This is a genomic window from Streptomyces sp. a15 (assembly GCF_059026085.1).
Map to the genome: position 1 here is coordinate 1 of NZ_JBWLKM010000029.1, position 57,671 is coordinate 57,671.

Consider the following 57,671-nt stretch of genomic DNA (forward strand, 5'->3'; position numbering starts at 1 on the left):
GTTCAGAGGAGAGATTCATACCTGACTCAACGGTCACGGACGCCTCAGGTTCCACAAACAGAATCACGAGACACTAGAGGCGGACGGTCATCCGCACGGTCACGTCGTCACCTGCCGAGAGACCTTGGGGCTTCCGCACCGCGTTCTTGAGCGGCAGCAGGTAACGGCCGTCCTTGGGGAAGAGCGACGTCTCGAAGACGACCTCGCCGATCCTCGCCTCGACCGGGATCACGCCCCAGCCGTAGGTGGCCATCGCGGCCACCTCACGGATGTCGGCGGACTCCTCGTCCGGCACCGGCAGGAAGTAGTACGGCGCCGGCCCGCGCCATTCGATCACCCGGCCGGTGAAGGCGAGTTGCATGAGGTCAGGGCCCGTTCGTCGAGGACGGTCAGCTCGCGCTCAGCGTACCTGCGGTGCGCGCGGCGGGAACGGCCGGCGTCGGTGCCTCCGCCGCGGCCTGCTCCGGGTCGTCGAAGGTGACGACGACCTTCTCCGATGACCTTCTCCGATGCTCCCGGCGTGACGGCGAGCGCGAAGGCCCGCTCGACCTCGGCGAAGGGCACACGGTGGCTGATCAGCCTGGCGAAGCTTTCGTGGTGCTCGACGATCTCCGGCGTGACCTCGAAGATCTGGGTGGGGTACTGCGCTTTCGTCCCATCGCCGACGGACTGGCCCGCAGGAGGCGGCGAGGTTCTGTCCCGGTGAGTGGAAACGAGGGTCACGTCCGTCGCGGGCGCGGAGCGGTTGGGGACGCCCGCCCCGTGGACACCCTCTTGACGTCGACCGGAGCTCGGCCGACACTCCAGACAGGAATCCTAGTGAACAGGTAGGGAAACATGGGGCGCCTTGGACCGGTCACCGCCGATGCGAGCCGTATGTCCGGGCCGTCACCCCTTCTGACCTCCCGCCGTCACATCGATCTGCTGCGAGTGTGCAGCGCGATCAGCCCCCTGGGCTGAGCCCGGCCCACCTCCGCGCCCCGACGGCTGCCGTCGCCGTCGCCCGTCGGCGGAGGCCGCCCGCTCACTGCCCGACGTCGCTTCCGCCGCGCGTACGTCCACGCACTCACCCCGGGGAGAACCATGTCCGTCACACCGCTCGCCACGGTCCGCTCCGCCCAGCCCGCTCCCGCGTTCCGGGGCCGGATCGGCCGGGACGCGCGCAGCGGGCACTACGCCGTGCCCCGCCGCTACCGACTCCATCTCGCACCCGCCTGTCCGAACGGGCTGCGCATCGCCGTCGTGCACAGCCTGCTCGGCCTCGACGACGCCTGTCCGGTCACGTTCCTGGACGCGGTCCCCGACGGCCCCGATGGGGGACACTCCGTGCTGCGCCCGCTGTACGAGGCGAGCGCGCACCGGTATGCCGGGGCGGCCGTCGGACCGGTGCTCAGCGACGACTGGTCCGGGCGGATCGTCAGCACCCACGCGCCCGACATCACCCGCGACCTGGCCCGGCACTTCGGAGGCGGCCGTACGGCGCCGTACCCGTGCGGGGCGGAGTCGGAGATCGAGGCCGTGGAGCGGTTGTGCGGACAGGGCATCGCGCAGGCCGCACAGGCGGCCGGGACGGTGGGTCCGGAACCGGTGGCGCGTGCCGAGGGGCTGGACAGGCTGCTGGAGACGCTGGGTTCGCTGGAGCGCTGGCTCGTCGGCCGCGCGTACCTGATCCGCGACCAGATCACCGCCGCCGACGTCGAGTTGTGGGTCACCCTGGTCCAACTCGACACCGTGCACCGCCACCACCTGGACGCCGCCGTGGTGCACCGCATCGCCGACCACCCCGTCCTGTGGGCCTACGCCCGCCGCCTGGCCGCCCACCCGGCCTTCGGCACCCACCTCGACCTCGACGGCATCGCCCGCCGCCATCACGCCCACTGCCAGGGCCTGGAGGCCGCCGGATCGGCCGTGCAGATCCTGGACTGGGCGAGCCACGCGGTCGGAGTGCCTGACCGTGCCCTGAGAGCCGAAGCGCCTGACCGTTCCTCGAGAAGAGCCGCCGGACCCGGAACAGACCGCATGGCCGGGCCGTTGTGACTGACGACGACAGTGCATGACGACACGTGCACGACGACCCCGGCGCACCGGACGGAGGTGGAGGACATGCCCCGCATGCCCCACCCCCGTGTCCTGAACCCGCGCCGCCGTGTCCTCCTCCATTCCCGGCCGCACATCGATCTGCAGCGCGTTGCCGGCGCGCTCTGTTGTTCCTGACCCGTCGCCCGCCACCGGTGCCCTCCCCGACGAGGGCCGGTGATCCCGTACGGACCTTCAGGAAGGCACCCACCCGTGTCCCCGTCTCCCTCTTCCTCCCTGCACCTCGCCGTCGCTCTGGACGGCACCGGCTGGCACCCTGCCTCCTGGCGCGAGCCGGTGGCCCGTCCCCGCGAGCTGTTCAGCGCCGGCTACTGGGCCGACCTGGTCGCGGAAGCCGAACGCGGTCTGCTCGACTTCGTCACCATCGAGGACGGCCTCGGCCCGCAGTCCTCCCACTTCCTCGAACCGGACGAGCGCACCGGCCAGGTCCGCGGCCGCCTGGACGCCGTCCTGATCGCCGCGCGCATCGCCCCGTTGTCCCGGCACATAGGCCTGGTCCCGACCGCGGTGGTCACGCACACGGAGCCGTTCCACCTCTCCAAGGCGATCGCCACCCTGGACTATGTGAGCACCGGCCGGGCGGGCCTCCGGGTCCAGATCACCGCCCGGCCCAACGAGGCCGGGCACTTCGGCCGCCGCACCATCCCGCCCATCGAGGCCTACGACAGCCCGGACACCCGCGACCTGGTGACCGACCTCTTCGACGAGGCCGCCGACTACGTGGAGGTCGTGCGTCGGCTCTGGGACAGCTGGGAGGACGACGCGGAGATCCGGGACGTCGCCACCGGCCGCTTCGTCGACCGCGACAAACTCCACTACATCGACTTCGAGGGCAGGCACTTCAGCGTCAAGGGGCCCTCCATCACGCCCCGCCCGCCGCAGGGTCAGCCACTGGTCAGCGCCCTCGCGCACGACACCGTCCCGTACCGCCTGGTGGCCCGGGCGGCCGACGTCGGCTACGTCACCCCGCACGACACCGACCAGGCCCGCGCGATCGTCGCCGGGATCCGGGCCGAGCAGGAGGCGGCCGGCCGGGCGCAGGAACTCCTGCACGTCTTCGGTGACCTGGTGGTCTTCCTCGACGACGATCCGGCCGAGGCCGCCGCCCGCCGGGACCGCCTCGACGCCCTCGCGGGGGAGCCGTACACGAGTGACGCGCGCATCTTCACCGGGACGCCTGCCCAACTCGCCGACCTCCTGCAGGAGTTGGTGTCGACCGGTCTCACCGGTTTCCGGCTGCGTCCCGCCGTCCTCGGCCACGACCTCCCGGCGATCACCCGCGGACTGGTCCCCGAACTCCAGCGCCGCGACGCCTTCCGCCGGGCCTACGAGGCCGACACCCTGCGCGGACTGCTGGGCCTGGCCCGCCCCGCCAACCGCTACGCCGTCGCCTGAGCCGGAAGGACCGCAGACCCATGAGCAAGCCCCTGAAGCAGATCCATCTGGCCGCCCACTTCCCCGGCGTCAACAACACCACCGTCTGGAGCGACCCCGAGGCCGGCAGCCACATCGAGTTCAGCTCCTTCGCCCACTTCGCGCGGACTGCCGAACGCGCCAGGTTCGACTTCCTGTTCCTCGCCGAAGGACTCAGGCTGCGCGAACAGGGCGGGAAGATCTACGACCTGGACGTCGTCGGCCGCCCCGACACCTTCACCGTCCTCGCCGCGCTCGCCGCCGTCACCGAGCACCTCGGCCTGACCGGCACCATCAACTCCACCTTCAACGAGCCCTACGAGGTCGCCCGCCAGTTCGCCAGCCTCGACCACCTCTCCGGCGGCCGCTCCGCCTGGAACGTCGTCACCTCCTGGGACGCCTTCACCGGCGAGAACTTCCGGCGCGGCGGCTTCCTCCCGCAGGAAGAGCGCTACTCCCGGGCGAAGGAGTTCCTGGCCACCGCGAACGAGCTCTTCGACTCCTGGCAGGGCGACGAGATCCTCGCCGACCAGGCCACCGGCACCTTCCTGCGTGACGCCAAGGCCGGCTCCTTCGTCCACACCGGGCAGCACTTCGACATCCACGGGCAGTTCAACGTCCCGCGCTCCCCGCAGGGACGCCCGGTCATTTTCCAGGCCGGCGACTCCGAGGAGGGCCGCGAGTTCGCCGCCTCCAGTGCCGACGCGATCTTCAGCCGGTACGCCACCCTCGACGCGGGCCAGGCCTTCTACACGGACGTCAAGAGCCGCCTCGCCAAGTACGGCCGCAGCCACGACCAGCTCAAGATCCTGCCCGCCGCGAGCTTCGTGCTCGGCGACACCGACCAAGAGGCCGAGGAGATCGCCAAGGACGTCCGCCGCCAGCAGGTCAGCGGCGCCACCGCCCTCAAGCACCTGGAGTTCGTCTGGAACCGGGACCTGTCCTCGTACGACCCGGACGGCCCGCTCCCCGACATCGACCCGGACCTCGGCGAGCACCACATCGCCCGCGGCCGCGCCCAAGTGCGGATGTACCGCGACCCGCTGGCCACCGCCCGCGAGTGGCGCGAGCTCGCCGCCGCCCACAACTGGTCGATCCGCGACCTGGTCATCGAGACCGGCAACCGCCAGAACTTCGTCGGCTCCCCGGCCACCGTGGCGAAGACCATCAACGACTTCGTCCAGTCCGACGCCAGTGACGGCTTCATCCTCGTCCCGCACATCACCCCGACCGGCCTCGACGTCTTCGCCGACCAGGTCGTCCCCCTGCTCCAGGAACGGAGCGTGTTCCGCACCGAGTACGAGGGCCCGACCCTGCGCCACCACCTGGGCCTCGCGCACCCGGACGGTCACTCCTTCCAGTCGAGCTGATGCTCGGGAGTCCCCACCGACCGTCCGTACGCGATCGCCTCGGCGCGGCCGGCCTCATCACCGAGCCGGTAGCGGAACACCTTCCCGGCGAAGGCGACCACCCGCTCCTCCTCGGTGGTGAAGTCGGCGTACCAGCCGTTCGCCGGCTCCAGCACATCGGCGAGCGCGTCCGCGAGCAAGGCCACATGGTGGTGGTCGTCGGTCTCCCACTCGACGAACGTCCACAGCCGCGGCTGCGCGGCGGTCGCGCTCGCCCCGACGTCGACCCGGCTCACCTTGCGCAGCCGCAGTCCCCGCGGCTCGAACACGGCGCCGGGGCGGAGGCTCTCGCCGATGACGTATCCGGTGATCATGTGCCGTCTCCCTGAAAGTCGGTGTCCTGTGTGCGGATGACGCTACGACCCCATGACTGACATCCTGTGTCAGTCATACGGGGAGGAAGCGAGCGCCCGATGCGAGCGGACCGACTGCTGTCGCTGCTGCTCTGTCTGCAGTCCCGCGGGCAGATGACGGCCCGTCAACTCGCGGAGGAGCTGGAGGTGTCGGTCCGTACCGTCTACCGGGACCTGGAGGCGCTCGGCTCGGCCGGAGTGCCGGTGGTGGCGAGCGGCGGGCCCGGCGGCGGGTGCCGCCTCATGGACGGCTGGCGCAGTCCGCTGCTCGGGATCAGCGCCGAGGAGGCGACAGCCTTGCTGGCGGTCTCCACGGGCGGCCCCCTGGAGCGGATCGCGCTGGGCGACGCGCTGGCGCAGGCGAGGCTGAAGCTGCTGGCGTCGCTGCCGGCGGGCGGCCGGGAGCACGCGCACACCGCGGCGAGCCGCTTCCACATCGACACACAGGCATGGTTCAAGCCACCCGAACCGGTCCCGCACCTCGCCGTGCTCGTCGATGCCGTACGGCGGGACAGACGCCTGCGCCTGACCCACGCGCACCGTGACGGCCGGACCACGGCGAGCGTCGTCGACCCACTGGGCCTCGTCGCGAAGGCGGGCGTCTGGTACGTGGTCGTGCGGTCGAACCGCGGAATCCGTGCCCACCGGGCGTCACGGATCGCGGCGGCGGAGCTCCTCCCCGAGCCCTTCACCCGCCCCGCCGACTTCGACCTCGCGGACCACTGGGCCCGCTGGACCGCCGAGTACGAGGCGAGCCTGGACCAACTCCCGGTCACCGTACGCCTCACGACCGAGGCCCTGGCCGCCCTGCCCGAGGTCCTCGGCGACACCACGTCCGCCGCCCGCGCGGCCCCGGACCCGGAGCCCGGCTGGCACCGCCTGGTCCTCCACTTCGACTCCGCACGCGCCGCCTGCCGCCGCCTGCTGGGCTTCGGCCCCGACGCCGAGGTCGTCGAACCGTCGCAGGTCCGGGAGGAGTTGGCCGAGACCGCCCGCCGCACCGCCGCCCGCTACCGGGAGCCGGGCGGCTCCCTGCCATGATCGACGCCATGGCTCTTCGTATCGTCCCCGCCGAGGTCACGGACCTCCATCAGGTCCTGGAGGACCACGCCCGCTACTGGGGTGACCGTGACCTTCGTGCGCTCCATCTGACGGCGCTGGTACAGGAGTTCGGGTCCACCTGTCTGGTCGCCCGTTCCGACGACGGCATCCGCGGCTACCTCATCGGGTTCGTCACACCCGACCACACCGGGTACGTGCATCTTGTGGCCACCCGGGACGATGCACGGGGCACCGGCCTCGGCCGTCGTCTGTACGGGGCGTTCGTCGAGGCCGCGCGGCGACAGGGCGCGGTCCGCCTCAAGGCGATCACCTCGGTCACCAACGAGGGTTCCGTCGCCTTCCACGGCAGCCTGGGCTTCGACGCCCGCGTCGTGGAGGACTACGACGGCCCCGGCCGGCCTCGTGTCGTCTTCACCCGGGACCTGCCATCCGTACGGGATCCCGAGATGCCTGTGGAGCTCGGCGGCTGACGGAGGGTGGCGTGGGTCGGGGGCACGTCACCCTCCCCCGAAGGTGACGTGCCCCCGACCGCTCCCCCGGCGCCGGACAGTGGTCCAGCATCGCCCGTGTGCGGCCCGCATGTGCTGTCACCAGCACATGACCGCTGTTTCCCCCGAACCCCAGCTGGAGTACAGGCGCACACGGACGAAGTAACGGCGGCCCTTGACGAGACGGGCCTTGATCGTGGCGTTGCGCGGGGTGCCCCCGTCGTCCTCGCCGGTGAGGTAGCGGGGCTCCTGGTCCCGCTCCTCGAAGAGCACCACCAGGGCGTCGCTGTCGCCGAAGGTGCCCACGGTGTACTCCCGGGTCTCCGGCGGCTCGACGACGAAGTCGGCCTGTTCGCCCGGCCCGAGACCGAGCGTCGCCGAACGGAACGGCACCAGCGCGGGCGCCCGCGACGGCTCGGCCGGCGGATACCAGCGCAGGACGTACTCCTTGTCGGCGGCGGAGAGCGTGCCGGGCGGGTTGAGGCCCGCGCGGTACTGCTCCGGCTCCAGGATCAGCCCCGCCTCGAAGGGATACTCCATGATCGACTGCGGGTCCCAGACCGAGCCGTTCACCTCCCGCGGGTCCAGCTTGCGCAGGATGTTGAAGAACGTCCGGTCCCGGCTCCAGAAGTTCGGCGGGCCCGCCAGATCGGCGTAGACGGCCTCGTCGTCCCAGTGGATGCCGGCGAACGGGCTCTGGTGCTCGTGCAGCATGCCGAGCCCGTGCCCGATCTCGTGCAGGGCCGTCCCGCGCTCCCCGGGCGCGGTCAGGTCCCAGCCGAAGTTCATGGTGCGGTCGTGCAGACCGACCTGGAGGGCGTCCTTGCCGACGGTCGACCAGGAGCCGTCGCCGAGCTGGAACCCGATCCGCAGCTCGGCCTCCGAACGGTCGCCGACCTCGGTGAACGACACCCCGATGCCGAGGTCCTGCCACTCGCGGAAGCACTCGCGCACGACGTCCCGCTGCTCCTTGGCGCCGACCCACGACACCCGCCTGGTCGCGCCGGATCCCGGCACGGGAATGACGGACCCGTCGGTGTCGTCGTCGAAGAAGTAGTAGTGCAGCACGGTCTGGTTGGCCCACATCCGGCCGCCCGCGATGAGCGCACTGTGCCGCTCGGCGGCCAGTCCCGGAGTGAAAGCCGGGGCGGGCTGCTGCGCGAGTGAGCAGTAGCGTGCGGTCATGGCGAACAGACTGCCCCGGGCCGCCCCGGGGCGCCTGAGTCGGGGGCTACTCAAGTCCCCCTGTATCAGGCGTGAGTATGGCGGCTCTTGTAGTCGTGACGATTTTCGAACGGGACACGAAGACGCTGGAGCTGCCCTGGCCGTTCACCGGCCGGGAGGATGAACTCGACCTGGTCCGTAGGGCCCTGACCGCCGCCCGCCACGGCATCGTGGTGACCGGTCCGGCGGGCAGCGGCAAGACCCGCCTCGCCACCGAGGCGGTCCGCGGCACCGACTGCGCCAAGGTCGCCGGGACGCCCGAGACCCGGCAGATCCCCTTCGCTGCGTTCGCGCATCTGCTTCCCGAGTCCGTCTCCTTGCACCGCGCCGTCCAACTCCTGTCCGGCACCCGGCTGCTGCTGGTCGACGACGCCCATCTGCTCGACGACGCCTCGGCCGCCCTGGTCCACCAGCTGGCCGTGCACGGCCGCACCCGCCTCCTCGTCGTCGCCACCGAGGGCGCCCCGGTGCCCGGCGCGATCTCCCGGCTGTGGACCGGGGAGCTGCTGCCGCGCCTCGCCCTGGAGCCGCTGCCGCGTGAGGAGACGACCCAGCTGCTCGCCGCGGGCGCCGGTGAGGGCCTGGAGCCGCTCACCGTCAACCGCCTGTACCGCCTGTGCCAGGGCGACCTGCGGCTGCTGCGCGACCTGCTGGGTGCCGTGCGCGGGCTGCTCGCTCCCGTCCCGGGCTCCTTGGGCGAGTGGGCCTGGCGCGGCCCGGTGCCGATCACGGCGACCGTCCGCGAACGCACCGCGCACCTCCTGGACCGCACCGACCCCGACGAGCGCGAGACCCTCGAACGACTGGCCTTCGCCGAGCCCCTGCCGCTCCACCTCGACGACCTCGACCTGCGTCCCCTCGAACACCTGGAGGCCGACGGCCTGGTCCGCGTCGACGACCACGGCGCCGTCCGCCTCGCCCACCCCCTGTACGGCCCGGTCCTGCGCGCGGCGGCCGGACGGCTGCGGGCCCGGCGGCTGTCCCGCACGCCGGACAGCTGCGGGGCCGCCCTGGCCGCCGAGTCCGCCGCGCTGACCACAGGGATCGAGCGGGCGGACGTACGGGCGATCCCGGCACCGGTGGGGGAGTGGCTGCTGGACGAGGGTGCCGCGGTGCCCGCCGGATACGCGGCCGTACGCGCGCGGTTCTCGCGGCTGCGGGGAGAACTGCGCGAGGCGGCGGCGTGGGCGCGGGAGGGCTTGCGGGGGCCCGGCGACCGGGTTGCCTGCCGCAACGAACTCGCCCTCGCCGTCGCCCAGTCGGGCGACGCGACGACCGCGCACGAGATCCTGGGTGGCCGCCCCCACGGGGGTGGGGCGGCCACCTGGCTGGCGGCGGCGGGCGGCGACCTCGACGGGGCCGTGGAGGCGATCACCGACGACGGGTACGACGCCGTCCGGCTCGGTGTTCCCGAGCCGGACGGCGGCCGGCTGTCCGGCGTCTTCCGCGGGCACGCCGACGCGCTCGCCCGCGGCGACGGTCCCGCGCTGGACCGGGCGGCCCGGGAGCTGGAGGAGCGCGGCTTCCTGCTGTTCGCGGCCGAGGCGCACGCCCAGGCCGTACGCGCCCACCGCGACCCGCGCGCCGCCCGCACCTCACGTACCCGTGCCGTCGCCCTCGCCCGCCGCTGCCAGGGCGCCCGCACCCCGGCGCTGTCCGGCCTGGTCCTCGGCGAACTGACCGCCAGGCAGCGGCAGATCGTCACGCTCGCCGCCGCCGGCCTGAGCAACCGGCAGATCGCGGAGAAGCTCACCCTGTCGATCCGTACCGTCGGCAATCACCTCTACAGCGCGTACGTCCGCCTCGGCGCGAGCGACCGCGGCGCGCTGCCGTGGCTCGTCGAACTGCCGCAGGCGCAGCCGGCCTGAGCCGCACCCACCGGACCGGCGGTCTGACCCCCGTCATCGGGGGAGGGGTCAGACCGCCACACGCACCGGATCAGGCGGCCACACGCACCGGATCAGGCCGCCCCACGCACAGGATCAGGACGCCCCGAACGCCGAGAACGCCCACCCCGTCGCCTGGTGGGTCGCGTCGCCCGGCATCGCGGCGCGCGCGTCGCGCAGGGACTCCGCCAGCGACAGGCCCGCGCTGATCCCCTTGTGCAGGGCGAGCATCAGCGGCACCACCGCGGCGTCGTTGACGGGCGCGCTGCACGCCACCACCCCTGCCGTGCCCAGCGGCAGCAGCGCGGTGACCAGGCCGAGCAGCTCGTCGGCGCCGACGGACGCGAACCGGGCGGTGTCGCAGCAGGACAGGATGATCCGGTACGGGCTGCGGTCCAGGCGTTCGAAGTCGTGGACGATGAGCGGACCGTCGGCCATCCGCAGCGACGAGAACAGGGGGCTGTCCGCGCGGAACGTGCCGTGCGCGGCGATATGGGCCAGCGCCGAGCCGTCCAGTTCCTCCAACACCTTGGGAACACGGGCCTCATCGTGCTCCAGGACGGTCGATCCGCCGTACCGGTCGGCCAGTTCGGGCACCTCGGCGCCGCCGGTCGCCAGCCCGGGCCCCCTCACCAGCACGTGGCGGCCGCCCGGCGGCGGTGCCGTGTTCCGGGCGCGCAGCCAGCTGCTCGCCGACGGCGACACGCTGAACACCCGCTCCCGCAGCGACGGCAGCAACGCCCACGGCACCCGGTGCAGCCGTCCCGGCGGCACCACCACGACGGGGCCCGTGCCCAGATGCGCGGCCGCCGGACCGAACAGCAGTTCCTCCAGGCGGCCCCCCGCGGCCTCCACCACCGGAAGCCGGGCCTCCGCCCCCGGGTGGGCCAGCCGCCGCAACCCGGCCTGCACATGCTCGGCCTCGGTCTCAGCCTCGGCCAGCAGCCCGGCCTCGAACCGCCGCACCCGCCCCCGCCCGCACAGCAGCACCTGCACCCGCCCGTCGAGCACGGCCAGCTCCACGAGCCGTACGTCGTCCCCCAGGCGTTCCAGCAGCCGGGCGGGGTCGAACCGGTCGCCGTCGCCCGGTGCGTCGCCCCGGATGTGCAGGGTCCGGGAGCGGATCTCCCGCTCCAGCCGCCGCTGTTCACGCTCCAGTGCGGGAACCGGACGGCCCTCCATCCGGGCGGCCTCGGCGCGGGCGGCGATCTCCCGGAAGGCGGTCATGCCGCTGAGCAGGGCGGGGTCGGCCGGGGGTCGGGTCGGCGGCGCGGACAGGACGGTGGCCCGCCAGCGTTCGCTCCACACCAGCAGCCGCCGCGGGCCGCCCGAGTCGAGACTGGCCTGCTGGGCCAGCGCGGCGAGTTCCGCGCCCTGCGCGGTGGCCCGGGCCCGCAGCTCCGAGGCGCCGAGCGTCGTCCGGTGGTCGTCCAGCACGTCGAGACCGCGCCGGCAGGCCTCCAGGACACCCCGGCCCGAACCGGCGGCCCGGGCCCACAGCGCCTGCGCCGCCCAGCCCGTCATCCGCGCCAGCGGCGGACCGCTGTGCCTGCTGCGGGCGGCGACCGTCAAGTGCCGTTCGGCGTCGGCCGTCCAGCCGAGGCCGAGAGCGATCCGCCCGGCGAGCAGCGAGGCCTCCGGCGCGGCCGGTGCGCCGAAGGAGGCCAGCCGGTCGGCCACCGCGGAGGCGTCCGCGACCAGCCGCCCCGAGCCGCGCCCGGCGGCGACCCGTGCCTCGATCAGCACCAGCCGGGCGTGCGTCTCCCACCAGGTGCGCCGCTGCCCGGCGAACAGCCGTACGGCCATGTCCGCGCGCGCGATCGCCGTATGCGGATCACCGGCCGACCGGGCCGCCCGCGCGGCGGCCAGCAGCAGCTCGGCCTTGCGGGTGGACTGCCCGCCGATGCCGTCCAGGACCGCGATCGCCGCGTCCGCCTCGGCCAGCGCCTCCGGGGCGAGCCCGGCCGCCATCAGGACCTCGCAGCGCCGGATGTTGAGCATGAAGGTCGGCGTGCCGAGTTTGGCGTACCGCTCCTCGGCCTCGTCGAGCAGCCGCAGCGCCGCCGGGATGTCGCCCGACCGGAACGCGGCAAGTCCCCGGCTCTCCACCGCGTCCGCCTTGTCGTGTTCCTGGCCGGTGGTGTCCCACAGCGCCTCGGCGGCGGTGAAGTCGGCCTCCGCGCGGTCCACCGCGCCGAGCGCGAGATGCACCGTGGCGCGCAGGGTCAGCGCACGCGCCGTCCAGATGACGTCGTCCGCCTGCCGCAGTACGGGGATCGACCGGCGTACGTCCTCCAGCGCCTCCTTGTGATGCCCCAGCACCCACGAGGCGTAGGCCCGCCGGAACAGGACGCGCGCGCGGGTGTGCCCGCTGCTCACCGCGACACCACGCTCCAGCGCCTTCAGGCCCTCCCGGGTACGGCCCGCATGCACCAGGGCCACACCGAGGGCGGCCAGGACGTCCGCCTCCCGGTCGGGAGACTCCGCGCGCACCGCCAGATCGCGGGCCAGGCGCAGATGGTGCAGCGCGATCTTCAGATCGCCCCAGTCCCGCTGCCAGATCCCGATCACCTGGTGGGCGACAGAGGCACACCATGGAGACGGGTCTGAGTCGAGCACGGCCTGCGCCCGTGCGAGAGCCTCGTTCGGTGCGGCGAACACCATCGGCAGCAGTTCGAGAACCGAGTCGCTTCCCGCTGTCACTCCATGGATGGTAGTGGCCCCGGTTGCATGCCACACGAGTTTGGTGCTGTATCAAGCAGCGCGGTGGCGGCTCTGACTGACGACCCGCCGCCTCAACGGGAGGACATGCCATGGCACCACAGCGTTTCCGCGAGCAGTTCGACCAGATCCAACGCTCCATGCCCGACGTTCCGCTGGCCCTGGGCCCGGACGACTCGGCCGAGTTCGTCTACGAGAAGGGCGTGATCCTCGCCCGCGACGGCGAAGAGGCACGGCTCGTCGAGGACAGCGTGCGCGCCCACTTCACCGAGGCGCCCGACCTGACCCCCGAGCACGTGCGCCGGGCGAGCCCCGAGACCAACCGCTCGGGCATCACCCGTATCCGGGTCGGCGACCCCGGCCAGGGCGACCGGCGCGGCGACCCGGCCGTCGCGAACGCCCTGCGCGCCCTGCGCGCGCCCGAGGGACGCGCCGGACGCCGGCTGGTCAGCCGCAACCACGTGGTGTCGATCGCGGTCAACTCCTGCCCCGGCGACGAGCCCGTGCCCGCCCCGCGCGCCCAGGGCACCAACCCGGCCCCGGCCGAGGCCGGCCACGACCCGGACACCGCCGTCGGCGTCCTCGTCATCGACAACGGCCTCACGCACGACTACCCGGCGGCGGGTTCCCTGCTCGCCCACGTCCAGGGCGACCTGCACGGCACCGAGACCGACAGCCAGGGCAACCTCCTGCAGTACATCGGCCACGGCACCTTCATCGCGGGCCTCGTCGCGGCCGTCGCCCCCAACACCGACATCACCGTGCTGAGCAGCCTCACCGACGCCGGCGCCATCCTGGAGTCGGAGTTCGGCGAGCGGCTCTTCGACGCCGTCGAACAGCACGGCTGGCCCGACATCATCAGCCTCTCCGCCGGCACCTCCAACGGCCGCACCGACGGCCTGCTCGGCATCGACGCCTTCATGGCTGAACTCCGGCAGCAGCGCACCCTGCTGGTCGCGGCGGCCGGCAACAACGCCAGCGCCACGCCCTTCTGGCCCGCCGCCTACGCCTCGCTGCCCGACTACCACGACGCCGTCCTCTCGGTCGGCGCGCTGCGCGGCGACGGCGAGCACGGCGCCTGCTTCAGCAACCACGGCACCTGGGTGAACGCCTACGCCCCCGGCGAGCGCCTCACCAGCCCCCTCACCGGCTTCGACGCACCCGTCCCGTACCTGTACCAGCACTCCACGTACGACGACTGCCGCTACGGCTTCACCTACGCCTGTACCTGCCAGTCCCCGCAGCACACCGGTGTACTGAGCGAGGAGGGCGACACCGTCACGCCCGACCAGGTGACGTTCGAGGGACTCGCGCAGTGGAGCGGCACCTCCTTCGCCACCCCGGTCGTCGCGGGCCTGATCGCCGCCCACATGACCGCCCACAAGGAGACCGACCCCCGCGTCGCCCGGCAGCAACTGCTCGCCTCCAACACCGAGTTCGCGGAGGTGCGCGGGGCGCACGTGCCGGCGCTGCGGCCGGCCACCTGGCGGCCGGTCCCGGGCGGGCAGCCCCCGGCGGGCGCATGACGGCCGGAACCGTCCACTCCACGGCGTACGATGACTTGCCGTACACGAGGGGTGGGACCGTGGACCGTGCAGAGGTCGGCGCGCTCGTCCAGTCCGCCGTCGACGGCGACGCGGCGGCCTGGAAGGCGCTGGTGGAAGGGCTGAGCCCGCTGGTGTGGTCCGTGGTGCGCGCACATCGGCTGTCCGACGCCGACGCGCACGAGGTGTACCAGACCGTGTGGTTCCGCTTCGCCCAGCATCTGGGCCGGATCCGCGAGCCGGAGAAGGCGGGCTCCTGGCTGGCCAGCACCGCGCGGCACGAGTGCCTGAAGGTGCTCAAGAGCTTAAGGCGGCTGATGCCGACGGACGACCCGCAGGTCCTGGACCGGATCAGCGAGGACCGTACGCCGGAGCAGTCGTTCCTCGATTCGGAGGAAGCCGCCGCCGAGACCGAGCGGATCCGGCGGGTGTGGCAGGAGTTCGAGGAACTCGGCGACCGGTGCCGGCAGTTGCTGCGGGTGCTGATGGCCTCGCCGCCGCCGAGCTACCAGGAGGTGTCCGGCGCACTGGGGATCGCGGTGGGCAGTATCGGGCCGTTGCGCCAGCGCTGTCTGCGCCGCCTGCGGGCCCGACTCGACGCACGGGGAGCGTTGTGAACGACATGAACGACATGAGTGATCTGAACGACCTGAATGGTGGCTCCTTCGCCGGCGAAGGCATCGGCGACGAGGAGTTCGGCGACGGACCGGACACCGGGTTCGACGACAGTCTCCTGGACGATCTGCGCCTGGCGGCCGGCATCCTGGACCCGGTGCCGGCCGAGCTGCGGCAACTCGCCGTCGAGGCCTACGCGCTGCATGACCTCGACGCCAGGCTCGCCGAGCTGACCTTCGACTCGCTGGTCGACGCGATCCCGGTCAGAGGAGCGACGGATCCGCCGCGGATGCTGACCTTCCACACCGGTGACGTGACGGTCGACGTCGAGGTGACGGCGCAGGGCCTCATGGGGCAGGTGCTGCCCCCGCAGCCGGCCAGCATCGAGGTGCTCAGCGGACCCCGCACCGGCGCCTCGCTCACGGCCGACGACATGGGGCGGTTCACGTCCGACGTGGCCCCCGCCGGGCCCTTCGCACTGCGGCTGCGGGCCGGCGGGGAGGTGGTGGTCACGGAGTGGCTGCGGGCCTGAGCCCGCGGCATCAGCTCCGGCCGGGTGGGCAGCAGGTGCAGCATCTGGCCGCAGTCGTGGGTGACGGCCTCGCCGCCGGTATGCAGCGGACCGGCGAGACCGACCGCCTCGGTCTCGCCGACATCGTCCCGGGCCACGGCGGGGCCGAGCAGGGAGTGCACCTTGTCGCCGGTGCTGTGGGCGCGGGCCCGGACGGTATCCGTGATCCACCCGTTTCTCGTCGTCGTAACGGCCTGGTCGGCCACGCCCGGCCCTCGCCGTGCGGCAGGCGGATGCGGGTCAGCGGGTCCGCGCGCATGAGGTCCGCGAGGGCGGGGGCGAACTCGGTCCCCTCCGGGGCGAGCGCGGGCCAGTCCCGTACCGGCGGCGGCACCTGCCCGGTCGGCGTGGTGGTCTCCTCGGTCATGCCCTCACCCTCACCGCCGCCGGTCCGCCCGTCGGGCCGGAGTGCTCCGGCCGGAGGTCAGCCGGTCACGGCCGCGACGAGGCCGGCCAGCGCGGACGCAAGACGCGCCAGCCCGGGGCCGGCCGGACCGCCCGGCTCGCTCATGTAGGTGTCCCGGCGGATCTCCACCATCAGCGCGCTCACCCGGGGTTCGGTCCCGTAGAACTCCAGCGGCACGTACGCCCCGCCGAACGGGCTGTCGAGCCCGATCTCCCCGCACTCCGCGAACGCCTCCCGTGCGGCGGCGAGCAGTTCGGGCGGCGTGTGGAAGGAGTCGGTGCCCAGACAGACCGGCGGCCGCGGCCCCTCGCCGTGCAGCTCGTAGGGCAGCGCGCGGGTGGGATAGGAGTGCACATCGATGATCACGGCCCGTCCGGCGGCCGCGAGCCGCTCGGCCACGGCCGCCGTCATCGCCTGTGCGTACGGCCGGAAGTACCGCGCGATCAACGGCTCCGGCTCGGTGTCCGCGGGCCGCAGCGGTGCGCGATGCGTCGTCCGCGTGTACACGGCGCCCATCCCCACGGCGAGCATCTCCTCCCGCTCGTCCGGGAACCGTTCCGGGTCCACGACCAGCCGCGAGAGCCGGTTGACGAACCGCCAGGGAACCACCGGGGACAACTGGGAGGCCTCGGCGGCGATCTCCGCGGTGTGCGCGTCGGTGATGTGGTCGAGCTCCCGCTCCAGCCCCGCGTTGTCCAGCACGACCCCCGCCCGCACCGCAGGCGGTATCTCCCGCGCCGAGTGCGGCACATGAAGGATCACCGGGGAGTCCGCCGCGCCGGGCAGCAGTTCGAAGGACGGTGCGGCGGAGGTCATGAGGCGGCTCCCGGGGGCGTTGTCAGTGGCGTGGTGCACGATCAAGGTGCCACATCGGAACGTCGAGGAAGGGCGGGGCGCAGCATGCCCGTCAGCCACCAGCAGGTGACCGCACACCCGTTTCTCAAGGGGCTCTACCGGGACGACTACTACCCCGACCACGTGGTGGACCGGGGCAGGGAGATCCTGCTGCGGCTGTGCGAGCGCATCGAGGCCGAGCGGCCCGCCGACCTGGAGGCGCTGTCCGTCCTGACCCAGGCGGCCACCGAGGAGTTCAACGACCTGCAGGTCGCCTTCGAGGAGGCCGACAGCGACATCGAGACGGTGGCCCGCGAGGAGATAGCCGAGGACTTCTGGTTCGTGGCACAGGCCTACGGCTTCGCGGACGCGGACGTGGAGGAGCTGATCGCCACCCGGGACTGGTGAGACACGGCTCCGCCCCGGCCGGGCGGTTGCCGGCCGGGGCGGAGTCACGTACGGGCCTGTCTTGGGCCGTCGCGTCAGCTCAGGGACGCGAGCGCCTCGTTCCACGTGGTGGACGGGCGCATGACCGCGGCGGCCTTGGCCGGGTCGGGCTGGTAGTAGCCGCCGATGTCGGCCGGCTTGCCCTGGACGGCGTTCAGCTCGTCGATGATCTTCTGCTCGTTCGCGGCGAGGGTCTCGGCGACCGCCGCGAAGGCCTTCGCCAGGTCCGCGTCGTCGGTCTGCTTGGCCAGCTCCTGCGCCCAGTACAGGGACAGGAAGAAGTGGCTGCCGCGGTTGTCGATGCCGCCGACGCGACGGGTCGGCGACTTGTCCTCGTTGAGGAAGGTCGCCGTGGCGCGGTCGAGGGTGTCGGCGAGGACCTTGGCGCGGGAGTTGCCCGTGAAGTCGGCGTACTGCTCCAGGGACGGGACCAGCGCGAAGAACTCACCGAGGGAGTCCCAGCGCAGGTAGTTCTCCTTGACCAGCTGCTGGACGTGCTTCGGCGCGGAGCCGCCGGCGCCCGTCTCGAACAGCCCGCCGCCCGCCATCAGCGGGACGACCGACAGCATCTTGGCGCTGGTGCCCAGCTCCAGGATCGGGAACAGGTCGGTCAGGTAGTCGCGCAGCACGTTGCCGGTGACCGAGATGGTGTCCTCGCCGCGGCGGATCCGCTCCACCGACAGCTTGGTCGCCTCGACCGGGTTCAGGATGCGGATGTCCAGACCCTCGGTGTCGTGCTCCGTCAGGTATGCCTTGACCTTGGCGATCAGGTTGGCGTCGTGGGCGCGGGTCTCGTCCAGCCAGAACACCGCCGGGTTGCCGGTGGCGCGGGCGCGGGTGACGGCCAGCTTCACCCAGTCCTTGATCGGGGCGTCCTTGGTCTGGCAGGCGCGGAAGATGTCACCGGCGGAGACCGTCTGCTCGATCACGACGTTGCCGGCCTGGTCGACGAGGCGGACCGTGCCGGTGGTGGGGATCTCGAAGGTCTTGTCGTGGCTGCCGTACTCCTCGGCCTTCTGTGCCATGAGGCCGACGTTCGGGACCGAGCCCATCGTCGACGGGTCGTAGGCGCCGTTGGCGCGGCAGTCGTCGATCACGGCCTGGTACACGCCGGAGTAGCTGGAGTCCGGCAGGACCGCGAGGGTGTCGGCCTCCTGGCCGTCCGGGCCCCACATGTGGCCGGAGGTGCGGATCATGGCCGGCATCGAGGCGTCGACGATCACGTCGGACGGCACGTGCAGGTTGGAGATGCCCTTGTCGGAGTCGACCATGGCCAGTGCCGGGCCCTCGCCGAGCTCGGCGTCGAAGGAGGCCTTGATCTCGGGGCCCTCGGGCAGGCCCTCCAGGCCCTTGTAGATGCCGCCGAGACCGTCGTTCGGGGTCAGGCCGGCCGCGGCGAGGGCCTCGCCGTACTTCGCGAACGTCTTCGGGAAGAAGGCGCGCACCACGTGACCGAAGATGATCGGGTCGGAGACCTTCATCATCGTGGCCTTGAGGTGCACGGAGAACAGCACGCCCTCCGCCTTGGCCCTGGCGATCTGCGCGGTGAGGAACTCGCGCAGCGGCGCGACGTGCATGACGGACGCGTCGACGACCTCGCCCGCGAGGACCGGTACCGACTCGCGCAGCACCTTGGTGGAGCCGTCGTCGCCGACCAGCTCGATCTTCAGGGAGCCCGCCTCGGAGATCACGGCGGACTTCTCGGTGGAGCGGAAGTCGTCGACGCCCATGGTCGCCACGTTCGTCTTGGACTCGGGGGTCCAGGCGCCCATGCGGTGCGGGTGGTTCTTGGCGTAGTTCTTGACCGACGCGGGGGCGCGGCGGTCGGAGTTGCCCTCACGCAGGACCGGGTTGACCGCGGAGCCCTTGACCTTGTCGTAGCGGGCCTGGATGTCCCGCTCCTCGTCGGTCTTCGGGTCGTCCGGGTAGGCCGGCAGCGCGTAGCCCTGGCTCTGCAGCTCGGCGATCGCGGCCTTGAGCTGCGGGATCGACGCCGAGATGTTCGGCAGCTTGATGATGTTGGCCTCGGGCGTCTTGGCGAGCTCGCCGAGCTCCGCGAGGGCGTCCGGGATGCGCTGCCCCTCCTCCAGGTACTCCGGGAACAGGGCGATGATGCGCCCGGCGAGGGAGATGTCGCGGGTTTCGACGGCGACACCCGCCTGCGAGGCGTACGCCTGGACCACCGGCAGGAAGGAATACGTCGCCAGGGCCGGGGCCTCGTCAGTGTGCGTATAGATGATGGTCGAGTCAGTCACCGGGTGCTCCGCTCCACGTCTGCAACATTGCTCGACATCAAGATATCTCCTGATCGACCTCGGCTCGACAGGGGTCCGCACAGTCGTGCGGTCCCGTGAGAAATATCCGCTCCCAGGCAACCGATGCTTCCGATCATGCGGTCATGGAGGGTGATCACCCACGATCACCCACCGGATGCGGCGGCCGGACCTGACCACCCGGTTGCCCGAGCGAAAGCTGACCATGAGATATCGCACGAGAGTGACGGCTCCGGCCACCGCTCTGATCGGCACGGCCGCGGCCCTGACCACGGCACCCTTGGCCTACGCGGCCCCGAAGGAGACCGGCACCCCGGGCCCCGAGACCCTCGGCGACCCCGTCTTCCCGAGCCTTGGCAACGACGGCTACCGCGTCTCGGCCTACCACCTCGATCTGGCCTACGACGCGACGACGCAGCTCGTCGACGCGACGGCGACCCTGCGGATCCACACCACCCAGGCCCTGACCCGCCTCTCCCTCGACGCCCTGGGGCTGGACATACGCACGGTCCGCGTCGCCGGCCGCCCGGCCACGTACGAGCAGGCGGAGGAGAAGCTGCGGATCACGCCGGCGCGCCCGCTGCCGGCGAACGCGCCCGTCACCGTCTGCGTGGAGTACACGGCCGACCCGCGCCGGGAGCTCGCGCACACCGCCTGGGTCGCCACCCCGGACGGTTTCGCGGTGTGCCCCCAGCCGAACTCCGCGCACACCGTCTTCCCCTGCAACGACCACCCGGCGTAGAAGGCCGGCTTCACCTTCCGCCTCACGGTGCCCAGCGGCCTGCGCGGCGTCGCCACGGGCGTGCTCGTCCGCACCGAGAGCCTCGACGGCGACCGGACCGCGTACACCTACCGGTCCCGCTCGCCGATCGCCACCGAGCTGGTCCAGATCACCGTCGGCGACTACCTGGTCAAGGACCGGCAGGGCCCGCACGGCCTCCCGCTCCGGGACGTCGTGCCGGTCGCCCGCGCCGCCGCCCTGGAGCCCGCCCTCGCGCTGACCCCCGGTCTCGTCGAGTGGATCGAGCAGCGCCTGGGGGCGTACCCCTTCGAGACGTACGGCCTGCTGCCCTGCAACTCCGACGACCCGAACGCCTTCGACTTCACGGGTCTGGAGACCCAGACGCTCACCATTTACAAGCCGAACTACCTGCTCCAGGAGGAGTCGCGGATCGGTTCGCACATGATGCATGAGCTGGTCCACTCCTACTTCGGCAACAGCGTCAGCCCCGCGACCTGGGCCGACCTGTGGCTGAACGAGGGTCACGCCGACTTCTACGGACTGCTGTACCGCTACGAGCGCGGCTGGGCCGACTCACTGGGCCTGACCACCATGGAAGCCCGGATGAAGGACATGTACGCGCGCGGCGACCAGTGGCGCAGCACCTCCGGCCCGGTCGCGTCGCCCAACGCGGCGAACCTCTTCGACAGCCAGCGCTACCTGGGCGGCGTCCTGGTCCTCTACGCGCTCCGGCAGGCCGTCGGCGAGGACGTCTTCCACGCCGTCGAGCGGACCTTCCTGGAGCGGTACCGGGGCGCGTCCGCGTCCACGGAGGACTACATCGCCGTCGCCTCGGAGGTCTCCGGGCAGGACCAGTCCGGCTTCCTGCGGGACTGGCTCTACGGCACGAAGACCCCGCGGATGCCCGGCCACCCGGACTGGACGGTCACGCCGGTGAGCTCGTCGCTGCGGCAGCCGGAGAGCCGGACGGGCGGGCACTACCACGACAACTCGGCCACCCTGTAAGAGATCCGCCGAGGCAGACGGTCAGTCGAGGCAGACGGTCAGTCGAGCCGGGCGGAGGGGATCTCGCCCGGCTCGATCCCGATCTCCGCGCCGCGCTGCTGCGGGATCACCACCGCGCCCTGCTGCAACGCCACCGTCCGGGTCGGCGCCGGGATGCGGATGCCCTCCGCGCGGTAGCGCTTGTGCAGGCGCTTGATGAACTCGTGCTTGATCCGGTACTGGTCGCTGAACTCGCCGACGCCCAGGATCACCGTGAAGCCGATCCGGGAGTCGCCGAAGGTGTGGAAACGGACCAGCGGCTCGTGGTCGGGGAGCGCGCCGGTGATCTCGGTCATCACCTCGGCGACGACCTCGATGGTCACCCGCTCGACCTGCTCCAGGTCGCTGTCGTAGGCCACCCCCGCCTGCACCAGGATGGTCAACTGCTGCTCGGGACGCATGAAGTTGGTCATGTTCGTCTTCGCGAGCTCCCCGTTGGGGATGACGACCAGGTTGTTGGAGAGCGAGCGGACGGTCGTCTGCCGCCAGTTGATGTCCTCGACGTAGCCCTCCTCGCCGCTGCTCAGCCGAATGTAGTCGCCGGGCTGGACGGTCTTGGAGGCGAGGATGTGGATGCCCGCGAAGAGGTTGGCGAGGGTGTCCTGGAGGGCCAGGGCGACCGCCAGACCGCCGACGCCCAGGGCGGTGAGCATCGGCGCTATGGAGATGCCCAGCGTCTGGAGCACCACCAGGAAGCCGATCGCCAGGATCAGTACCCGGGTGATGTTGACGAAGATCGTGGCCGATCCGGCGACGCCGGGGCGGGACTGGGTGACCGACCGCATCAGGCCCGCGACGACCCGGGCCACGGCCACCGTCACGACGAAGATCAGCAGGACGGTCAGGACCTGGTTGACGTTGTGCTGGACCGTCGCGGTCAGCGGCAGCGCCGCCGCCGCGGTCGCCGCGCCGCCCGCGATCGCGGCCCACGGGACCGCGGTCCGCAGCGCGTCCACGATGACGTCGTCGCCGCTCCAGCGGGTGCGGTCGGCGTGCTTGCCCAGCCAACGCAGCAGCATACGCAGCAGGAACGCCGCCAGCAGGCCCGCGATCACCGCGATGCCGGCGATCACCAGGTCGTCCATGGTGAGGTCCCGCTTCACCGGTCACCTCCGCAGAGCAGTCCTGCGGTGAAGGCCTTCGCCGACGGCCGGATGTGAAGTTGCGTCACGTTGCCACCTGTTCGATTCCGGGATGAGAGGCCGCGTCGGCCAGGAAGCCCCCCAGGGCCGACGCGACCGCTCATCCTGCCGCATCCGGTACAGGAGTTCGTACCTGGAGCGGTGCCGGATCGCGGTGTTTCAGACGATTCCCTCGGCCAGTTCGGCCTGTTCCCGGTCGGAGTACGCGGCCGTGGTGGGCGTTCCGTACGAGCGGCGGGCCACGAACCACCACACCGTGGCCAGGAGCAGGACGACGGCGAGGGCCACGGACGCGTAGTTCATCGTGTCCACCGTGACCGGCGAGGACTGCGGCAGGCAGAACAGGACCGTCACACAGGCCACCCAGACCACAGCAACCCATCCGATCGGCTTGCTCCACCGGCCCAGGTTCCACGGACCCGGCTGAAAACGATCCCCCGCGCGCAGCCGCAGCAGCACGGGAATGGCGTACGCCGGGGTGATGCCGATGACGTTGATGGCCGTCACCGCGCCGTACGCGGTCGCCGAGTACAGGGACGGCAGGGCGAGCAGACAGGCGACCACCACCGACAGCCACACCGCCGCGACCGGGGTCTGGGTGCGGTCGCTGACCTTGCGCCACAGTGCGGAACCCGGCAGGGCCTTGTCCCGGCTGAACGCGAACACCATGCGGCTGGCCGCGGCGACCTCGGCGTTGCCGCAGAACAGCTGGGCCACGATCACCACGAGCAGCAGCGCGCTCGCGCCGTCCGTGCCGAGGCCGTCGAGGAGGATCTGCGCGGGCGGCACGCCGGTCTCGGTGGCCCGCGTGGCGTCGTAGTCCTGGATGGCGAAGGTGAGACCGGTGAGGAGCACGAAGCCCGCGAGCCACGACACCCAGATGGAACGGACGATGCCCTTCGCGGCCGACACCGACGCGTTGGAGGTCTCCTCGGACAGATGCGCCGAGGCGTCGTAGCCGGAGAACGTGTACTGGGCGAGCAGCAGGCCGATGGCGGCCACGTAGACCGGGTTGGACCAGCCGGTGTCGTTGACGAACTCGGTGAAGACGAAGGACGGCGACTGGTGGTGGTCGGGAACGATCGCCAGGGCGCCCACGATGAGCGCGACGCCCGCCAGGTGCCACCAGACGGATATCGAGTTGAGCACGCTGACCAGCCGCACGCCGAACAGGTTCAGCACGGCGTGCAGCAGCAGGATCGCGATGAAGATCAGCATGGTCTTCTCGGGCGTCGGCTCGAAGCCCCACTGGAGGTTGGCGAACGCCCCCGCGAACAGGGCGGCGCCGTAGTCGATGCCGGCGATCGCGCCGAGCAGACCGAGCAGGTTCAGCCAGCCCGTGTACCAGCCCCAGCGGCGCCCGCCGAGCCGGTCGGCCATGTAGTACAGGGCCCCGGACGTCGGATACGCGCTGGTGACCTCCGCCAGCGCGAGGCCCACGCACAGCACGAACAGGCCGACGCCCGCCCAGCCCCACAGCATCACGGCGGGGCCGCCCGCCCCCATGCCGAAGCCGTACAGGGTCATGCAGCCGGACAGGATCGAGATCACCGAGAAGCTGATCGCGAAATTGCCGAAGCCGCCCATCCGGCGGGCGAGCACCGGCCGGTAGCCGAGCTCGCGCAGCCGCTTCTCCTCGTCGTGCGGCGGGACTCCTGGGGATGTCGACGGACCGGGAGTGGGGGACATGCGGGGAACCTCCGGGGAAGGGACGGACGTACCGGGACATCAACGGGCAGGCGTCAGGCCTCGCGGGGCGCTGACCGGCTGCGCGCGCGGGCCTGGAGGAAGATCTGAACGGCCTGGGCCTGGTCGCCCGGATCCGCGGTGCGGTGGGGCCAGGGCACGGGCGTGTAGTACGGGCCGATCGCGTCGAACACCCGGGCCGCTTCCTCGAACTGCAGCGCTCCCCACAGGGCGTGGGCGAGGTGGTTGAGGTCGAGCGGGGACTGTTCGACCGGGAGGGACTGCTCGAACCAGGAGTGGTACGCCCGGCGTGCCTCGCGGGTGGCCTCCTCCGCGACCCAGTGCAGGTCCAGGGCGGCGGAGCGCCCGCCGCCGCGCCGGTAGCGCTCGACCCGCACATGGAGCGGCAGGACGTGCAGCGCGGAGCCCGGCGGGGCCGTGTCGGCCACCCAGTGCGCGTAGCCGACCGCCTCCGCCAGCTGTTCCGACGCCGCCTGTGCGTACAGGAACTGCAGCATGCGGTGGTGGGCCTCGCGGTTGTACGGGTCGCGCCGCTCGGCCTCGGCCAGCAGGCCCCACGGCCCGGGCGGCAGCATCGGTTCGGGCGGCGCCGCCCGGTGCTCCTCCCACAGCTGTCTGCGGTCCAGCTGGGCGAGCGCCAGCAGGCACATCCAGGGCACCGGGTCCTTCGGTGCGGTCCGGGTGGCCGCGTCGCTCAGGTCCCAGGCCTCGATCCACAGTTCGTGGGTGCGGAGGTGTTCCTCGCGCCGGGCCCGTAACGCGCGTTCCACGGCGACCCGGGCCCGCATCACCGCCGCCGGGACGCTGTCCGGTTCCTCGGCGAGCCAGGTCCGCACCACGTCGGTGCCGGCGGCGGCCGCGGCCAGGACCTGGGTGCGCTGCGTCCACTGCCACCAGGTCACGGTCCGCTCCAGCAGGGTGCGCATCGACATCCAGCGTCCGGTGCGCACCTCCTGGAGGGCGGCGCGCAGGTCGGTGTCGTGGCCTGCGGGGTCGTAGGCGGGACGCGCTCCGTCTCTGGCCATCAGCCGCTCGCCCCCGGGAACGGGAACAGGTCGGGCAGGACGGCAGGGTGGAGTAACAACAGCCCTCCTCGGGGCGGCGGTTGAGGAGATCGCGTTGGTCGGCGGTCACTATAGGGGCGCCGCATGTGCGCCACCCGCGGTTCCCGGACTTCTTTGTTGTAAAGGTCAATTGACTGGCCATCAGCCAATGCACGGCGGCGCGTACCGCCTGGTCGGCGCGCCCTTGACGCGACACCGCCGACGGCGGCAGGCTGTCGGGCTGTGATCACCGAGGAAGGGGCGTGATGACGGGTCCGGTACTCGCCGTCGACCAGGGCACGTCCGGCACCAAGGCCCTGGTGATCTGTCCCGAACGCGGCGTCATCGGCACCGGCTTCGCCGCCGTACGGCCCCGCCACCTGCCCGGCGGACTGGTGGAGGTCGACCCGGCCGAGCTGTACGACTCGGTGGTCGAGGCCGGTACCCGTGCCCTCGCCCAGGCGGGCGAGCCCGTCGTCGCGCTGGGCCTGGCCAACCAGGGCGAGACCGTGCTCGCCTGGGACCCGGCGACGGGCCGGGCGCTCACCGACGCCCTCGTCTGGCAGGACCGCCGGGCCGAGAGCGTGTGCGCCGAACTCGCCGAGCACGCGGATGAGTTGCGGCAGCTGACCGGCCTGCCCCTCGACCCCTATTTCGCCGCCCCCAAGATGGCCTGGATACGACGGCACCGCACCGCCGAGGGAGTCGTCACCACCAGCGACGCCTGGCTGGTCCACCGCCTCACCGGCGCCTACGTCACGGACGCCGCCACCGCCGGCCGTACACAGCTCCTGGACCTCGACCGCGCCCAGTGGTCGCCGCGCGCACTGGAGAGGTACGGACTGTCCGACGAGCGATTGCCGGACGTCGTGGACAACGCGGGCTTCGTCGGTACGACCACCGCCTTCGGCACTGGGATTCCGCCGATTCCGCTCACCGGGCTGGTCGTCGACCAGCAGGCCGCCCTGCTCGCCCAGCGCATCACCACACCCGGCGGCGCCAAGTGCACCTACGGCACGGGCGCGTTCCTCCTCGCCCACACCGGCGACACGCCCCGGCGCGGCACCTCCGGGCTGGTCAGCTGTGTCGCCTGGCGGCTCGGCGGACACACCAGCTACTGCCTCGACGGCCAGGTGTACACGGCCGCCTCCGCCGTCCGCTGGCTCACCGACCTCGGCGTCATCCGGGGCGCCGCCGACCTCGACACCGTGGGCGGGGCCGTGTCCGACAGCGGCGGCGTCACCTTCGTGCCGGCCCTCGCCGGGCTCGCCGCCCCCTGGTGGCGCGGCGATCTGCGCGGCTCCCTCACGGGACTGGGCCTGGACACCGGGCCCGGGCACCTGGTGCGCGCGCTCTGCGAAGGGCTGGCCGCCCAGGTGGTGTCGCTCGCGGACGCCGCCGCGGCCGACCTCGGCGACGCGCTCGACGTCCTGCGCGTCGACGGCGGCCTGACCCGCTCGGCCCTGCTCATGCAGACCCAGGCCGACCTGCTGCAACGCCCCGTCGAGGTGTCCGCGCTGCCTGATGCGACCGCACTCGGGGTGGGCGCGCTGGCCCGGCTCGGCGCGGAACCCGGACTGAGCGTCGCCGACGCACTGCCGGACTGGAAGCCGGCCGCGGTGTACGAGCCACGCGTGTCGCCCGAGGAGGCGGCCGAACGCCTCGGCCGCTTCCGCGCGGCCGTGACCGCCCTGCTGGACGGGACGCCCGCATGACGGTCACGGACCGCGGTCCGCTGCCGTCGACCACGTACGACGTGGCGATCGTCGGCGCCGGAGTCGTCGGCTGCGCGCTCGCCCGCGCCCTCGCCCGCCACCCCGGGCTGCGCATCGCCCTCGTCGAGGCGCAGGACGACATCGGTCAGGGCACCTCGAAGGCCAACACCGCGATCCTGCACACTGGTTTCGACGCGGTGCCCGGCTCCCTGGAGGCACGCCTGGTCCGCGAGGGCGCACGCCTGCTGGCCGGGTACGCCGCCGAGTCCGGCATCCCCGTCGAACCCGTCGGCGCGCTCCTCGTCGCCTGGGACGAGGAGCAGCTCGCCGCGCTGCCCCGCCGAGCCGAGAAGGCCGAACGCAACGACTACTGGCACACGAGCCTGATCGGGCCCGCCGCGCTGTACGAGCGCGAACCGCACCTCGGCCCCGGCGCGCTCGCCGCGCTGCACGTACCCGGCGAGAGCATCATCTGCCCCTGGACGACAACCCTGGCCTACGCCACCCAGGCCGTCCGGCACGGAGTCGACCTGCACCTCGACTGCCGGGTGGAGCAGGCGAGCCGGCCGGACGAGACGCACGTGCTGCGCACGACCCGAGGCCCGCTGCGCGCCCGTTGGCTCGTCAACGCGGCCGGCCTGCACGCCGACACGCTCGACCGGCAGCTCGGCCACGACGACTTCACCGTCACCCCGCGCCGCGGCCAGCTCCTGGTCTTCGACAAGCTCGCCCGCGACCTGGTACGCCACATCCTGCTGCCGGTGCCCACGGTGCTCGGCAAGGGCGTCCTGGTCGCCCCCACGGTCTACGGCAACGTCCTGCTCGGCCCCACCGCCGAGGACCTCGACGACAAGCGGGCCACCGGTTCGACGGCCGACGGGCTGGCCCTGCTCCGGGAGAAGGGCCGCCGTATCCTCCCCGACCTGCTCGACGAGGAGGTCACCGCCGTCTACGCGGGCCTGCGCGCGGCCACCGAGCACGACGACTACCGCATCGCCGCCCACCCCGACCAGAGGTACGTCACCGTCGGCGGCATCCGCTCCACCGGTCTCACCGCGTCCCTCGCCATCGCCGAGCACGTGACGGGACTGCTCGCCGAAGCCGGGCTGGAACAGACAGGCACCGTCCGCGCGTTGGCGCCGGTCCGCATGCCCAACCTCGGCGAGGCCTTCCCGCGCCCCTACCAGCGGCCCGAGCTCATCGCGGCCGACCCGGAGTACGGCACCCTCGTCTGCCACTGCGAACGTGTCTCCCGCGGCGAGATCCGCGACGCCCTCGCCAGTACGATCCCCCCGGCCGGCCTCGACGGTCTGCGCCGCCGGACCCGGGCCCGGGCGGGCCGCTGCCAGGGCTTCTACTGCGGTGCGGCGGTGCGGGAGCTGTTCGAGGAGGCCGGGGCGTGAGGGCGGTCGACGTCCTCGTCGTGGGAGCCGGCCCCGCCGGACTCACCGCCGCCGCCCGCCTGGCCGCCTCCGGCGTCGGCCGCGTCGAGGTCCTGGACCGTGAGCAACACGCCGGGGGAGTCCCGCGGCACTGCGCCCACGGCGGCTACGGGACCTGGCTGCGCCCGTTGACCGGGCCGTCGTACGCCCGCCTGCTCGTCACCGCCGCCGAGCGCGCCGGAGCCGTCGTACGCACCGGGGTCACGGCCCTCGACTGGGCCGGGCCGCTGGCGCTGCGCACGGTCGGCCCGCACGGGCCGGAGACCCTGGGCGCGCGGGCCGTCGTCCTGGCCACCGGCGCACGCGAACGACCCCGCGCCGCACGGCTGGTGCCCGGCACCCGCCCCGCCGGGGTGTACACCACGGGGGAGCTCCAGCAGGCCGTGCACCTGTACGGGCAGCACATCGGCACGCGCGCGGTCGTGGTCGGCGCGGAGGACGTCTCGTACCGGGCCGCCGACACCGTACGGGCCGCCGGAGCCGCGGTCGTCGCGATGGTCACCGACCTGCCCCGCCCGCAGACCGCGCCCGCCCGCGCCGTCGACGCCCGCCTCCGCCACGGCGTTCCGCTCCTCACCGGCACCACGGTCACCGAACTCGTCGGCCACGGACGCCTGTCCGGCGTGCGGGTACGCCACCGCGACGGCAGGACGGCCACGCTGCCCTGCGACACCGTCGTGTTCACCGGCGACTTCGTGCCCGAGAACGAACTGGCCCGGCGCGGCGGACTGCTTCTCGACACCGGCACCCGCGGCCCGGCCGTCGATGGCTTCCTGCGCACCTCGCGGCCCGGCGTGTTCGCCGTCGGCAGCGTGCTGCACCCCGTGGAGAGCGCGGCCACCGCGGCCCGCGAGGGTGCGCACGCGGCCGGTGCCGTCCTGGAGGCGCTCGCCGGAGCCGGAGCCGGAGCCGAAGCCGGAGCCGAATCGCCGGACGGCGTCCCGCTGATCGCGGACCCGCCCCTGCGCTGGATCGCCCCGAACCGGGTCACGCCGGCCGACCGGCTGCCGTACGTCCTGCGCACGGCGGCCGAACTGTCCCGCCCGGTCCTGCGGGTCACCCAGGACGGCCGTCTGCTGCACCTCGAACGCCTCCGGAGCGTCGTACCGAACTGCACGGTGACCCTGACGGCACGCTGGACCCGGGGCGTGGACGGGAAGGGCGGTCCGGTGCGCGTGGAGCTGTCGGAACGCTGAGTCAGATCACCTTCAGTCGTACCAGCGCGCCCAGCGTCAAGGCTCCCGGCAGCAGCGGCAGCCACACGGTGATGATCCGGTAGGCGAGGACCACCGCCGTGGCCACGGCCACCGGGCCGCCCGCCGCCACCAGGGCCACGATCAGCGCCGCCTCGACCGAGCCGATCCCGCCCGGCGTGGGCACCAGGGCGACCGCGACCGTCGCCGCGAGATAGGCGAGGGCCATGTGCGCGGGCGGCACCGGCAGCCCGAGCGCCTGTCCCACCGCGACCAGCCCGGCCGCCTGCAACGCGGGGAAGGCCAGCGAGCCGCCCCACAGGGCGAGCGCCCGGGCCGGACGCGTGTGCACCGACCGGGCCTCGCCCAGCGCGGTCCGCAGGAAGGACAGCACGGCCGTACGCAGCCGCCGTACCCACGCGAGCACGCCCGCCGCCACGACCAGAGCCGCCGCGACGATCAGCAGCAGCGGGCCCACGGCCCCCTCGGGCAGGAGCGTCCCGAGCCGCAGCGCGTCCGGGAAGGCGATCAGCAGCGCGGCCAGCAGACCGAGCCGGCCGATCGACTCCGCCAGCAGATACAGGGCGAGCGCGGCGGAGGAACGGGCGAGCGGCAGCCCGCACACCGTCATGAAGCGCAGGTTGACCGCGCTCGCGCCCAGGCCCGTCGGCAGCAGGTGGTTGGCCGCGCCCGCTGCGAACTGCGTGGCCACCAGCCGCCGTTTGGGCAGCGACTCGACCACGGCACCCTGCCGGGTGAGCGCGGCGGCGACCCACGTCAGACAGGTGGCGCCGGCCGCGACCAGCAGCCAGGGCCACGCGGCGTTGCGCAGATGACCGAAGCCCTCGGCGAGCACGGACCGGTGCTCCACCGCGACGACGGTGACGAGCAGGAGCGGAAGCAGGCACAGGATCTGGCGGATCCTGCGGACCGGGAGGCGACGGGGGAGTTCGGGGAGTTGTACCGCTGTCACATCCGGAGAGGCTTCCCACCCCGCACCAACTGCGGGTTGCGGAAGCGGGGACAAGGCATTGCGTACGGTCATCGGAACCTTCGCGCGGGGAGACGAGGGGTGGGGACGAGGCGGGGGACGGACGGGTGGACGACGGAAGCACATTGACCTCAATCATGCTTGAGGTCCTACGGTCCTTCCCATGAGCATGGAGACCACAGCCTGGACCCAGCTGCAGAGCGTCATGAACGCCGAGCAGAAACGCCGCCCCCTCGCCCGCGCCACCCTGCGCCGTATCGGCGAGTTCGCCCGCCCGCACCGCCACCGTATCGCCCGGTTCGTCGCGCTCGGCGTGGTGACCGCGCTGCTCGCCGTCGCGACCCCGGTCCTCGCCGGACAGGTCGTGGACGCGATCGTGTCGGGCCGCGACGAGGGCACCGTCGTACGCCTGGCGCTGCTCATCGCGCTCATCGCGGTCGCGGAGGCGGCCCTCGGCGTGCTCGGCCGACGGCTGTCGGCGACGCTCGGGGAGGGCCTCATCCTCGATCTGCGGACAGCTGTGTTCGATCATGTGCAGCGGATGCCGGTCGCGTTCTTCACACGTACTCGTACGGGAGCACTCGTCTCCCGTCTCAACAACGACGTCATCGGCGCCCAGCGTGCCTTCAGCAACACCCTGTCCGGAGTGGTCAGCAACCTGGTCACCCTGGTCCTCACCCTCGCCGTGATGCTCACCCTGTCCTGGCAGGTCACCCTGCTCGCGCTGGTGCTGCTGCCGGTGTTCGTGATCCCGGCGCGGCGCATGGGCAGCCGCATGGCCGGGATGCAGCGGGAGGCGGCGGCCCTGAACGCGGCGATGGGCACCCGGATGACCGAGCGCTTCTCGGCGCCCGGCGCCACCCTGATCAAGCTCTTCGGCCGCCCGGAGCAGGAGTCCGAGGAGTTCGCGGTCCGCGCCCGCCGGGTGCGGGACATCGGCGTCCGCACGGCCATGGCGCAGTCCCTGTTCATCACCGCCCTGACCCTGGTCTCCGCCCTGGCCCTGGCCCTGGTCTACGGCCTCGGCGGCTGGTTCGCCCTGCGCGGCACCCTCGACCCGGGCGCCGTCGTGGCCCTCGCCCTGCTCCTGACCCGCCTGTACGCCCCGCTCACCGCACTGGCCGGCGCCCGCGTCGAGGTGATGAGCGCCCTGGTCAGCTTCGAACGCGTCTTCGAGGTACTGGACCTGGAGCCGCTGATCAAGGAGCAGCCGCACGCCCGGCCGGTCCCCGACGGCCCGGTCCCCGTCGAGTTCGAGAACGTCCGCTTCGGCTACCCGTCCGCCGACAAGGTCTCCCTCGCCTCCCTGGAGGAGGTCGCGTCCCTCGACACCCGGGGCGGCGCCGAGGTCCTGCACGGCATCTCCTTCCGCGCCGAACCCGGGCAGACCGTCGCCCTCGTCGGCTCGTCCGGCGCCGGCAAGTCGACGGTCGCCCAGCTGCTGCCGCGGCTGTACGACGTCGACGAAGGTGCCGTCCGGGTCGGCGGCGTCGACGTCCGCGACCTGAGCGCCGAGTCACTGCGCGGCACCGTCGGCATGGTCACCCAGGACGGCCACCTCTTCCACGACACCGTCCGCGCCAACCTCCTCCTCGCCCGGCCCACGGCCACGGAGGAGGAGGTGTGGGACGCCCTGCGCCGCTCCCGCCTGGACGCTCTCGTACGGTCCCTGCCCGACGGCCTCGACACGGTGGTCGGCGAGCGCGGCTACCGGCTCTCCGGCGGCGAACGCCAGCGCATGACCATCGCCCGGCTGCTGCTGGCCCGCCAGCGCGTCGTCATCCTCGACGAGGCCACCGCCCACCTGGACAACACCTCGGAGGCGGCCGTCCAGGAGGCGCTCGCCGAGGCCCTGGAGGGCAGGACGGCGGTCGTGATCGCCCACCGGCTGTCCACCGTGCGCACGGCGGACCTGATCCTCGTGGTCGAGGCCGGGCGGATCGTGGAACGCGGCACGCACGAGGAGCTGCTGGCGGCCGGCGGACGGTACGCCCAGCTGTACCGGACGCAGTTCGCGCAGCGGTCGGACGGCGAGATCACGGAGATCACGGAGATCGGGTCGGCGGCGTAGGCGGGGCCGACGGCTCAGGTGCCGGGACCGGCCCCGGACATCTCGTGGGTGCGCGGATTGCGCCACTCGCTCGGGGAAACGCCGTACGCCGTGCGGAAGGCCCGGCTGAAGTGGGTGGGGCTGACGAAGCCCCACCGCCGGGCCACGGCCGACACGGTGGCGTTCGTCCGGCCGCGGCGGGCCAGTTCGCGGGCGCACTCCTCCAGACGGCGCTGCTGCACGAGCCGCCCGATGGTGATGCCCTCGCCCTCGAAGAGCCGGTGCAGGTACCGGACGGAGATCCGGTGCGCCCCCGCGATGGCCTCGGGCGACAGAGCCGGATCGTTGAGGTTCCGGTCGATGTGGCGGCGGACGCGGCCTATCAGGTGGGCGCGCGTGTCGTCCTGGTCCGTGTCGGACTGACGGGTCCCCTCGGTCACCAGGGTGGCGACCAGGTCGACGACGCTGCCGGCCAGCCTGCCCGCGACGGCCGGTGAGAAGGAGTGGGCCGAGGCCGCCAGCGAGGCCAGGAAGGGCGGCAGCACGGTGCCGAAGCCGTCCGCGCCGCCGATGGCGGTGCCGCTGATCCCGCGGAGGTCGGCGTCCGGTACGCCCAGTGCCCGGCCGGGGAGCCGGAAGAGGTGGGTGGCGAACCGCTCCGGGTAGTCGAGGGCGTACGGCCGTGTCGTGTCGTAGACCAGGAGGTCGCCCTCGTGCACCTGGGCCCTGCGGCCGTCCTGGGTGAGGGTCGCCGTGCCCGACACCTGGATGCCGACGGCCAGGAACGCCCCGGGGCAGCGCGCGATGAGTGACGGCGTACGGCTGATCCGCTGGGCGTCCGCCTCGATGGTGGACACCCGCAGATGGCCGAGGTCGCCGGTCACGATCCGGCCGTCGAACGGACCGGTGCCGTGCGGGGCGACGGCCACGGGGACGAGCGCTCGCCCCAGTGCGTCGCGCCAGTAGGTGACCTTGTCCCCGTCGGGAACCGACGCGGTCGTCAGTACCGGGCTCAACCGGCTCTCCCCCTTCTTGCCTGTGCTGTGGGTCAACAGCAGCCAATCAGGGGCGCGTTGCGGGCTCCAGGCACAACCCAGGCAGAAAGTCCGGTGGGTTCAGCCGTCGCAGAGGGCGAGCTGTTCGCGGGCCTGGGCGACGGCACTGGGATCTGACGCGCTGACCGCCATCGTCGGCTGGGTCACCAAAGGCCAGGCATCGGACAGCCTGCTCACCACGGCGGTTGACAGCAGCGGGAAGACCACGGCGACCCGACAACCCGACAAGGGGAAAGGCGTGAACTGATCGCCACCGCCCGACCCGGCCCGGCCCCGCGCACGCCCTCGGCGCCTGCGCGGGGCGCCGTTGTTGTGGCGCGAGTGGGCTGGGGATCGAAGGGCGAAAGGCCGGTCACAGAGTGGCCCGCAGGTGGCTGACCGTTACGAAGTGGTAGCCGCGCGCGGTCAGCGTCCGCAGGATCTCGGGTACGGCGGCGACCGAGGTGGGGTGGATGTCGTGCATCAGGACGACGTCGTTGCGCCCGGTCTTGGTGATGACGGTCTGGGGCGACCTTGGCGGCGTCGGGGTACTTCCAGTCCTCGGTGTCCACGTCCCACAGTACGAGGGAGAGCGTGGTCGCCGCCTTCACCGTGGTGTTGATGGCGCCGTACGGCGGGCGAAAGAGGGTGGGCGCCTTTCCGGTGGCGGCCTTGATGGCCGCGCTGGTACGGCTCAGCTGGGAGCGGATCTGCTCGGGCAGGACGCGCGGGCGGATGAGGTCAGGTCAGGGCCGGAGCCCGGTGTGGCGCGGGTTCGCCCCGACGAAGATGCCGAGGATGTGGGTGAGGGGATTGTGGAGGGCCGCATGCCGGTGGGGGACGGGCTCGTGGGACGCCTCGGGGTCGGGGCGTGCGGTGTCGTCGGTCCGCGGCAGGTCTGGGGCGGTGCCGGCTTCCGGGTGGGTGGTCGGGCCGCGCATGGGGCTCTCCTGTCTCGTCGGCTGCTGGAGCTGTCGTGGAACGCTGGTGACCGGTCGGCGGGCAGCCCTGGTCACCCGTTCTGCGGGCGGAGTTCGAGCAGGGAGATGTCCGCGGGGGCGCCGACCCGGACCGGTGGGCCGAAGAAGCCGGCGCCGCTCGTGACGTAGAGGGTGGTGTCGTCCACGCTGCCGAGCCCGGCGGTGACCGGACTGGACATCGCCGTCACGGCGGTGAGCGGGAACATCTGACCGCCGTGGGTGTGCCCGGACAACTGGAGGTCGACACCGTGGCGGGCGGCCTCCTCGGCGAACACCGGCTGGTGGGCGAGGAGCACGACAGGGCGCGAGGTGTCCCGTCCGCTCAGGGCGCCCTCCAGATCGGGGCCACGGCCGGTCTCCTCTCCGGCCAGGTCCTCCACGCCCGCCAGGTCGAGGAAGGCGCCGTTGTGCCGGATCTCGACGCGCTCGTTCACCAGCGGCTGGACGTCGACGGCGCGCATCTCGTCCAGCCAGTCCTCCACGCCGTCGTAGAGGTACTCGTGATTGCCCGTGACGAAGAAGCTGCCGTACCGCGACTCCAGGTGCCGCAGCGGCCTCGTCGCCGGTCCCAGCTGGGCGGCGGTGCCGTCGGCGAGGTCACCGACGATCGCCACCAGGTCGGCCTGGAGCCCGTTGACCATCCGGACGACGCGCTCGGTGTGCGACCGCCCGAGCATCGGACCGAGGTGCAGGTCGCTGACGACGGCGATGCGCAGACCGGCCAGCCGCGCGTTCACCTTGGACAGGGGGATCGGAACCCGCTTGATCCGCGGGTCGCCGAGCGCCACCGACATCCCGTGACCGACGGTGCCGAGCGCGGTCGCACCCGCGAGAGCGCCGACCGCCCGTCCGATCAGGAGCCGCCGGCCCATCATCGGGCCGTCCGCCGGGGGACGGGGCCCCGAGGCGTCCTCGGGGCCGGTCGCCGCCCCGTCCCCGTCGGCCACCGGGGCCGCCGCGGCCCCGGCCGAGGGAGCACCCGCCGTGACCGGGACGCCGGCCACGGCGGCGGTCACCGGCTGCGCCTCGGCGGACCGGGGCGCCGTCCGGCGCTCGGTGCGCCGCAGGCGGCGCAGCACGAGGACCCGCGGCACCTCCAGCACGGCGAGCGCCAGCAGCAGGTAGAGCAGCACCCCGATCAGGGTGTAGCCCGGCCAGGCGAGCCAGCGCCCGCCGCCGTCCTGCGACGGGTCCAGCATCGGAGTGACGATCCTGGTTCCGGGTGCGAGCAGCGCCGAGACCACCACCGCTACCGTCCCCAGCCGCCGACCGAGGGTCGCGGGCCTGGTCGTGTCACGGACCAGACGCCTCCACAGGTAGATGTGGAGCAGGCCGGAGCCGGCCAGCATGAGCACCCACATTCCGATTCCCAGCATCGTCTCTCCTCGGGAGAACTCGGTGGATCAGGAACGGCCGGCGGGCGCGCCGACAGTCGCGGTCGAGGCGCGCGGGCCGCTCGCCTCGACGGGCTCCGACTCGGAGATCCCGAACCGGTCGTGCAACGCGCGCAGCGGCGCGGGCGCCCACCAGTTGGCGTTGCCGGCCAGCCGCATGAAGACCGGGACGAGCACCGCCCTGATCAGCGTCGCGTCCACCAGGATCACCACGACCATGCCCAGGCCCAGCATCTTGAGGAAGACGATGCCCGACGAGGCGTACGTCGCGAACGAGGCCGCCAGGATGACCGCCGCGGAGGTGATCAGCGGGCCGCTGCGCTCCAGGCCGACGGCCACCGCGCTGACGTTGTCACCGGTGCGGTCGTACTCCTCCTTGATGCGCGACAGCATGAAGACCTCGTAGTCCATCGAGAGGCCGAAGGCGGTGCAGAACATCAGGATGGGGATGCTGGGCTCGATCGAGCCGCTCGGGGTGAAGCCCAGCAGGCCGGACAGGTGGCCGTCCTGGAAGACCCACACCAGGGCCCCGAACATCACGCCCATGCTGAGGGTGTTGAGCACCATGGCCTTCGCGGGTAGCAGCACGCTGCCGGTCATCAGGAACAGGATCACGAAGGTGACCACGAGGATCAGCCCGAACACCAGCGGCAGCCGGTCGGTCAACTCGGTGCGGAAGTCCTTGAGTTCGGCGGGGTAACCGCCGATCCGCACCTCGGCGTCGGCGGACGCGCCCTCGGCGGCGGTGGTCCGGATCTCGGAGAGCACCCGGTCGATGTCCCGGTCCAGGCCGTGGTGGGTGGCGACGACCGAGTACCAGGTGTCCTTGTCGTGGGCGAACCTGTCGGAGGCGGCGTTCGCGCCGGAGATCTTCCGGCCCTCGGCGTACGAGCCGGTGAGCGCGTCGACCTGCTGGACGTCGGCGATCCGGGACAGCGCGGCCGCCGTGGCGTCGATCGAGGCCTCGCCCGCGGCGGTGCCCGGCTGGCCGGTGCGCAGCACCTGAATGGCGTCCATCTCCTCACCCGCGAAGTTGTCGCGGATGTCCTGCTGGACGACCCTGCTGGAGGTGGTCTCGGGCAGCACCCGCTCGTCCGGCACGCCGAACGTCAGGCCCAGGGTCGGCGCGGCCAGACCCAGCAGCACGACCAGGGCCGGGATGCCCCACAGCAGCGGCCGGCGCATCATCCGCAGGGCCGTGGCGTGCCACCAGCCGTTGTCGGAGCGGGTGGCGGCGTTCTTGCGGACGACCCGGTGGCCCAGGCGGGCCAGCGACGCCGGCAGGATGACGAGCGCGGCGAACACCGACGTCAGGACGGTGGCGATACCGGCGTACGCGAAGGAACGCAGGAACGGGAACGGGAAGAGCAGCAGGCACGACAGGGACACCAGGACGGTGAGCCCGCTGAACGCGACCGTGCGGCCGGCGCTGCCGACCGCGTACTCGACGGCCTCGGCGACGGACCGCCCGGCCCGCAGCTCCTCACGGAACCGGTTGATGACGAACAGGCTGTAGTCGACGCCCAGTCCGATGCCCATCACCAGGGCCAGGTTGGCGGCGAACGTCGACACGTCGGTGAAGTACGTGACGCCCCGCAGCAGGGCCAGTGTGGCGATCACCGAGAACAGGCCCATGCCCAGTGTCAGCAGGGCGGCCGAGAACCGGCGGTAGATGGCGAACAACAGCAGCAGCACCAGCGGGAACACGATCATCTCGGCCCGCAGGAAGTCCTTCCGGGACTGCTCGGCAGCCTGCCGGAAGACCTCGTCCCCGCCGCCGACCCGGACCTTCACCAGCGCGGTGTCCCGGCTGAACTCGGGGGAGAACTCCCCGAGGTTGGTACGGGCCTCGGTGACCGTGCCGGACATGCGGGCGATGATCAAGGCCTGCTTGCCGTCGGTGCCGCGCATGGCGGGCGAGGCCCCTCGCGACCAATAGGAGGAGACCTCGGCCACCCCGTCCTGCGCCGCCAGTTCCTTCTCCAGCTTGCGGCCCTCGGCGGCCACCGCCGGGTCGTCCACGGTGCCCCGCTCGGCGGTCACCATGAGCAGCACGCTGGGCGTGCCCTCGCCGAACTCCTTCTCCAGCTGTGCCCTGGTGGTCAGCGACTCGGAGCCGGGGCTCTCGAAGCGGCTGAGGACCAGGCGGTCCATGGCGCCCGCGGCGAGCACCAGTCCCAGGACGGTGAGGACGACACTCGTCCAGATCACCAGCCGGGACCTGGTCGCGGTGACCCGGCCCCATCGTCGTAGGGCCGGCGGGCTCTGCGCGGCGTGCGGGCTTGCCGGTTGATGTGTGGTCGGCATTCTCGGTCTCCGGGTGGGTGGGGGTGACGGGGGGCTTGTGAGTGGGGGATCCGGTCACAGACCGCGGGCGTCGAGCCAGCTCGCGATCCGGTCGAAGGTGCGGGGCGCGGAGCGGGCCATGGTGGCGTAGTGGCCGGCCCCGGGGATGTCGACGAGTTCGGTGTCGGCCCCGGTGAACAGTCGCTGGTGGGCGGCGCCGCCCGTGACGCGGGCGTCGTCGTCCCCGTAGACCAGGAGGACGGGCACCTTGATCGACCCGATGTGTTCGAGGTCCGTGAAGACGGTGTCGAGCTGGGAGGTCATGTCACCGCAGGGGTGGCGGTTCTGGTGCGGGGTGGCGGCGTCCACGACCCGCTCCTCGGTGTCGTGGAAGTTCCCTCGCCGGAACTGGTCGGCGCCCAGGTCGTAGTAGGTGTAGCCGCTCGGGTCGCCGGCCTTCTGGCTCGGCTGGCCGCCGGCCATGCAGGTCTGCAGGGCACTGAAGAATCGGGTGTTGGCCTCGGGGGTCAGGCCCCGGTCCGACCAGTCCATGATCATCAGGCCGTCGATCTCGCCGAAGGAGTACGCCTCGATCTGCACGATCTGGCCGCCGTTGGACTGCCCGGCCAGCGTCACGGTGTCGAAGGCCGGCGGGTCGCCCTTGACGGCCGCGGGGTCGGTGGCCGCCGCCGCGTCCAGGCCGTACGTGCCGGAGCGCAGTTGCCGCACGATCTGGTGGGCGATGTCGGCCTCGGCGCCGATGCAGGTGTCGAGGCCGTCGGGGCGGTCGCTCGCGCCGTAGCCGAGACGGTCGATGGTGAGCGAGGCATGCCCGCGCTTGGCCAGTTCCTCGGCGTAGTGGTAACCGGGCACGTCCAGGCGCCAGTACCACTCCCCGGACGCGATGCCGTGCTGGTAGAGCGTGATCGCCCGCTTCGAGCCCGACAGCACCGACGCGGGCGCGGTCAGGTGTCCGCTCACCCGGTGGGTTGTGCCGCCCGTGCGGCAACCGGTCTTGCTGCGGTTGGTGTTGCGCACGGTGAAGCTGACCGGTACGTCCACGATGTCGCCGGAGCGCATCCGGGCAGCCGTCGCCTTCGCGGCCTCGGCCCGCTCGGCCGGAGTGGGAACACCGGTGGATTCCCGGGCCGTCGAGGGGCCCCGGGAATCGCCGGAGGAGGTGGCCATGGCCGCCGCCACCGGGCTGGCCAGCAGGGCCAGCGACGCGGCCAGCACGGCCGTCCGCCTGATGATGCTCATGCGATCCTCGTCCCTTGTGCCACGGCGGGCAGCTGCCGGCGGGCGCGGTGCCACGCGGCCTGGTCGGCGATGGTCTGATCGAGCGGACGGAAGGCGATGTCCAACTCCCGTATCGCCCGGGCGGACGAGACCCTGCGGCGGTCGCCCTCCAGCAGGACCCGCATACCGGTGCGGGTGGCGACGGGCTCCTTTCCGCGCGCCTTCGCCTGCCACTCCATGAGCGAGGCGAGCGGCATGGCCGCGGGGGCGGGAAGCCTGCGGGGCACCGTCCCGGTGCCGGTCGCCCGGACGACGGCGGAGCAGATCTCGTGCAGCGGGTACCAGGAGCCGCCCGCGATGTAGCGGCGCCCGGCGTCGCCCCGCTCCGCGGCGGCGACGCAGACGGCGGCCACGTCACGGGCGTCCACCACGTGGTTGCCCGCCGCGGGCAGCGCCTTGACGGCACCGTGCGCGACGGCCAGGAAGAGCCGTCCCGCAGAGGTGGGGCCCGCGTCACCGGGCCCCCACATCCAGCCCGGCAGGACGAGGGGCACCCTGAGTCCGTACCGCGCGCCGTACCGCTCGCGCAGTGCGTCCTCGACGTCGCGGATCGCCCGCTCGGCCCGGATCTTGCTGGCGCGGTAGTGGTTGTCCTGCGTGGGCGCCCCGTTGGGGGTGTCCTCGTCGCCCGGTGACCGGACGTCGCCGCCGCCGAGCACGGCGATGGAGCTGGTGTGCACCACCGTCGGCACCGAGGCGTCCGACGCCGCTTTCAGCAGCTCCTCCACCGCGGCCACGTTGGTGCGGTAGAGCAACTCCAGGTCGTGGCCCGGCTGGTAGTACTCGCGGAAGTACGCGGCCGTGTGGATCACGGCGTCCATGCCGCGCAGGGCGTCGGCGTACGTCCGGACGTCGGTGACGTCACCGGTGACCAGCCGCAGCGCGAAGTGGTCCGGCAGCAGCTCGCGAGCGCGGTCGGCGTTGCGTACCACCGCCGTCACCTCGGTGCCGCCGGCCAGGAGCTGTTCCACCACGGCGTTGCCGAGCAGGCCGGTGGCTCCGGTGACGAGCACTCTGCGCAGTCCGGTGGAGTCCCCCGCTCCCCTGGGGTCACCGGGAGGCGACGTGTCGCTCATTCTTCGTCCTTTCACGGGATTCGGGGTCAGCGGGGTCGGGGGCAGCGGGGTCGAGGTCAGCGAGGTCGGGGACGGCGGACGGGTGGGCAAGGTCCGCGGCCGGCTCCTCGCGCAGGCCGAAGCGGCGGTGCACCTTCAGCAGTGGTTCAGGGGCCCACCAGGCGCGGGGTCCGAGCAGCCGCATCACGGCGGGGACCAGCAGGGTCCGCACCACCAGGGCGTCGACCAGCACGGCGAGGGCGATGCCGAAGCCGAGCATCTTCGTGTTGGTGATCCGCGACAGGCCGATGGACACGAACACCACGCTCAGGACCACGGCGGCCGCGGTGATCAGTCCGCCGGTGGTCCGCATCGCGTGCGCCACGGCCGCGCGGTGGTCGCCGCCGCGGTCGAACTCCTCCTTCATCCGGGCGATCAGGAAGACGCCGTAGTCCATCGACAGGCCGAAGGCGACGCAGAACATCAGCACCGGAAGCGTCGTCTCCACGTCGCCGGTCGCGGTGAAGCCGAGCAGCCCGGACAGATGGCCGTCCTGGAACACCCACACCACCGCTCCGAACATGGCCGTCAGGCTCAGGGCGTTCAGTCCGACGACCACCAGCGGCAGCACCGCGCTGCCGGTCAGCAGGAAGACCACGAGCAGCGTGGCGATCAGCACGAAGCCGAGGGCGGGCAGCAGGCCGCGGCCGATGGCGGCCTTGCTGTCCACCAGGGCGGCGGCTGGCCCGCCCACGGACGCTCCCGCGGACTCGGAGGCCGCGCGCAGCTCCTCCACCAGCCGCTGGTGCGGGGCGGAGGTGGCGGACGTGTCGTCGTCGGCGACCACGGTCAGCAGGTCGTGACCGGCCTGCCGGCGCGACGCGTTGGCGGGCGAGGGCACCTCCGACCGGCCTCTGTCGCGGTAAGTGCCCGCCGACGACTCGACGCGCGTGACGCCGTCGAGGCCGGACAGCTCGGCCGCCAGCCGTCCCACGACGGCCCGGGCCTCGGCGCGGGAGGCGGTGCCGGTGGTCAGCAGGACGGGGACCGCCCCCTCGGGCGAGTCGTCGAAGTCGTCCCGCAGGACCTCCAGGACGGCCCGTGCCTCACTCGTCTCGGGCAGCTGGCGGTCGTCGGCCGTGCCGAAGCGGGCGCCCAGGAAGGGCAGTCCGAGCAGGAGCAGCAGACCGGTCACCACCACGGTGACCTGCGGCGCACGCCGCATCACCGCCTTCGTCAGCCGTCCCGCCGACGCGGCGGGACGCTCGGCCGTACGGCGGCGGCGCACCCTCAGTGCGTCCACCCGGTGTCCCAGCAGCACCAGGACGGCGGGCAGCACGGTGAGCGCGGTGAGCGCGGCCACCAGCACCACGCTGATGCCCGCGTAGGCCAGGGAGCGCAGGAAGTACAGCGGGAAGAGCAGCATCGAGGCGAGCGCCACCGCCACTGTCAGCGCGGAGAACAGCACGGTACGTCCGGCCGTGCGCAGGGTGCGCACCACGGACGTCCCGGGGTCGGCACCCGTGCCCAGCTCCTCGCGGAACCTGCGCACGATCAGCAGCGCGTAGTCGATGGCCAGCCCGAGCCCGAGCGCCGTGGTGAGGTTCTGGGCGAACACCGACACCTCGGTGAACCCCGTCACGATGCGCAGCAGGGCGCCCGTGCCGAGAACCGTGGCCAGACCCACCAGGACGGGCAGCAGCGCGGCGACCAGGCCGCCGAACACCCATACCAGGACGATCAGGGTCAGCGGCAGGGCGATCAGCTCCGAGCGGGTGAGATCCTCCGCCACGGTGCTCTCGATCTCGTTCTGCACGGCGAGCGCGCCCGAGACCCGTACGGTCAGATCGCCCTGACGGCCACGGTAGTCCGGTGCCAGCCGCTCCAGTTCGGCCCTGGCGCGGTCGTCACCGCCGTCGATCCGCGCGGCGATCAGCGCCTGCCCGCCGTCACGGGAGCGCAGCTCCTCCAGTCCGGTCTGCCAGTAGGACAGGACCCCGGTGACCGAGGTCTCGAAGGCCAGCCGCTCGGCGAGCCGCACGCCCTGTGCGGCCGGCTTCCGGTCGTCGACCTGTGCCCCGGAGGGCACGGACACCAGCAGTACGACGTTCGGTTGCATCTCCGGGTAGTGCTCCTCCAGCACACGCTGGACCCGGGTGGACTCCGAGCCGGGGTCCGTGGTGCCGCCGTTGCTGAGCCGCCCGGTCAGGTCCGCGCCGAGGATGACGGCGTCGAGAATGAGGACGACGGCCGCCAGCAGGAACAGCCATGGCCGGTGCGCGATCCGGGCACCGAGAGAACGCAGCCCGAAGGACGCGCGCCCGGGCGGCTCCTGCCTCACGCCGCACGCCCCGCGGGAGCGGTGAGCACCGACACGCCCGACGCCAGCGCCGTCAGGTCGTGGTGGGAGGACCAGGCGCCGACCGCGCCGTCGGGCCGGACGTAGATCACCACAGGGCCCTGCGCGGCCAGGGAGACGAGCGACTGACCCGTCTCGACGACCCGGGCGACCGGCACCAAGTCGTCCCAGACGCCCGTGGGCCGGAGACCGGTCACCACCACCACGTCCGCCTGGTCGGCCACCGGCGAGCGGCCCACCATGTCGGCCGTCTCCTGAGCGGTGCGCTCGGCATCCGCGGAACCGGCTCCGGCCGCGACGACCAGCAGCGTGTGCCGGCCGGCCGCCAGCAGTTCGTGCAGCGACCTCGTGGACGTGCCGGAGAGTGGATGCCAGCCGGCGTCGGGCAGCCGCCCACCAGGCCGCAGCGTGGACTTCTTGTCGACGCGGGCGCCGGCCTCTCCGGCTGCGCCGCCCGCCGAGAGCCGGCCCGGCACCGCGGGGCTCGACTCCAGGCCCGGGTCCAGCTGCGCGAGTTCGGGCACCATCTTGCGGTCGAGGGCACCCGATGCCGACGCCAGCCTCAGCGCTGTGTCGCGCAGTACCCGCTTCGGTCCGGCGCGCAGCATCCACAGCTGCGTCTGCCGGTCCGAGTTGCGCAGCGCCCGTAGCGCCGCGGGGCGCCGCTCCGCCTCGTAGCTGTCGAGCAGCGCCGGGTCCGCGCCGTGCTGTACGGCCGCCAGCTTCCATCCCAGGTTGTAGGCGTCCTGCACGCCGGTGTTGAGGCCCTGCCCGCCGGCCGGGCTGTGACAGTGCGCGGCGTCACCCGCCAGGAAGAGCGGGCCGGACCTGAAAGCGCTCGCCACCTTGGTGTGCACCCGGAACGTGCTCCGCCAGCTGGTGCGCCGGATCTTCCAGCCGTCGGGACCACGGGCCGTCAGCAGCGCCTGGAGGTCGTCGTCGGACAGCGGCGACACCTCACCGGTGGCGTCCCGGTCGAAGAAGATCCGGTGCCCGCCACCCGGCAGCGGCACGACCACCAGGACACCCTCGGGAGTCAGGTGGTACTGCGCCTCGTCCTTGGGCAGGTCCCCGCTGATCTCTCCGTCGCCCAGCAGGAAGTCACGGGCGTACGTACTGCCCTCGAAGGCGATCCCCGCCGCCTCGCGCACCTTGCTGTGCGAGCCGTCCGCCCCCACCAGCCAGCGCGGTGACATCGAGGAGAGCGGGGTGGAACCAGGCGCCGAGAGGGTCGCCGAGACGGAAGCCGTGGCGCCGCCGGTGAGCTCGACGCCGACGAGGGTGGTGTTCCACTCGACGTCGCCGCCGAGCTTGCGCAGCCGCGAGTACAGCGAGGCCTCGGTGATGGACTGCGGTACGCACAGCGGGCGGGGGAAGGCCGTGCCGGCCAGCGAACCGAACCGCACCTGGCCGGCGCGCTTGCCGTTGGACCAGTAGGACGCCCCGGCGAGCGGCAGCGCGCGTTTGGTCAGGCAGTCGGCCACGTCGATGCGGCGCAGCACCTCCAGCGCGCCGCTCCACAGGATCAGGGCCTTCGGCTCGCTGGCCGGTCCGCCCCTGCGGTCGATCACCCGGCACTCCACGCCGTGCTGGAGGAGGGTGCACGCCATCGTCAGCCCGGTCGGGCCTGCTCCCGCGATCAGCACGGGTTCCTGGTTACTCATACCGGTTTCCTGACTGGATGGGTCCCGCGGGAGCGCAGCATGGCGAAGATGTGGTCGATCGCTTCGTCGGTGGTGGTGAAGGGCACGGCGAACATGCCGAGGTCCGAGGCGGTGGAGCAGTTCTCCTCGAGGTCGTCGAGAAAGAGGCACTCGTGCGACGCCGCGGGCAGCCGCTCCAGCAGTCGGCGGTAGATCTCGGGGTCGGGCTTGCGCACGCCCTCGGCCGACGAGTCGACGACGAGGTCGAAGAGTTCGTCCACGGGGAGCTGGGCCCGCCAGCGCGGTCCCCATTCGGCGACGTTGTTGGTGAGCAGAGCGGTTCGGTAGCCGTTCTGGCGCAGGGAGCGCACGAAGGAGACCATCGGCTCGTTGACGGTCCGGGCGCTGAACCACAGCTCGGCGAAGTCCCGTCCGTCAAGCAGGCCTTGGCCCCTGCCGTCCGGCAGTTCCACGAGAACGCGCTCGACCATCTCCGACTCCGTGCACCGGCCTGTCTCCAGGTCGGCCATCGGGCTGCGGCCGTGGCGGGCGGTGGCCTTCGCGAAGGCGTCCCGCAGGTCCGCCACCGGAACCCCGACGGCCGACGCGAAGGCCGCGAACGTCTCCTCCAGGGGATTGGTGAGGACTCCGCCGTAATCGACCACGACGGTGGTGATGGGCGTGGTGGTCACTGCGCCACCTCGAGACGGAACGAGGCCGCGACGCCGTCCTGCTGCACGATGTCGACCGTGACCGGGACGACGAGGGTGCCGAGCGACTCGTCCAGCCGGAACTGCTCGACCCGGGCGCGGGCCTCGGCACGCAGGTCGAGCTCGGCGAACTCCTGGAAACGGACGTCCAGCGCCGTCACTTGCAGCCCGTGCGCGGAGATGGAGTGCAGCGACGACACCGACGCCGCCGCCAGCTGCCGGGCCGCTTCCATCAGGAGGTTGCCGGGGATGTGGTCGAGCTGGTGGTCGAACAGGTGAGGGTGGGACGTGTCGGACAGCACGGTGGCGGTCAGCGTGCTCGGCCCCGTCACGACCGGCTGGGTGATCACCACGTTGTACGCGTGCCGGCGCCCCACCGTGGCGGGATCGGCGGCCACGTGCACGGGCAGCATGCCGAGCACCCCGGCGAGGGAGGCGCGACGGCGGACCCGCAGCGCGTCGTAGACCTTGCGGTTGAAGAAGGCCAGCCCGCCGCTGAAACGCAGCGCGTCCTTGCCCTCCACGGTCAGGACGCCCGAGAAGCCGATCGCCTGGACGCGGCCGTTCCGCTTGCGCTGCGGGATCACCGCGAACGAGCAGACGACTCGGGCCGGGCGGTTGCCCGTCCGGACGGCGGACAGGTCGAGCATCTGTATCTGCAGGTCACGGAAGATGAAGGCCTCGTCGAGGCCGACCTTCTCGTAGGTGTGGGCGAGAAACAGCCCACCCTGGCGGAGGACCTCCACCAGCAGGAGGAAGTCGTGGTTCTCGGACTGCTCACCCATGATGTGCGCGCGTGGCAGCTGTGCCGCCACCTCGTATGTCTCCGGCTGGTCCGGCACCGGTCGCGCGTCGGTGAGGAAGACCTCGGCTATGGCCGCACGGTGGACCGTGGCGCGGGGCACCGTGCTGTCGTATCTGAGGGCGGAACGGAGCTGGTCCTGCGGTGCTGGGCCCGTCATCGATCCTCCTGGCAGGTGAGTGAGAACGGGATCACCTTGCAGGAGGGGGTTGGAACAAGCCCTGGACGAAAGGCTGGACGAAGGACTGGGCGAAACGCTGACGGCCCTCGCCGGCATGACCGGCGGGTGGACGCGGGCCCCGGCGAGCCTCGTATGCACGGGCCGCGCGTGAGGACTGGGTCACAGTGTTCCCTGTTCCGGGTCCGCCACGGGCAGAGTTTGAGCCATCTTCCGGCCGCTTACCGGCTGGCAGAAAGCGCTTGCAGTGCATACCGTTCTGCTGTCACATGGCTTTAATTGACCGGGGGATTGCGTATGTCTGGCGTGCTGCTGCGTGAGGTCGGCTTCGAACCAAGAGACGGGTCACCTTGGCATTTCCGCCTCTTCGGCACGCTGCAGGTGACACACGCCGACAGCCCACTGGAGCTGGGCCCGCCCAAGCAACGCGCCCTGCTGGCCATGCTGTTACTGAGGCGCGGTATGGAAACCGGGATCGATCAGCTGATCGAGGCGCTCTGGGGTGAGGACTACCCGGCCTACGCCAAGAACCTGATCCAGAAGTCCGTCTCCAGCCTCCGTGGCCTGTTCGCGGCGGAAGCCTCCCCTGAGGAGGGCATAGCCCTGGAGTGGTCGGCGGGCGGCTACCGCCTGGACACCGGGAACGCGTACGTCGATCTCTACGCGTACGAAGGGCTGGCGTCGGCCGGGATCAGCGCCGCCCGCGAGGGCGAGATCCTCAAGGCGGCGGAACTGCTGGAGCGAGCCCGCGTCATGTCCACCGGACCGCTCGCCGAGGGCCTGGAGGGCCCGATGCTCCAGCGCGAACGGCTGTACCGCCAGGAGCGCTTCCTCTCCGACATGGAGGTACGCGCGGAGCTCGAACTGGAGCTGGGCAGACACCGCAACGCCGTCCCGTACCTGCACTACGCGGTGGACAAGTACCCGCTGCGCGAACGCTTCGTCTGGCTGCTGATGCTGGCCCTCTACCGCTCGGACCGAGGCAACGAGGCCCTGAAGCTGTACTCCGACCACCGCGCCCGCAGCATCGCGGAGATGGGCGCCGAACCGGGCCCGAGCCTGCGCGCACTCCATGCCCAGCTCCTCCTGCAGGACTCGGAGCTGATGGTCCTGCCGGCCCTCCAGCAGACCACCCTGCCCCGCCTCGGCACGATCCTGCCCACACTGCGCACCGACCAGCTCACCTGACCCACCACGGTCCCGGCGCCGGGCAGCCGGTCACGGCAGGGCGGCGGGTCACGGCAGGGCGGCGGGTGCGGCCCGCGGGGGCGCGGGACGGGTCGACGCGGGTGAGCACCGCCGTGTGCGGTGCAATCAGGAGGGCGGCAACTGCGTCGAGGCGGCCGTCGGGCTCCCGGGCGCCGTCCCGAGTGTCTCCGTGTTCGGCAGTCGATCAACAGCCAGCGCTTCGAAGGGCTGAACGCCTACGACGGGCCGCCCGGGTCGTATCAGTGGCGCCGGGGCGGGAACGATGACGACCGCGCAGCCCACGCCCGACTGCTATGCCCCGGTCGGTGTCTTGCGGCTGGTTGAGAGGGACCCGTCGTCAACCGCTCCAACGGACTCGCCATCGACGGTCGGCAACCGGGCGACGGCCAACGGATCGAAGGTGCCACCCAGAGGTGGGCCCGAGGACAGTCGGCACACTTCCTGAGCTCGGGCGAAGGGCGAACAGGGCCCTTTCCAGGCCCGAGCGTCGTGGCGCTTCGTGCGCCCACAGAATATTCGGCAGCAAAGTGGCAGTTCCATTGACGTGCTCTTGGCCGAAACCTATCTTCCTGTCGAAGTTACGCACGGCGTTCGACATGTCGAACGCATGGCCGTCAAAGGGGACAGCCCGTGTACCGCACCCGTTACTGGTCCACTCTCGTGGCTCCTCTGCCGGCCCTGCTTGCTCCACTCGTCACCCAGCCCGCCGCTGCGCTGTCCCCGGTCGCTGCCACGCTCAGGCGATCACTCTGGCCCCTCGCCCGTTGACCGGCCCAGCGCGACGTTCCGCGTCACGCGACAGCAGCTGCTGTCCCGCAGCACAGCGATCGCGAGCTGCCCCTTCGAACCCACCTCCCCCGATCATGGCACCCGTAGTACGACAGGAGACGCACATGGCCAGGCTCCTCGGCCGGCTGGCGGCGATATTGGTCGCCGCCTGCCTACTCTTCACCTCCCAAGCCTTGACCACACCCGAGCGGGCCGCCGCCGCTGATCCGGGCTACCTGATGGTGCACTTCACGGGGGAGGGGTCGACCAATCAGCAGATGTACCTCTCGCACAGCACGGACGGCGTGAACTGGAACGACCTCAACGGCGGCGGCATGGTTCTGCGCTCCACGGTCGGTACGAAGGGGGTGCGCGACCCCGCACTGGTGCGATCCCCCGACGGCAGCAAGTACTGGATCATCGCGACCGACCTGTGCATCGGCTGCGGGCAGACGTGGGGCTCCTCCCAGACCGATGCCAGCCGCAACCTCGTGGTGTGGGAGTCCACGGACCTGGCCACCTGGTCGCAGCCGCGGTTGCTCAACGTCGCCGGCGCGATCCCCGACGGCCGCAACGCGTGGGCGCCCGAGGCGATCTGGAACCCGGAGACCAACGACTACGTCCTGTACTGGGCGACGAACGCCACGCTGAACGGCGTGCTGAAGCACCGCATCTACTACGCCCGCACCACCGACTTCCGCACCATCACCACCCCCCAGCTCTACATCGACCGCGCCGGCACCCAGGGCATCATCGACACCCAGATCATCGAGGTGCCGTCCGGCGTCGGCAACTACCGGTACGTGCGGGCCTCCGGTGACGGCCAGATCACGCTCGAAGGCAGCAACTCGATCCTGGGGACGTGGACCAACCTCGGCAACCTCTCCGGCGTCGGCCTCACCGGCTCCCAGGTCGAAGGCCCGATGTGGATGAAGTTCAACGGCAGCAACAAGTGGGCCCTCTACCTCGACCAGTACGCCACGGGCGGCGGTTACATGCCGGTCCTGACGACCAACCCCTCCGACCCAGCCACCTACCAGAGGCAGGCGTCGGGAAGCTACAACATGGGCGGCACCAAGAAGCGCCACGGCTGGATCCTGAACATGACGGCCGCCGAGGAGAGCCGCGTGCTCGCACGCTGGCCCAACACCGCGGTCAACCGGCTCCAGTCGTTCAACTTCCAGGACCGGTACGTGCGGCACACCAACTTCGACGTGCGCATCGACCCGAACGTCAGCCCCGTCGACGACTCCCAGTTCCGGATGAGAACCGGCCTGGCGGGCACCGGCACCGTCTCCTTCGAGTCGGTGAACTTCCCCGGATACTTCCTGCGCCACACCGACTTCGACTTCTCACTGGCCTACAACGACGGCACCACCGCGTTCGCCCAGGACGCCACCTTCCGCCAGGTCGCCGGACTCGCCGACTCCACATGGTCGTCGTTCCAGTCCTACAACTACCCGGACCGGTACATCCGCCACTACGCGTACCAACTCAAGCTCGAACCGATCACCACCGTGACGGCGCGCAGCGACGCCACCTTCCGTGTGACGAGCTGACCCGCGCAGAACAGGGATGCCGGCGCCTTCACGGCGACCTCTCACCCGCCGCCCGCTCAGCTGACCGGGCAGGCGCCGGCATCCGGTGGTTTCGTAAGCGAGAGCGAGCGACGGTGAAGACCTCTCGTATTGTCCGGCGGTCGGACGAGGACGGTGAAGAGGCGGTACTGCAGGCCACCCGCATCACCCTGTGTCTGCCGGCCCAGCGAATCGGGCAGCTCAGCGAGCAGATCCAGGCCTGGGCAGTGAGGCGTCCTTCGCCGCGCTGTGCGGGGTCAGCCCTGTCGCGCGTTCCTCGGGCAGCCGGCAGGACCGTCGCCTCAACCGTGGCGGCGACCGGCAGGCCAACGCCGCCCTGCACCAGATCGTGCAGACTCGCCTGCGCTTCGACCCGCGCACCGAGGACTACCACGAACGCCGCAGCAAAGAGGGCAAGACCCGACGCGAAATCGTCCGATGCCTCAGACGCTACGCTGCCCGGGAGGTCTTCCACCTGGTCGGATCCACACACTCGTGCCCCCCGTCACAGGGGCGGTGTGAGACGACGAAGCCCCGCCGGGAAGAGCGGTACCTGTTGCAGCCGCACCAGCTATGTGCGGAGTCCCAGTACTTGGCCATCTACTCGGCAGGGCCGACATCAACGGCATCCCGCTCCCGTGTTGCCGGGCTCACCGCTGGCCGCCCGGGAGAACGCATGGTCACGCGGGTTCGTGCCTCTGGGCCTCGACAGCAACGTCGGGAGACTGCCGATATCATCGGCCGCACGCCGTTGACCAGCCCATCGGCCACTACGTTCAGGTTGTGTTCAGGCTCGGACGGGCCTCGGGCAACTTGAGCACCGGAAGCGCCAAAACTCTGGTAAAGGGGTCTGGGGCAACCGTCGGGCGCCGTGCCATCGTGCCTGCCATGACGACAGATCACCTCACTCACGACCGGCCTTCGCGCCGCGCACGACACGTGGCGAGCAAGGTGCCGGAGGTGACCGTCTACTTCTGGATCATCAAGGTGCTGACGACCGGCATGGGCGAGACGGCCTCCGACTTCCTGGCCCATGTGCTCGGCCCGATACCCGCCGTCGGCCTCGGCGGCATCGCCCTGGTGGCCGCTCTGGCGGTGCAGTTCGCGGTCCGTCGGTACGTGGCCTGGATCTACTGGACGGCGATCGTCATGGTCAGCGTGTTCGGCACGATGGCCGCCGACGTCCTGCACGTCGGTCTCGGTGTGCCGTACACGCTCTCGACGCCGTTCTTCATAGCCGTATTGGCCGCCGTCTTCGCCCTCTGGTACCGCAGTGAACGCACGCTGTCCATCCACAGCATCCACACCCGGAGCCGCGAGAGTTTCTACTGGGCCGCCGTGCTGGCCACGTTCGCGCTGGGCACCGCCGCGGGCGACCTCACCGCCACGATCGGCCTGGGTTACCTGGGCTCCGCAGTCCTGTACGCCGCCGCGATCGCCGTTCCGGCTGTCGCTCACCGCTGGAGCAGCCTGAACGCGGTGGCCGCGTTCTGGGCCGCGTACGTCATCACCCGCCCGCTCGGTGCCTCCGTCGCCGACTGGATGGCCGTCGGCCATGACCGAGGCGGACTCGACCTGGGGCTGGGGCCGGTCACGCTGTCCTGGACGGTGGCCATCCTCGGCTTCGTCGGCTATCTGGCCGCCTCTCGCAAGGACATCCAGCACGACGCCACGCTGTGACACGCGCGACGGGTTCGGATTCCGGATGACAGGGTCGTGCAGCCTGTTCTGCCCCCCCGGTACCGCCGAGCGGGGCCGCCGTCATCCGGCAGGCAGGCAGGCAGGCAGGCTGACCAAGAACCGTGCCCCGGGCGTGTGCCCGGGGTCGTACGTCACCTCGCCGCCGGTGGAGCGGGCCAGGCGTCGCGCCAGCGGCAGTCCCAGGCCCGCTCCGCCGTGTCCGTCACCGGGATGCGCGCGTTGACCGGGCTCGAAGAGCTGTCCGGCGAACGGGGGGCGGTATGCCGGGTCCGTCGTCGATGACGTCGACGCGTAAGCAGGAACTGCAGCACACAGACGGTGGCCAGTTGGGCGGGCGAGATGCCGGGGCGTCCGTCGCGCGGGTACCAGCCCGCGAAGTCCTCGTCGAACCACGGCCCGTCCAGCCGAGCATGCCCGCTGATCATGCTGGCGCACCGGAAAACTCCAAGATCCCCGACAGAGTCAAGCTCAGGACCCCGCACACCCTGAGTAGGCCCCACGTCATCCCCTGCCACGGGCCCCACGCTCGGGCGTGGGGATCGGCCGGCCCGTCAGCGACGCCTCGTCGCTTCAACCGAAACGGGGAGGCTAATGGAGGCTAATGGATCTTCTGCTGCTCCAACCACTTGAGGACATCGGTCTTCTCGTACAGAACCTTGGCATTCCTGCCACGACCCAGCTTGTACCCCTTCAGCCCAGGCTGCGAAGCTTCCCTGCAGCCCAGCTGGTGGACATGCCGAGCAGCTTTGCAGCCTCGCCGGATCAGACGACGAATCTTGCTCGACCTGATGGTCGGATGGTCGGATGGTCGAGCCCTGCTGTGGCGATCGTCACGAGGGTCTTCGGGGGGCCGCTGCGTACGCTGTTCGTGGCCGTTCGTGAGGGACACCCCGGGGGGCGTGAGGATGACCCCGGATGCCCCTCCCGGCGTCTGATGAACCGTCAGAAAAGTCAGTAGGGTGTGGAAATAGCCCTTGACCTGCAAAAACGCAGGCAGGGAGCCTACTTTTCGGGAGTACCTCGATGCTGCGCACCATGTTCAAGTCCAAGATCCATCGCGCCACCGTCACCCAGGCCGACCTGCACTACGTGGGATCGGTGACCATCGACGCCGACCTGCTCGACGCCGCCGACCTGCTGCCCGGCGAACTCGTGCACATCGTCGACATCACCAACGGGGCCCGGCTCGAGACATACGTCATCGAGGGCGAGCGCGGGTCGGGTGTCGTCGGGATCAACGGAGCGGCCGCCCACCTCGTCCACCCCGGCGATCTGGTGATCATCATCAGTTACGCTCAGGTGACCGACGCCGAGGCAGGGGCACTCGAACCCCGGGTCGTGCACGTGGACCGAGACAACCGCGTCGTGGCCCTGGGGGCCGACCCGTCCGAGCCGGTGCCGGGCTCGGACCAGGAGCGCAGCCCGCAGGCCGTGGTGGTCTGACCCCCGACTTTCGACGATCTTCGGACCAGAAGCGTGCCCATGAGCGACATCGAGATCCGCGACGACCGGGCGGCGGGCCGCCTGGAGGCGATCGGCGGCGGTTCGGGTGAAGTAGTCGGCCACGTCGAGTAGTTCGTCCTCGACTCGCCCGAGGGCGCGCTCGTCCCGGTCCACATGATCGTCGAACCGGCCCACGAGGGGAAGGGCATCGCGGGCTCCCTGGCGCGTGAGCTGTACGCCATGGCGAAGCGCGAGGGCATCGTCGTCGCCCCGCTGTGCCCGTACGTCGTCAAGTGGGCCGAACGCCACCCCGACGAGGCTCCGCCGGCCGCCCCTGAACTGCTGCGGGCGGCGAAGCAGTGGCTGGTCGCGCATCCGGGCCGGTTCTGAGCGACCGTCCGGGCCGGTTCTGAGCGACGCGGTCCGACCACTCCGGTTGAACGTCCTCGCCGGACCGGTCGCGACACCGCCGACGCCGTCCCGCCCTCGGCGAGGAGGTACGCGGGGCGCACGCCCGCAGACCCACCCGGCTCAGCCCCTTCACGCGGCGGGGTGAGTGGTGGCGCTGCCGTCGGGTACGCGGGGGAGTAGTCCAGAGCCGATGTCGACCGACTGGCCGGAGGACGCCATGACCAACCCGTACCCCGATCCCGTCCACCCGGACCCCACGCCGGGTCCCGGGCCGGGACCCACACCCGGCCCGGACCCCCAGCCCCCGCAGCCGGGCCCGACTCCGACGCCGCCCCCGCCGGGTCCGACCCCGACGCCGCCCCCGCCGGACCCGGATCCGACGCCACCCGCGCCCGGACCCACCCCGCCCCCGCACCCGAACCCGACCCCGGAGCCGTCTCCGTCCCCGATCCCCCCGGGCCCGGAGCCGGTCCCGAACCCGGAGCCGGGACCGCCCCTGTCCTGAGCCGGCACCGCCGGTCCCAGGGCCCGGCGTACAAAACAGCGGTGGACGGCCACCGGGCCGCCCACCGCCGTTCGTCGAACCTCCGTACCGCGTCTCTACTCGGAGACCTCCGACCGGTCCCCGCCCCAGAGCGTGTGGAACGACCCGTCCCGGTCGGTCCGCCGGTAGGTGTGCGCACCGAAGAAGTCCCGCTGCCCCTGCGTGAGCGCCGCGGGCAGCCGCTCCGCGCGCAGGGCGTCGTAGTAGGCGAGGGCCGCCGCGAAGCCCGGCGTCGGGACGCCCTGGCGGGTCGCGGCGATGATGACCTCACGCCAGTCGTCCTGGGCCGCGGCGATCTCCTGCGCGAACGTCTCGTCGGACAGCAGGCTCGGCAGGTCGGCCCGGGCGTCGTACGCGGCACGGATCCGGTCCAGGAAGGCCGCGCGGATGATGCAGCCGCCCCGCCAGAGCGAGGAGACCGAGCCGAGGTCGATGTCCCAGCCGTACTCCTCGCTGCCCGCGGCGATCTCGTGGAAGCCCTGCGTGTACGACACGATCTTCGAGGCGTACAGCGCCTGCTCCACCCGGTCCGCGAAGGCCCCCGCCTCGGACTCGCTCAGCGGTGACGCCTTCGGCCCGGCGAGCCCCCGCGAGGCCTGCCGCAGCGCGGCGTGCCCGGAGAGCGAGCGGGCGAAGACCGCCTCCGCGATGCCGGAGACCGGGACGCCGAGGTCGAGGGCGATCTGGACGGTCCAGCGTCCGGTGCCCTTCTGCTCGGCCTCGTCCACCACCACGTCCACGAAGGGCTTGCCGGTCGCCGCGTCCACGTGCGACAGCACCTCGGCGGTGATCTCGATCAGGTAGGAGTCGAGCCGCCCGGTGTTCCACGTACGGAAGATCTCGGCGATCTGCGCGGGCTCGTATCCGGCGACGTCGCGCAGCAGTTGGTACGCCTCGCCGATCAGCTGCATGTCGGCGTACTCGATGCCGTTGTGCACCATCTTCACGAAGTGCCCGGCGCCGTCAGGACCCACGTGCGTCACGCACGGCGCCCCGTCCGCCGCCTTCGCGGAGATCTTCTCCAGCATCGGACCGAGCGAGTCGTAGGACTCCTTCGAGCCGCCCGGCATGATGCTCGGCCCGTGCAGCGCGCCCTCCTCGCCGCCGGAGACGCCGGTGCCGACGAAGTGGATGCCCTGCTCGCGCAGTGCGCGCTCCCGGCGCCGGGTGTCCGCGAAGTGGGCGTTGCCGCCGTCGATGATCATGTCGCCGGGTTCCAGAAGCGGGGCGAACTCCTCGATCACCGCGTCGGTCGGCTCCCCGGCCTTCACCATGACGACCAGCCGCCGCGGCCGCTCCAGCGCCGCCACGAAGTCCTTGGCGGTCTCGGCCGCAACGAAGTCGCCCTCGCTCCCGAACTCCTCCACCAGCGCGTGCGTACGCGACGCCGTCCGGTTGTGCACAGCGACCGTGTAGCCGTTGCGCGCGAAGTTTCGGGCGAGGTTGCGGCCCATGACCGCGAGTCCGGTGACGCCGATCTGGGCTGAAGTGCTCATACGGTTGGCTCCCATGTAAGTCCGGAAATCAGTGGTGCCGGTCGTGCGTACCCAATACTGCCCCTCGGCCATCCTGACGCGCCCGCCCACCGATCGCACATCCGGGGTGTTTTCCGGAGGCGCGTACGCAGATACGTGTCAGGATCCTTTGTGGCTCAGTGAAGCAGGTAATCCGGCAGCACGAAGGAGCCCCTGCGGGACAGTGGATGACCGCGGGACACGCCGAGCACGAGCCGGGCCAGACGTTCGACCTCGCTCACGTAGTGCCTGGGCGAGGACACCCCGCGGAAGTCGACCTGCGGCTCTGTGGAGACGAACGGAGGGCGATCCATGTCACCCAGCAGTACGGTGACCACGCGTTTCCTGCCCAGCGCCGTGGTGTACTCCTCCGCTGCCGACGTCGAGCGCATCCAGTGCGGACTCACCACGGGGACAAGCACGTCGGAGTTGGCCAGAGCGACCTGAATCCGAGAATCCCAGTGATCGCCGACGCCGAGGTGCCACTGGTCCACCCACACACGCAGACCCAGTCGCTGGAGGTTCTCGGCGAGGGCCAGCGCCCAGTCCTGGTCTTCGTGGGCATAGGAGACGAAGACGTCGAAGCGCTCGTCAGGACTGTGCCCCGGCGCACTGAACTCGACCGGCACGGGCCCCTTGCGCAGTTGGGCGGCGATGGCACGAGCGGCTTGGGGCAGTGTGCCGTTCTCCAGATTGAAGGCCTGCAGGGTCCGGGCGACATGGGGCAGCGTGGCGAGCGCCTCGGAGGAGGTCACCACGGGCAGCGTGAGCCGCTCGGTGACCGAACTGACCGAATGGCGCAGAAAATACGTGATGTCCCGCTCTTGCTCGACCGGGGGGTGTTCGTCCGCGAGCATGACCAAGTGGCGGCACTCGTCCATGAGTAGCTGTCGCAACTCGGGAGAGGGCGGAACGTCCGGTCCGTCAATCCGCCCCGGCATCGTCGTCACACCGTTCTCGTTCAGCAACGGAATGATGTCCCGGGCCAGCCTCTGGGTCGTCCGGCTGTAGCTGATGAAGACGTCCGCCTCGTACGTCCGCCGTGCTGCCTGCACCGCGCTGTCGACGTAGGAGTCACGGTTCTCGATCAACAGACGTCCGTCTTCCAGGCGACGGGCGAGGAGCGCGGCGAGCGAAGCGATGCTGTAGGTGACCTGCTCGGGGTTGCGATGGCTTTCGGTGAGGGCGGGAAGCGACTCGCCGAAGGACCAGATGGGGAAGTAGGGGATGGTGATCCGCTGCAGCAGTTCAGCCGCAGTGCTTCCTCGCGGAGCCCAGTCCCTGAGGCGCGGTTCCATCCGCTCGGCCAGCGTCCGGCGCCAGGTCTCGCCCTGTTCGTACTCGGGCTGTGCGTCGAACCTGCTCAGCAGCGGCACGGTCAGCAGGCGCGGCCGGTCGTAGGGGAGACCGTCCCTGGCCTTCATGGCGCGGTCGACGATGTCCAGGACGCCGTCCACGTTCTGCTGGTTCGCGGTGAAGGCGAAGACGAGCACGTCGGGGACCTGCGCGGTGCAGATGCCTCCGGAGTCGGTGATGCCGGTGCGGCTGTCGACGAGGACGACGTCGTAGTGGTTCATCCACTCCGCTCGCCACGATTCGAGGGTCTCCCCGAAATCGTGGTCGGCGTACAGGTTCTCCCAGTCGACTTCCTGAAGGCGGGAGATGTAGGTCTCGTCCTGTCTGCCGGCCGGGATCAGATCCAGCCGTACGCCTTCGGGGAGGCTGACCGCGGTGCGATGCTCCATGGCGAGGGACGGGCGGGTGGGTGCGTCGCGGGCTTCCTCGACCATTTCCAACAGCCCTGCCCGGGGCGGGGACTCCAGGTACGGGTCGAAGAAGTACGAGAGTCCCGGCGCCTCGAGATCCCAGTCGACGCACAGCACCCGATAACCCCAACGAGCCAGGAGAACCGCCGTGTTGGCGAGAGCGAAGCTGCGGCCCACTCCACCCTTGTACGAGTAGAACGTGACGATCTGGCCGGTCTCCATCAGGCACCGAACCGTGGGAGCGGGGCAGGCCGGGCTTGGGCCACCGGTGGCATCTTGGTCGGCCAGTCGCCACACCACTCGGGTACTTGCGCCAGGCGTTGGCGAATGTCTCCCGCGAGGCGCTGCACCTCTTGATGGAAGTCCGCGTACGACTCGGAGTCCCGGTACTTGAGGTGAGGCACGCTGTAGTTCTTGAACGCGTTGTCGAGCTGTCGGCGGTGTACCTCCGCCGGGAAGTTCTCACCGTCCGCGAACACGACAGGGAAGATGAGGCCCTGGCGTTGTGTCAGCCTTTCCCGCTCCTCCATCGTTCCCCACTCGGCCGCGCACCACTCCGAGTGGAAGTACGGAGCGGACAGGACGG

General features: G+C 71.6%; 44 protein-coding genes and 5 pseudogenes (1 of these 49 running past the window's edge). 24 read left to right on the top strand and 25 right to left on the bottom strand.

Translation table 11 applies throughout. The features are described from left to right. Positions 1–73 precede the first annotated feature (73 nt). Positions 74–361, bottom strand: a complete 288-nt coding sequence (locus tag AC5P09_RS26805) for a DUF1905 domain-containing protein (RefSeq protein ID WP_307678693.1) — start codon at positions 359–361, stop codon at positions 74–76. Between the two features lie 135 nt (positions 362–496). Here AC5P09_RS26805 and AC5P09_RS26810 point away from each other — a divergent pair, with 135 nt between their 5' ends. The 6 genes from AC5P09_RS26810 (at position 497) to AC5P09_RS26835 (ending at position 4,880) form a co-directional block, all read left to right on the top strand. Further along, complete coding sequence (locus tag AC5P09_RS26810; RefSeq protein WP_493876330.1) at positions 497–706, top strand: hypothetical protein; 210 nt, start codon at positions 497–499, stop codon at positions 704–706. 170 nt (positions 707–876) lie between these two features. Then, entirely contained in the window at positions 877–960 is an 84-nt protein-coding gene (locus AC5P09_RS26815) for a putative leader peptide (protein WP_493876398.1), read from the top strand. A 123-nt stretch (positions 961–1,083) separates the two neighbouring features. Further along, entirely contained in the window at positions 1,084–2,037 is a 954-nt protein-coding gene (locus AC5P09_RS26820; protein ID WP_493876331.1) for a glutathione S-transferase C-terminal domain-containing protein, read from the top strand. 75 nt (positions 2,038–2,112) lie between these two features. Further along, positions 2,113–2,214, top strand: coding sequence for a putative leader peptide (locus AC5P09_RS26825; protein ID WP_323186291.1), 102 nt, complete (start codon positions 2,113–2,115; stop codon positions 2,212–2,214). Between the two features lie 75 nt (positions 2,215–2,289). Then, positions 2,290–3,492, top strand: a complete 1,203-nt coding sequence (locus AC5P09_RS26830) for an LLM class flavin-dependent oxidoreductase (RefSeq protein ID WP_493876332.1) — start codon at positions 2,290–2,292, stop codon at positions 3,490–3,492. A gap of 20 nt (positions 3,493–3,512) precedes the next feature. After that, a complete protein-coding gene (locus AC5P09_RS26835) occupies positions 3,513–4,880 on the top strand; it encodes an NtaA/DmoA family FMN-dependent monooxygenase (protein ID WP_493876333.1) in 1,368 nt (455 codons plus the stop codon). On the opposite strand, the gene AC5P09_RS26840 is transcribed toward AC5P09_RS26835, so the two are convergent. After that, positions 4,859–5,233, bottom strand: a complete 375-nt coding sequence (locus tag AC5P09_RS26840) for a hypothetical protein (RefSeq protein WP_493876334.1) — start codon at positions 5,231–5,233, stop codon at positions 4,859–4,861. The genes AC5P09_RS26835 and AC5P09_RS26840 overlap by 22 nt on opposite strands. A 99-nt stretch (positions 5,234–5,332) precedes the next feature. Here AC5P09_RS26840 and AC5P09_RS26845 point away from each other — a divergent pair, with 99 nt between their 5' ends. Beyond that, complete coding sequence (locus AC5P09_RS26845; protein WP_493876335.1) at positions 5,333–6,313, top strand: helix-turn-helix transcriptional regulator; 981 nt, start codon at positions 5,333–5,335, stop codon at positions 6,311–6,313. Positions 6,314–6,321: 8 nt separating this feature from the next. Further along, complete coding sequence (locus AC5P09_RS26850; RefSeq protein WP_493876336.1) at positions 6,322–6,804, top strand: GNAT family N-acetyltransferase; 483 nt, start codon at positions 6,322–6,324, stop codon at positions 6,802–6,804. A gap of 117 nt (positions 6,805–6,921) precedes the next feature. Here the strand turns inward: AC5P09_RS26850 and absR1 are convergent, their stop codons facing one another. Beyond that, positions 6,922–8,007 carry a beta-glucuronidase AbsR1 gene (gene absR1, locus AC5P09_RS26855; protein WP_493876337.1) on the bottom strand — a complete coding sequence of 362 codons (1,086 nt, stop codon included), beginning with the start codon at positions 8,005–8,007 and terminating at the stop codon, positions 6,922–6,924. Positions 8,008–8,084: 77 nt separating this feature from the next. Here absR1 and AC5P09_RS26860 point away from each other — a divergent pair, with 77 nt between their 5' ends. Beyond that, positions 8,085–9,914, top strand: coding sequence for a LuxR family transcriptional regulator AbsR2 (locus AC5P09_RS26860; RefSeq protein ID WP_493876338.1), 1,830 nt, complete (start codon positions 8,085–8,087; stop codon positions 9,912–9,914). 114 nt (positions 9,915–10,028) lie between these two features. Here AC5P09_RS26860 and AC5P09_RS26865 read toward each other — a convergent pair whose 3' ends face one another. Beyond that, positions 10,029–12,596 carry a CHAT domain-containing protein gene (locus AC5P09_RS26865; protein WP_493876399.1) on the bottom strand — a complete coding sequence of 856 codons (2,568 nt, stop codon included), beginning with the start codon at positions 12,594–12,596 and terminating at the stop codon, positions 10,029–10,031. A gap of 149 nt (positions 12,597–12,745) precedes the next feature. Here AC5P09_RS26865 and AC5P09_RS26870 point away from each other — a divergent pair, with 149 nt between their 5' ends. The 3 genes from AC5P09_RS26870 to AC5P09_RS26880 are packed head-to-tail and all read left to right on the top strand — an operon-like array spanning position 12,746 to position 15,344. Then, positions 12,746–14,179 (top strand): S8/S53 family peptidase, encoded by a 1,434-nt coding sequence (locus AC5P09_RS26870; RefSeq protein ID WP_493876339.1) that lies wholly within the window; start codon positions 12,746–12,748, stop codon positions 14,177–14,179. After that, complete coding sequence (locus AC5P09_RS26875) at positions 14,176–14,814, top strand: RNA polymerase sigma factor (RefSeq protein ID WP_307678703.1); 639 nt, start codon at positions 14,176–14,178, stop codon at positions 14,812–14,814. The genes AC5P09_RS26870 and AC5P09_RS26875 overlap by 4 nt, the downstream gene beginning before the upstream one ends. A gap of 5 nt (positions 14,815–14,819) precedes the next feature. Then, entirely contained in the window at positions 14,820–15,344 is a 525-nt protein-coding gene (locus AC5P09_RS26880; RefSeq protein ID WP_493876340.1) for a hypothetical protein, read from the top strand. A 463-nt stretch (positions 15,345–15,807) separates the two neighbouring features. Here AC5P09_RS26880 and AC5P09_RS26885 read toward each other — a convergent pair whose 3' ends face one another. After that, positions 15,808–16,605, bottom strand: coding sequence for an N-formylglutamate amidohydrolase (locus tag AC5P09_RS26885; RefSeq protein WP_493876341.1), 798 nt, complete (start codon positions 16,603–16,605; stop codon positions 15,808–15,810). An 84-nt stretch (positions 16,606–16,689) separates the two neighbouring features. On the opposite strand from AC5P09_RS26885, the gene AC5P09_RS26890 reads away from it, so the two are divergent. After that, on the top strand, positions 16,690–17,031 hold the full coding sequence (locus AC5P09_RS26890) for a DUF5713 family protein (protein WP_493876342.1): 342 nt from the start codon (positions 16,690–16,692) through the stop codon (positions 17,029–17,031). A 74-nt stretch (positions 17,032–17,105) separates the two neighbouring features. Here the strand turns inward: AC5P09_RS26890 and AC5P09_RS26895 are convergent, their stop codons facing one another. Continuing rightward, the gene (locus tag AC5P09_RS26895; protein WP_493876343.1) at positions 17,106–19,325 is read right to left on the bottom strand and encodes an NADP-dependent isocitrate dehydrogenase; all 2,220 of its coding nucleotides are present in this window, start codon (positions 19,323–19,325) and stop codon (positions 17,106–17,108) included. 223 nt (positions 19,326–19,548) lie between these two features. Between AC5P09_RS26895 and AC5P09_RS26900 the strand changes: the two are divergent. Next, a pseudogene (locus AC5P09_RS26900) lies at positions 19,549–21,090 on the top strand (M1 family metallopeptidase). 38 nt (positions 21,091–21,128) lie between these two features. On the opposite strand, the gene AC5P09_RS26905 reads toward AC5P09_RS26900, so the two are convergent. The 3 genes from AC5P09_RS26905 to AC5P09_RS26915 all read right to left on the bottom strand — a co-directional run bounded on the left by AC5P09_RS26905 (position 21,129) and on the right by AC5P09_RS26915 (position 25,003). Beyond that, the gene (locus AC5P09_RS26905; RefSeq protein ID WP_493876344.1) at positions 21,129–22,232 is read right to left on the bottom strand and encodes a mechanosensitive ion channel family protein; all 1,104 of its coding nucleotides are present in this window, start codon (positions 22,230–22,232) and stop codon (positions 21,129–21,131) included. 198 nt (positions 22,233–22,430) lie between these two features. Further along, complete coding sequence (locus AC5P09_RS26910; RefSeq protein ID WP_493876345.1) at positions 22,431–23,960, bottom strand: amino acid permease; 1,530 nt, start codon at positions 23,958–23,960, stop codon at positions 22,431–22,433. 53 nt (positions 23,961–24,013) lie between these two features. Continuing rightward, positions 24,014–25,003, bottom strand: a complete 990-nt coding sequence (locus AC5P09_RS26915; RefSeq protein WP_493876346.1) for a hypothetical protein — start codon at positions 25,001–25,003, stop codon at positions 24,014–24,016. 284 nt (positions 25,004–25,287) lie between these two features. On the opposite strand from AC5P09_RS26915, the gene AC5P09_RS26920 reads away from it, so the two are divergent. From AC5P09_RS26920 to AC5P09_RS26930, 3 genes are read left to right on the top strand one after another with little or no spacing between them, the layout of a single operon-like run. Next, positions 25,288–26,736 (top strand): FGGY family carbohydrate kinase, encoded by a 1,449-nt coding sequence (locus AC5P09_RS26920; RefSeq protein WP_493876347.1) that lies wholly within the window; start codon positions 25,288–25,290, stop codon positions 26,734–26,736. Further along, positions 26,733–28,139, top strand: coding sequence for an FAD-dependent oxidoreductase (locus AC5P09_RS26925; protein ID WP_493876348.1), 1,407 nt, complete (start codon positions 26,733–26,735; stop codon positions 28,137–28,139). Before AC5P09_RS26920 ends, AC5P09_RS26925 begins: the two co-directional genes overlap by 4 nt. Then, positions 28,136–29,374: an NAD(P)/FAD-dependent oxidoreductase gene (locus AC5P09_RS26930; RefSeq protein ID WP_493876349.1), complete on the top strand. Its 1,239-nt coding sequence runs from the start codon at positions 28,136–28,138 to the stop codon at positions 29,372–29,374. The genes AC5P09_RS26925 and AC5P09_RS26930 overlap by 4 nt, the downstream gene beginning before the upstream one ends. A gap of 1 nt (position 29,375) precedes the next feature. On the opposite strand, the gene AC5P09_RS26935 is transcribed toward AC5P09_RS26930, so the two are convergent. Beyond that, positions 29,376–30,344: a lysylphosphatidylglycerol synthase transmembrane domain-containing protein gene (locus AC5P09_RS26935; protein ID WP_493876350.1), complete on the bottom strand. Its 969-nt coding sequence runs from the start codon at positions 30,342–30,344 to the stop codon at positions 29,376–29,378. Between the two features lie 187 nt (positions 30,345–30,531). On the opposite strand from AC5P09_RS26935, the gene AC5P09_RS26940 reads away from it, so the two are divergent. Further along, entirely contained in the window at positions 30,532–32,433 is a 1,902-nt protein-coding gene (locus AC5P09_RS26940) for an ABC transporter ATP-binding protein (RefSeq protein WP_493876400.1), read from the top strand. Positions 32,434–32,447: 14 nt separating this feature from the next. Here the strand turns inward: AC5P09_RS26940 and AC5P09_RS26945 are convergent, their stop codons facing one another. The 11 genes and pseudogenes from AC5P09_RS26945 to AC5P09_RS26995 all read right to left on the bottom strand — a co-directional run bounded on the left by AC5P09_RS26945 (position 32,448) and on the right by AC5P09_RS26995 (position 46,134). After that, entirely contained in the window at positions 32,448–33,428 is a 981-nt protein-coding gene (locus AC5P09_RS26945) for an AraC-like ligand-binding domain-containing protein (RefSeq protein WP_493876351.1), read from the bottom strand. A 629-nt stretch (positions 33,429–34,057) separates the two neighbouring features. Further along, positions 34,058–34,183 (bottom strand): annotated as a pseudogene (locus AC5P09_RS26950) (polysaccharide deacetylase family protein); the annotation flags it as partial. 9 nt (positions 34,184–34,192) lie between these two features. Beyond that, the gene (locus AC5P09_RS26955; protein ID WP_307678719.1) at positions 34,193–34,387 is read right to left on the bottom strand and encodes a hypothetical protein; all 195 of its coding nucleotides are present in this window, start codon (positions 34,385–34,387) and stop codon (positions 34,193–34,195) included. Between the two features lie 71 nt (positions 34,388–34,458). Then, the gene (locus AC5P09_RS26960; protein WP_493876352.1) at positions 34,459–35,802 is read right to left on the bottom strand and encodes a metallophosphoesterase; all 1,344 of its coding nucleotides are present in this window, start codon (positions 35,800–35,802) and stop codon (positions 34,459–34,461) included. Positions 35,803–35,829: 27 nt separating this feature from the next. Continuing rightward, complete coding sequence (locus AC5P09_RS26965) at positions 35,830–38,127, bottom strand: MMPL family transporter (RefSeq protein ID WP_493876353.1); 2,298 nt, start codon at positions 38,125–38,127, stop codon at positions 35,830–35,832. Between the two features lie 54 nt (positions 38,128–38,181). Further along, entirely contained in the window at positions 38,182–39,366 is a 1,185-nt protein-coding gene (locus tag AC5P09_RS26970; RefSeq protein ID WP_493876354.1) for an alpha/beta hydrolase, read from the bottom strand. Further along, the gene (locus tag AC5P09_RS26975) at positions 39,363–40,481 is read right to left on the bottom strand and encodes an NAD-dependent epimerase/dehydratase family protein (RefSeq protein ID WP_493876355.1); all 1,119 of its coding nucleotides are present in this window, start codon (positions 40,479–40,481) and stop codon (positions 39,363–39,365) included. Before AC5P09_RS26975 ends, AC5P09_RS26970 begins: the two co-directional genes overlap by 4 nt. After that, a complete protein-coding gene (locus AC5P09_RS26980) occupies positions 40,456–42,801 on the bottom strand; it encodes an MMPL family transporter (RefSeq protein WP_493876356.1) in 2,346 nt (781 codons plus the stop codon). Before AC5P09_RS26980 ends, AC5P09_RS26975 begins: the two co-directional genes overlap by 26 nt. Next, positions 42,798–44,483: an FAD-dependent monooxygenase gene (locus tag AC5P09_RS26985; RefSeq protein ID WP_493876357.1), complete on the bottom strand. Its 1,686-nt coding sequence runs from the start codon at positions 44,481–44,483 to the stop codon at positions 42,798–42,800. Before AC5P09_RS26985 ends, AC5P09_RS26980 begins: the two co-directional genes overlap by 4 nt. Next, positions 44,480–45,154: an HAD family hydrolase gene (locus tag AC5P09_RS26990; RefSeq protein ID WP_307678726.1), complete on the bottom strand. Its 675-nt coding sequence runs from the start codon at positions 45,152–45,154 to the stop codon at positions 44,480–44,482. The genes AC5P09_RS26985 and AC5P09_RS26990 overlap by 4 nt, the downstream gene beginning before the upstream one ends. After that, on the bottom strand, positions 45,151–46,134 hold the full coding sequence (locus tag AC5P09_RS26995; protein ID WP_493876358.1) for an AfsA-related hotdog domain-containing protein: 984 nt from the start codon (positions 46,132–46,134) through the stop codon (positions 45,151–45,153). Before AC5P09_RS26995 ends, AC5P09_RS26990 begins: the two co-directional genes overlap by 4 nt. A gap of 315 nt (positions 46,135–46,449) precedes the next feature. On the opposite strand from AC5P09_RS26995, the gene AC5P09_RS27000 reads away from it, so the two are divergent. From AC5P09_RS27000 to AC5P09_RS27015, 4 genes and pseudogenes are all read left to right on the top strand, one after another. Continuing rightward, positions 46,450–47,340, top strand: a complete 891-nt coding sequence (locus AC5P09_RS27000; RefSeq protein ID WP_493876359.1) for an AfsR/SARP family transcriptional regulator — start codon at positions 46,450–46,452, stop codon at positions 47,338–47,340. A 914-nt stretch (positions 47,341–48,254) separates the two neighbouring features. Next, on the top strand, positions 48,255–49,688 hold the full coding sequence (locus AC5P09_RS27005; protein ID WP_493876360.1) for a glycoside hydrolase family 43 protein: 1,434 nt from the start codon (positions 48,255–48,257) through the stop codon (positions 49,686–49,688). Between the two features lie 238 nt (positions 49,689–49,926). Then, positions 49,927–50,187, top strand: a pseudogene (locus tag AC5P09_RS27010) (transposase); the annotation flags it as partial. 407 nt (positions 50,188–50,594) lie between these two features. Further along, entirely contained in the window at positions 50,595–51,386 is a 792-nt protein-coding gene (locus AC5P09_RS27015; protein ID WP_493876361.1) for a COG4705 family protein, read from the top strand. Positions 51,387–51,467: 81 nt separating this feature from the next. On the opposite strand, the pseudogene AC5P09_RS27020 reads toward AC5P09_RS27015, so the two are convergent. Then, positions 51,468–51,702: pseudogene (locus AC5P09_RS27020) on the bottom strand (ATP-binding protein); the annotation flags it as partial. Positions 51,703–52,430: 728 nt separating this feature from the next. On the opposite strand from AC5P09_RS27020, the gene panD reads away from it, so the two are divergent. Both panD and AC5P09_RS27030 read left to right on the top strand, forming a co-directional pair. Beyond that, complete coding sequence (panD, locus tag AC5P09_RS27025; RefSeq protein WP_493876362.1) at positions 52,431–52,850, top strand: aspartate 1-decarboxylase; 420 nt, start codon at positions 52,431–52,433, stop codon at positions 52,848–52,850. Between the two features lie 39 nt (positions 52,851–52,889). Then, positions 52,890–53,240 (top strand): annotated as a pseudogene (locus AC5P09_RS27030) (GNAT family N-acetyltransferase). A gap of 621 nt (positions 53,241–53,861) precedes the next feature. Here the strand turns inward: AC5P09_RS27030 and gnd are convergent. The 3 genes from gnd to AC5P09_RS27045 all read right to left on the bottom strand — a co-directional run. Continuing rightward, the gene (gene gnd, locus AC5P09_RS27035; protein ID WP_493876363.1) at positions 53,862–55,301 is read right to left on the bottom strand and encodes an NADP-dependent phosphogluconate dehydrogenase; all 1,440 of its coding nucleotides are present in this window, start codon (positions 55,299–55,301) and stop codon (positions 53,862–53,864) included. A 155-nt stretch (positions 55,302–55,456) separates the two neighbouring features. Continuing rightward, a complete protein-coding gene (locus AC5P09_RS27040) occupies positions 55,457–57,307 on the bottom strand; it encodes a KGGVGR-motif variant AAA ATPase (RefSeq protein WP_493876364.1) in 1,851 nt (616 codons plus the stop codon). Further along, positions 57,307–57,671: the 3' portion of a TIR domain-containing protein gene (locus tag AC5P09_RS27045; protein WP_493876365.1), read on the bottom strand. Its footprint extends 217 nt past the window's final position; the window shows 365 of its 582 coding nt (coding positions 218–582); its start codon lies beyond the right edge, outside the window — the gene reads right to left on this strand; the stop codon is at positions 57,307–57,309. The genes AC5P09_RS27040 and AC5P09_RS27045 overlap by 1 nt, the downstream gene beginning before the upstream one ends.

Excerpts from the sequence above, each read along its gene's own strand:
- AC5P09_RS26970 (WP_493876354.1), bottom strand. The coding sequence starts at position 39,366 with ATGAGCATCATCAGGCGGACGGCCGTGCTGGCCGCGTCGCTGGCCCTG.
- AC5P09_RS27005 (WP_493876360.1), top strand. The coding sequence starts at position 48,255 with ATGGCCAGGCTCCTCGGCCGGCTGGCGGCGATATTGGTCGCCGCCTGC.
- AC5P09_RS26845 (WP_493876335.1), top strand. The coding sequence starts at position 5,333 with ATGCGAGCGGACCGACTGCTGTCGCTGCTGCTCTGTCTGCAGTCCCGC.
- AC5P09_RS26825 (WP_323186291.1), top strand. The coding sequence starts at position 2,113 with ATGCCCCACCCCCGTGTCCTGAACCCGCGCCGCCGTGTCCTCCTCCAT.
- gnd (WP_493876363.1), bottom strand. The coding sequence starts at position 55,301 with ATGAGCACTTCAGCCCAGATCGGCGTCACCGGACTCGCGGTCATGGGC.
- AC5P09_RS27040 (WP_493876364.1), bottom strand. The coding sequence starts at position 57,307 with ATGGAGACCGGCCAGATCGTCACGTTCTACTCGTACAAGGGTGGAGTG.
- AC5P09_RS26850 (WP_493876336.1), top strand. The coding sequence starts at position 6,322 with ATGGCTCTTCGTATCGTCCCCGCCGAGGTCACGGACCTCCATCAGGTC.
- AC5P09_RS26940 (WP_493876400.1), top strand. The coding sequence starts at position 30,532 with ATGGAGACCACAGCCTGGACCCAGCTGCAGAGCGTCATGAACGCCGAG.
- AC5P09_RS26860 (WP_493876338.1), top strand. The coding sequence starts at position 8,085 with ATGGCGGCTCTTGTAGTCGTGACGATTTTCGAACGGGACACGAAGACG.
- AC5P09_RS26840 (WP_493876334.1), bottom strand. The coding sequence starts at position 5,233 with ATGATCACCGGATACGTCATCGGCGAGAGCCTCCGCCCCGGCGCCGTG.
- AC5P09_RS26875 (WP_307678703.1), top strand. The coding sequence starts at position 14,176 with ATGACGGCCGGAACCGTCCACTCCACGGCGTACGATGACTTGCCGTAC.
- AC5P09_RS26815 (WP_493876398.1), top strand. The coding sequence starts at position 877 with ATGTCCGGGCCGTCACCCCTTCTGACCTCCCGCCGTCACATCGATCTG.
- AC5P09_RS26920 (WP_493876347.1), top strand. The coding sequence starts at position 25,288 with ATGACGGGTCCGGTACTCGCCGTCGACCAGGGCACGTCCGGCACCAAG.
- AC5P09_RS26865 (WP_493876399.1), bottom strand. The coding sequence starts at position 12,596 with ATGGTGTTCGCCGCACCGAACGAGGCTCTCGCACGGGCGCAGGCCGTG.
- AC5P09_RS26870 (WP_493876339.1), top strand. The coding sequence starts at position 12,746 with ATGGCACCACAGCGTTTCCGCGAGCAGTTCGACCAGATCCAACGCTCC.
- AC5P09_RS26985 (WP_493876357.1), bottom strand. The coding sequence starts at position 44,483 with ATGAGTAACCAGGAACCCGTGCTGATCGCGGGAGCAGGCCCGACCGGG.
- AC5P09_RS26890 (WP_493876342.1), top strand. The coding sequence starts at position 16,690 with ATGCCCGTCAGCCACCAGCAGGTGACCGCACACCCGTTTCTCAAGGGG.
- absR1 (WP_493876337.1), bottom strand. The coding sequence starts at position 8,007 with ATGACCGCACGCTACTGCTCACTCGCGCAGCAGCCCGCCCCGGCTTTC.
- AC5P09_RS26880 (WP_493876340.1), top strand. The coding sequence starts at position 14,820 with ATGAACGACATGAGTGATCTGAACGACCTGAATGGTGGCTCCTTCGCC.
- AC5P09_RS26820 (WP_493876331.1), top strand. The coding sequence starts at position 1,084 with ATGTCCGTCACACCGCTCGCCACGGTCCGCTCCGCCCAGCCCGCTCCC.
- AC5P09_RS26995 (WP_493876358.1), bottom strand. The coding sequence starts at position 46,134 with ATGACGGGCCCAGCACCGCAGGACCAGCTCCGTTCCGCCCTCAGATAC.
- AC5P09_RS26960 (WP_493876352.1), bottom strand. The coding sequence starts at position 35,802 with ATGCTGGGAATCGGAATGTGGGTGCTCATGCTGGCCGGCTCCGGCCTG.
- AC5P09_RS26810 (WP_493876330.1), top strand. The coding sequence starts at position 497 with ATGACCTTCTCCGATGCTCCCGGCGTGACGGCGAGCGCGAAGGCCCGC.
- AC5P09_RS26975 (WP_493876355.1), bottom strand. The coding sequence starts at position 40,481 with ATGAGCGACACGTCGCCTCCCGGTGACCCCAGGGGAGCGGGGGACTCC.
- panD (WP_493876362.1), top strand. The coding sequence starts at position 52,431 with ATGCTGCGCACCATGTTCAAGTCCAAGATCCATCGCGCCACCGTCACC.
- AC5P09_RS26910 (WP_493876345.1), bottom strand. The coding sequence starts at position 23,960 with ATGTCCCCCACTCCCGGTCCGTCGACATCCCCAGGAGTCCCGCCGCAC.
- AC5P09_RS26925 (WP_493876348.1), top strand. The coding sequence starts at position 26,733 with ATGACGGTCACGGACCGCGGTCCGCTGCCGTCGACCACGTACGACGTG.
- AC5P09_RS26965 (WP_493876353.1), bottom strand. The coding sequence starts at position 38,127 with ATGCCGACCACACATCAACCGGCAAGCCCGCACGCCGCGCAGAGCCCG.
- AC5P09_RS26915 (WP_493876346.1), bottom strand. The coding sequence starts at position 25,003 with ATGGCCAGAGACGGAGCGCGTCCCGCCTACGACCCCGCAGGCCACGAC.
- AC5P09_RS27000 (WP_493876359.1), top strand. The coding sequence starts at position 46,450 with ATGTCTGGCGTGCTGCTGCGTGAGGTCGGCTTCGAACCAAGAGACGGG.
- AC5P09_RS26805 (WP_307678693.1), bottom strand. The coding sequence starts at position 361 with ATGCAACTCGCCTTCACCGGCCGGGTGATCGAATGGCGCGGGCCGGCG.
- AC5P09_RS26955 (WP_307678719.1), bottom strand. The coding sequence starts at position 34,387 with ATGCGCGGCCCGACCACCCACCCGGAAGCCGGCACCGCCCCAGACCTG.
- AC5P09_RS27015 (WP_493876361.1), top strand. The coding sequence starts at position 50,595 with ATGACGACAGATCACCTCACTCACGACCGGCCTTCGCGCCGCGCACGA.
- AC5P09_RS26885 (WP_493876341.1), bottom strand. The coding sequence starts at position 16,605 with ATGACCTCCGCCGCACCGTCCTTCGAACTGCTGCCCGGCGCGGCGGAC.
- AC5P09_RS26835 (WP_493876333.1), top strand. The coding sequence starts at position 3,513 with ATGAGCAAGCCCCTGAAGCAGATCCATCTGGCCGCCCACTTCCCCGGC.